Genomic DNA, 57,355 nt, shown 5'->3' on the forward strand with positions numbered 1-57,355 from the left:
TGCTTCGGCGGCGGAGTAGGCGTGCAGGAAACTCAGGGCGCGGTGCTGGATTTCCAGGCTGCCCAGTGCAAAGGTCGTCGCCGAATGCACGTCGGGATCGTCGTCTATTATCATGATCCGCCACGTGAGTTGTGGCCTTGCAGCTACCGAAGGCTCATTGGCCTCTGGTTCGTCCAGGAAAACGAGGTCATCTTCCGAAGAGTGGATCATTGCGTTCATCTGATGTGCGACTCCATAAATGGACTTATCTTTCTTTTCACAGATGCTGACGAAAAATTAAGGGTCTTCTTATATTTATTTAATGAGTAAAACAGTTGAGCAAACAAACAGCCTGATTTTAGCGATGGTAACGATTGTAGCGAGTGTAGCTGCGCTTCAGTAGGCTTTCGAGGAGTATAAAACAAGATTACCAAAAGAAAACATCAGAAATCGTGGCTTGCACAGATAATTGGCGAATTTAATTCTTTAATTCACAAGCTTTTGTTGGATTGCCGCAGTTTCTTTGCCGTCTATGCACCCCTATCGCTGTTAGAATTGTATGAATCCTGCCTATTGGCCTAATCATTACCGCATATTTTATGTCTGGCAACACTTTTGGAACGCTTTTTACCGTAACAACCTTTGGTGAGTCTCACGGTCCTGCAATCGGCTGCGTCATTGACGGCTGCCCACCCGGCATGGAGCTATCCGCTGCCGATATTCAAGGCGATCTGGACCGGCGCAAGCCCGGCACTTCGCGCCACGTCACGCAAAGACAAGAGCCCGATACCGTAGAAATCCTGTCCGGTATTTACGAGGGTAAAACCACCGGCACCCCGATCGCGCTGCTGATCCGCAATCAGGATCAGCGCAGCAAGGATTACGGCAACATCGTCGAGACCTTCCGCCCCGGCCACGCCGACTATACGTATTGGCACAAATACGGCATCCGCGACCCGCGCGGCGGCGGCCGTTCTTCCGCGCGTTTGACTGCGCCTGTGGTCGGCGCGGGCGCAGTAGCCAAGAAGTGGCTGCAGCAGCAATACGGCACTGTGTTTTCCGGCGGCATGAGCCAGCTTGGGAACATAGAGATCCCCTTCCAGTCCTGGGAGCACGTCAAGGACAATCCTTTCTTTGCGCCAACTGCAGATGCGGCCTTGATCGCGCAACTGGAAGATTACATGGATGCGCTGCGCAAGGATGGCGATTCCATCGGCGCTAAGATAGATATTGTTGCCAGCAACGTGCCGGTAGGCCTCGGTGAACCCATCTACGACAAGCTGGATGCCGATATTGCGTATGCAATGATGGGCATCAATGCCGTCAAAGGCGTGGAAATCGGTGCCGGTTTCAAATCCGTTGCGCAACGCGGTTCAGAGCACGGCGATGAAATTACACCGGAAGGCTTTGTCGGAAATAATGCCGGCGGCGTACTGGGCGGCATTTCCACAGGCCAGGATATTACTGTTTCCATCGCCATCAAGCCGACTTCTTCCATTCGCATCCCGCGCCGCTCCATCGATAAAAACGGCAATCCTGTCATGGTGGAGACCTTCGGCCGCCACGACCCTTGCGTCGGCATTCGTGCCACGCCGATCGCAGAAGCGATGCTCGCCCTGGTGTTGATGGACCATGCGCTGAGACATAGGGCGCAGTGTGGCGATGTGAAGCTGGGATAATGTAAGGACAAGCGCCGGCATGCGCTTGTCTGAAGTAAAGCCCCTTTAGCTCCTTGCTCCACTTTTTCCGCTGTCCTATTCGTTGATCCGATGAATGTTCCACGCCGCGCCTGGCCGCAGCAATCCTTCCAGTTCGCACTGTTTTTCTTTGCCTATTACGGCTATACCGGCATTTTTACGCCGTATGCCAGCCTGTATTTTGCTGACAAGGGCATGACAGTCGCACAGATTGGCGTGCTGATGTCGCTGATGCAGGTGATGCGCATCTTCGGCCCTAATTTTTGGGGCTGGGTTGCCGACTATACGCAAAAGCGTGTGCTGGTATTGCGCCTGATGGCGCTGGGCGCAACGATTTCTGTCGGCGGCCTGTTCTTTGGCCAGACCTTTGCCGCCTTCTTTATCGTGATGGTGCTGATCAACACTTTCACCAGCCCGCAGGGTCCCTTGTCGGAAGCATTGATGCTGGCCGAGATGCGTGGCGACCTCACTTATTACGGCAAGCTGCGCCTGTGGGGATCGATAGGGTTTGTCGTAACGCTGATGCTGGTGGGGCAGGTTCTGGATTGGATAGGCATCGCGCGCATGCCGTGGATGGCCATGCTGTTGCTGGGGATAGCCTGGTGCGCCAGCATGCGCATCAAGCAGAGCGTGCAAGGGGCTTCCCGTAGCCAGGCTCCGTCCATGGCGCATTTGCTGCGGCGGCGAGAGGTCTGGGCATTTTTTATTTCCTGCTTCCTGATGGTGGCCGCACATGCTTCGCTGTATGTGTACTACTCGCTGTACCTAGCGCAACTAGGCATGAGCAAGGGAAGCATCGCCTTCATGTGGACTTTGGGAGTGCTGGCAGAAATTCTGTTCTTTTATTATCAGGCGCCCATCTTCAAGCGCTTTGGGATCCGGGCGCTGATGCTGCTGGGTTTTGCAGTGGCCATCATTCGTTTTGCCATGATAGGCTGGGGTGCGCAGTCTTTTGCCATTCTGGTGTTTGCGCAACTGCTGCACGCCTTCAGTTTTGCGGCCCACAATTCGGCAGCCGTAATGACGATACAGCAATGGTTTTCCGGCCCCTTGCAGGCGCGCGGGCAAGCCTTGTTTATCAGCATCTCCTATGGGCTGGGCGGAACCCTGGGTGGCTTGCTGCTGACACTCATCTGGGAAGGTCTTGGGCCGCAGGCTGTCTACTATGCGGCGTCCGTCTTCGCTGTTGCCGGATTGTTATCCGCGTGTTTGTACTTCCGTTGGCAGGCGCATGCAAGCAACAGCCTTGCATCCTGAGTTGCGGGTACCATAGGTTTCCCCGCAGCAGTATCTCCATTTTGGTGCGTGCCTGAATCGGCAGCTGAATAAAAACCGGCCAAAATCCAAGTTTGTTTGAATTTTCTGATGAAAATTCGGCGTTTAATAGTCTTCCTGATTTTTTATCTTGAAAAATGTGTGCCCAACTTGGCTTTTGGCGTGGTTCTGCGCTGCACAATTGTGGCATAATCAAGAGCTAAATTCAGCAGTACGCACTATTTACGCACTATTTCAGGTTGCAGATCATGCTTAAAACGCTTTACGACAAACTTTGGGAATCCCATGTGGTGCATGCGGATGAAGACGGCACCTCCATCTTATATATAGACAGGCACCTATTGCACGAAGTGACCAGCCCACAAGCCTTTGAAGGCCTGAAGCTGGCTGGCCGTACGCCGTGGCGCAATTCCGCCAACCTGATGGTTGCTGACCACAATGTGCCGACCACCAACCGTATCAATGGCATCGAAGATCCTACCTCGCGCCTGCAGGTGGAGACTCTGGATGCCAATGCGAAAACTTATGACCTGACCTATTTCAGCATGGCCGACAAGCGCCAGGGCATCGTGCATGTGATCGGACCGGAGCAGGGGGCAACCCTGCCGGGCATGACAGTCGTTTGCGGCGACTCTCATACTTCGACCCATGGCGCGTTTGCCTGTCTGGCGCATGGTATAGGCACATCTGAAGTTGAGCATGTGCTGGCAACGCAGACCCTGCTGGCAAAAAAATCGAAATCCATGCTGGTGCAAGTTGACGGTGTAATGCCTGCCGGCGTCACTGCCAAGGATATCGTGCTGGCCATCATTGGCAAAATAGGCACCGCAGGCGGCACGGGCTATGCAATTGAATTTGCCGGCTCCACAATACGCAGCCTATCCATGGAAGGCCGCATGACGGTCTGCAATATGGCTATCGAGGCGGGCGCGCGCGCCGGCATGATCGCTGTTGACCAGACTACTATCGACTACGTAAAGGGACGTCCGTTTTCTCCGGTCGGCCCGCACTGGGATCGCGCTGTGGAATACTGGCGCACCTTGCACACCGATGCTGGCGCAAAGTTCGATATGGTGGTTACCTTGAACGCTGCGGAAATTACCCCGCAAGTCACCTGGGGCACTTCGCCGGAAATGGTGGTATCGGTAGAGGGCCGCGTTCCTGATCCTGACAAGGAAAAAGATGCGGTCAAGCGCGATGCGATGGAAAAGGCGCTGGTGTACATGGCGCTGAAACCCAACACTGCGATCTCCGACATCCGTATCGACAAAGTGTTTATCGGCTCCTGCACCAACTCGCGCATAGAAGATTTGCGCGCCGCCGCGGCGGTAGTGCGCGGCAAATATCGTGCATCAAATGTGAAGCTGGCGATGGTCGTTCCGGGCTCCGGCCTGGTCAAGGACCAGGCAGAGCGTGAAGGCCTGGACAAGATATTCCGCGACGCCGGTTTTGAATGGCGCGAACCGGGTTGTTCGATGTGCCTGGCAATGAATGCCGACAGGCTGGAGCCGGGTGAGCGCTGCGCTTCGACGTCCAACCGTAATTTTGAAGGCAGGCAAGGGCAGGGCGGGCGTACCCACCTGGTGTCGCCTGCAATGGCCGCAGCAGCAGGGATCGCGGGCCATTTTGTCGATGTGCGTGGCGTACGCTAATAGAAAATCGCTGGTTGTTGAAGTTAAAAAAATAGAAATCTGAAAAAAGGAATTCACATGAAAAAGCTCTGGATGTTGGGATTGTGTGTATTTGTGCTAGCCGGCTGCAATACCGTACAAGGTATTGGCAAGGACGTGAAACGGGCCGGTGAGGCAGTTGAAAGTGTCGGCAAAAAATAAAGTGTGAGCATGGAAAAATTTACTGTACTTGATGGCCTGGTTGCCCCTATGGACAGGGCAAACGTGGATACCGATGCCATCATACCCAAGCAATTCCTGAAATCGATACAGCGCACCGGCTTTGGCCCCAACCTGTTTGATGAGTGGCGCTATCTGGATCATGGTGAGCCGGGCGTGGACAATAGCAAGCGTCCGTTGAATCCTGATTTCGTGCTGAACCAGCCGCGCTATCAGGGCGCATCGATACTGCTGACCCGCAAAAACTTCGGTTGCGGTTCTTCCCGCGAGCATGCGCCGTGGGCGCTGGACCAGTATGGCTTCCGCGCGGTAATCGCTCCCAGTTTTGCCGATATCTTTTTCAATAACTGCTTCAAGAACGGCTTGTTGCCTATCGTTCTGACGGAGCAGCAGGTGGATGACTTGTTCAGTCAGGTGAAAGCGTTTCCTGGCTTCCGCCTGATCGTTGATCTGGAGAAGCAGGTTGTGACTACTTCCAATGGCAGCGTCAGCTATCCGTTTGAAGTGGATACCTTCCGCAAATATTGCCTGCTCAACGGTCTGGATGATATCGGCCTGACGTTGCGCCAGTCGGACAAGATACGCGCATTTGAAGAGCGCCATCTGGCGACGCAGCCATGGCTCGCAAACACGATCTGAGTTGATCTGATTTGGTCTGATTATTTGCTACCTTCCTTTTTTGAAGCTTGTCTATAAATGAAAATCGCAATTTTGCCGGGTGACGGCATAGGTCCGGAAATTATCGAGCAGGCCGTCAAGGTGTTGAATACCCTTGGCGAGTCCTTTGAAATGGAATCGGCTCCAGTCGGCGGTGCCGGTTATGCTGCACACGGGCATCCGCTGCCGGAAGCAACCCTGAAGCTGGCGCAAGAAGCAGACGCGGTCTTGTTCGGTGCGGTTGGAGACTGGAAATACGATACGCTGGAGCGCTCCTTGCGCCCCGAGCAAGCTATCCTGGGTTTGCGCAAGAACCTGGGCCTGTTCGCCAATTTGCGTCCGGCGATTTTGTATCCGGAACTGGCCGGTGCTTCAACATTGAAACCGGAAGTCGTTTCCGGCCTGGATATCCTGATCATCCGCGAACTGACCGGCGACATTTACTTCGGCCAGCCACGCGGCGTGCGTGAGGCGCCGGATGGTCCTTTCAAGGGACAGCGCGAAGGTTTCGATACGATGCGCTACGCGGAGGGTGAGATACGGCGCATTGCCCACGTCGCTTTCCAGGCAGCGCAAAAACGGGACAAGCGCCTGACCAGCGTCGACAAGGCCAATGTGCTGGAAACTTTCCAGTTCTGGAAGGACATCGTTACCGATGTGCACAAAGAATATCCAGACGTAGCGCTGGATCATATGTATGTGGATAACGCGGCGATGCAATTGGTGCGCGCGCCGAAGAAATTCGACGTGATGGTGACCGGCAATATGTTCGGCGACATCCTGTCCGATGCGGCGGCGATGCTGACCGGTTCCATCGGCATGCTGCCCTCCGCTTCGCTGGATGCGAACAACAAGGGCCTGTATGAGCCGTCGCACGGCTCGGCTCCGGATATCGCCGGTAAAGGCGTGGCCAATCCGTTGGCGACAATCCTGTCGGCAGCGATGATGTTGCGTTACTCGCTGGGCAAGGCGGAGCAGGCGGACCGTATCGAGAATGCGGTCAAGAAAGTATTGGCGCAAGGCTTGCGTACGCCGGATATTTATGAGGCTGGTACCACCAAGGTCGGTACGGCCGAAATGGGTGAGGCGGTAGTAAAGGCTTTAGGATAGTTTTTGTAGGTGAAGCCTGTTTAAGATCTGTAGCGAACGGCTGTCAGCGGGGTGAGGAGCAGCACAGAAAGCGGAGCGTACATAAAGGTAATAAGGGTACGTGAGCATTTCGAGGAGTGCGTGAGCCTCGGTCATGGCCGCGCAGTAAGAGATTAGACAGGTTTTGGAGGGCAGGGGCGTCCTGCGAGTGTTTAGGGAAAGATGATGAAACTAGTAGGTCTGGTAGGTTGGCGTGGAATGGTGGGTTCCGTACTGCTGCAACGCATGCAGGAAGAAGGTGATTTCGATCATATTGAACCCGTGTTTTTTTCAACTTCCAATACAGGCGGCGCAGCCCCTGCAATGGCCAAGAATGAAAAGACATTGAAAGACGCGAATGATATTGATGCATTGAAGAAGTGCGACATTATTATTACCTGCCAGGGCGGTGACTACACGACGGAAATTTTCCCTAAATTGCGCGCATCCGGCTGGGATGGCTACTGGATAGACGCGGCTTCCACGCTGCGCATGAAAGACGATGCCATCATTGTTCTGGATCCGGTCAATCTGGACGTGATCAAAAGCGCACTGAGCCGCGGCGTTAAAAATTACATCGGCGGTAATTGCACAGTATCTTGCATGCTGATGGGCCTGGGTGGCTTGTTCCAGCACAATCTGGTGGACTGGATGAGCTCCATGACGTATCAGGCAGCTTCCGGCGGTGGTGCGCAGCATATGCGTGAACTGCTGACCCAGTTCGGCAGCATCAATGCCGAGGTGAAGGCGCTGCTGGATAATCCTGCAGCGGCCATCCTGGAAATAGATCGCAAAGTATTGGCAAAACAGCACTCTCTGACTGCCGACGAAACCAAGCAATTCGGCGTGCCGCTGGCCGGCAACCTGATCCCCTGGATAGACAAGGATCTGGGTAATGGCGTTTCCAAGGAAGAGTGGAAAGCCGGTGCAGAGACCAACAAGATACTCGGCTTGGGTGAAGCTTTCGGCAATCAGGCAATTCCAGTTGATGGCCTGTGCATTCGCATTGGCGCCATGCGCTGCCATTCTCAGGCTTTGACAATCAAGCTGAAAAAAGACGTGCCTCTGGACGAAATTAACGACATCATCGCCAGCAACAACCAGTGGGTGAAGGTAGTTCCTAACGATAGGGAATCGTCGATGAAGGATCTGACGCCAGCTGCAGTCACCGGCAGCCTGACGATTCCGGTAGGCCGCCTGCGCAAGATGCAAATGGGCGGTGAGTACCTGTCAGCGTTTACTGTCGGCGATCAATTGCTGTGGGGTGCGGCAGAACCTTTGCGCCGCATGCTGCGCATTCTGATAGCAGATTAATAATCAGCGTAGATATTTGTGCATCGAAGAGGAGTGATTCGTCACTCTTTTTTTGTTTTCAGGGGTCAATGTTTACCTGAAATGCGACAAAGTAGGCTGAGAAAGGACCTTAGTCCTCTACTTTTCATTGTCAAACGGCAACAAGGATTTATACTATAGGCAGAACCCATTTCATAAATAGCATCGGCTGTTATTTATGAAATGAGTTCCACCTTACCCGGATTTGTTGCGAAATTGGCTGAACGCATAAGATGGATCAATGCAGCGCTTCGGCTCTCGGGTAATCTGGCAACAGCTTCTCGGGCCCTTAATGTATTTACCATAACAGTAAATAGAGTTAAGCTTGCGGGGCTAGGTGGCTGGTGTTATCTTGAAATAAGTGTCACTTGGCCGTTCATGACAGCTAATGATCGGGCTTAAGCGGGTGGCGCTTGTCAAGAGACGATAATGTAAGAGTGGCGCATTTGTGGGCAAGTACTCACATGGATTGCGACACATGACCCCGGTTACAGGCACGTCAGGGTTTGGCAACAAATTCTGGCAGCAGGTGCAATGTAATCGCCGTACTTAACAGTATTCGAGTATCCCTATTTCCCAAAAATGTCCTATAAAATGCATAACTATAAACGCTCGCCATCCACATTGTTGGGGCGCAAAGCGCTGGGAGCCGCAGTAGCTTCAGCGCTTTTGCTGCTTGCTACCGGCGCAAATGCTACTGGTTTAGGACGTCTGACCGTACTTTCCGCCCTTGGCCAGCCCCTGCGCGCGGAGATAGAACTCACGTCGCCAAGCAAGGAGGACCTGGGTTCCCTGGTTCCCAAGCTCGCTTCTGCAGATGCTTTCAAACAAGCCAATATCGACTTCAATCCGGCGTTGACTTCCTTGCGTTTTGTGGTTGAGCAGCGCGGCTCCGGCTATGTCATTCGCGTCAGCTCTTCGCAGGCGATGAATGAGCCTTTCGTTGATTTGCTGCTTGAGCTGAATTCCAGCAACGGTAAACTGCTGCGCGAATACACCTTCCTGCTTGATCCGGCGGAACTGAGGAATAGCCAGTCTGCCCAGGTAGCCAATCCGGTCAGCATCGCCAATATTCCATCGACACAGGGTTCCCAGGCAAGGCCAAGTGTGCCTGCGCCGGTATCCGCGCCTGTATCGCAAGCGGCACAGCCGTCCAGAAGGCCTGTTGCCAGCTCCAGGCCGCAGGAAACCGCCCCAGCAGGAAAATCCGCTGGCGATTACCAGGTCAAGAGTGGCGATACCCTCAGCAAGATCGCTGGCAACTACAAACCGGAAGGCGTGTCGCTGGATCAGATGCTGGTCAGTCTGTACCGCGCCAATCCCCAGGCATTTGCCGGCAATAACATGAATCGCCTGAAGGCCGGCCAGATACTGACGGTACCTGACGCCGATACCGCGCGCTCCTCTGGGGGAGGCGAGGCGCATTCCGTAGTCATGGCGCATGCTGCTGACTTCAGTGCCTACAGGAATAAACTGGCAGGACAGGTTTCCAATGCGCCGGCTGAAAAAGCGACTGCCAGCAAGCAGGGGCAGGGTGGCGCTGGCAATATCACCGCCAAGATAAAAGAACTGCCGACCGCGACCAATGAGGCTGCCGACAAGCTGAAGTTGTCCAAAGCCAGCCCGAATGCAGCCGGAACGGTCAAGGCTGGTACCGGCAAACCGCTGGCAGAAGAAGACAAACTGGCCAAGGATAAGGCGATTGCCGATGCCAATGCCCGCGTCAAAGAGCTGGAAAAGAACGTCGGCGACCTGCAAAAGATACTGGAAGTCAAAGACAAGGATCTGGCTGCCAAGCAGGCTGCGGCCAACGCCAAGCCTGAAGTGAAAAAGGCGGAAGAGAAGCCGGCCCCAGCACCAGCTCCTGTAGCTGCTGAGCCAGCGCCTGCGCCGACGCCTGCTGCGAGCGCCGCGGCTCCTGTCGTGGCAAATGCCAGTGCTGCGGCATCGGCTCCGGCCAAGCCTGCAGTCAAGCGCAAAGTTTTGCCGCCACCGCCACCTCCTGAGCCAAGCTTCTTTGATGGTTTGATGGATAACCCGCTGGTCTTGCCGCTGGCGGGTATTGTGGTAGCCCTGCTGGGTGGCTATGGTATTTTCACTAGCCGCCGCAAGAAAAAACTGCAACAGTTTGAGGATAGCATTCTGACTGGTTCCAGCATGAAGGCAAACTCCATGTTTGGCTCCACGGGTGGTCAAAGCGTCGATACGAATAACAGCGTATTCAATTCCAACTTCGCCCCTTCTGCCAGCCAGCTGGATGCGAACGAAGTGGATCCGGTTGCTGAAGCTGACGTGTATATCGCTTATGGCCGTGATTCCCAGGCAGAAGAGATATTGAAGGAAGCCCTGCGTACTCAGCCAGACAGGCATGCGGTGCGCGTGAAATTGCTGGAAATTTATTCCAACCGCAAGGACACCAAATCCTTTGAACGCCTTGCCAGCGAGCTGTATGGCATGACCGGCGGCAAAGGTGAAGAGTGGGCGCAAGCTGCTTCCATGGGTATTGCGCTGGAGCCAGGTAATCCTCTGTATGCAGGCGGTAAAGCGCCTGATGCACTGAGCACGGCAGCAGCGCTGGGCTCGGCGACTCAGCCTATTGAAGATCTGGATCCTGAGGCGCTGCTGGCTAACTCCCTGTCGGAAGACATGCTGGAATCTATCAGTATCATCGATACTGCGCATGCGACGTCGGATGATCATCACGGTTCTGCCGATGCACATCTGGATGCGCAACCGACAATGGATATCGGTTCGCTGGACTTCGATCTGGATATTCCTACAGCATCTGCACCGGAAGCCCCGCATCAGCCGCTGGTGGATGAGGCGCCGCTGATTCCTGAGTCCGCTCCTGTAGCTCATGTGAAAGCAGACGATCATCATGCAGAGCAAAATTCACTGGTAGATTTTGAGTCCATTGATTTTGATCTTGGTGCAGAAGAACCTGCAAAAGTGACGCATGCGCCAGAGGCGGTGCTGGATTTCCCTGCTAGCCATTCGCTCGATCTGGATTCAGTAAAACTGGACGCCGGCAATGAGCTGCATGTGGAGCCGCAGGAAGCTGCGCATTCCATTCATAGTGGTAATGAAATAGCATTTGAGTCTGCTGTTCCTACGATTCCTGAGGTGCCACAGCACGTAGAGGAGCACGTACATCACGCGATGGCGGATATTCCTGATTTGCCAGGACTGGATCACTCCATGTCCAATGGTCATCATGAAGAGCCGGCCAAAGCGGAAGCTCCTGCCAACTATGATTTCGATCTGTCCGGTATTGACCTGAACCTTGACGAAGACAAGCATCCGTCTGCAGAAGCCGCAGGTGGAGATGCCGAGTCTTACAATGCAGAGATGGCGACCAAGCTGGATCTGGCTGTGGCCTACCACGAGATCGGCGACAAGGAAGGCGCGCGCGAGCTGCTGGATGAGGTATTGAAAGGCGGCACTGCAGACCAGATACACAAAGCGCAGGGCATGCTGGCACAACTGGGTTGATGATGGAATAGTTTCAAGCCTTGTATAATCCCGAACGGGCGCCGCTTTCGCTGGCGCCCGTTTTATTTATACGGCTGCATCTTGCATACTGATGCGGGCACGCCGGGTAGGCATAGGAAGTGATCTTGATAATGGAATTGAATTGAAGCGTATCGTTTTAGGCGTCCAATACAATGGCAGCCCCTGGAGCGGCTGGCAAACGCAGCCCAGCGGCAATACCGTACAGGATGTTCTGGAGCGGGCGCTGGCGTCGTTCGCCAAGGCACCTATAGCGACGACCTGTGCCGGTCGTACCGATGCTGGAGTGCATGCGCTGGAGCAGATCGTCCACTTTGATACCGAGCTGGACCGGGCCGCTTACTCCTGGGTCAACGGGGTGAATGCCTTTTTGCCTGCCTCCATTGCGGTGCAATGGGCTACGGAAGTGCCGCATGAAGTCAGGGAAGATGAATTGCATGACTCCCAGGCGGATTTTCATGCGCGTTTCAGCGCTTATGCGCGTACTTATCATTACGTCGTACACAATAGCGCAGTGCGTTCGCCTATCTGGGCTGAGCGCGCCGGCTGGGTGTTCCGGCCCCTGGATGTGGACAGGATGAGGGCAGCAGCGGTCCACCTGATCGGTGAGCAGGACTTCACGGTCTTTCGCGCCGCGTCCTGCCAGGCAAAGACCCCGGTCAAGCACATGTACGAGGTCCAGATACGGCAGCAGGGTGATTTGATTGTATTTACGCTGCGTGCCAGCGCTTTCCTGCATCATATGGTGCGCAATATTGTGGGTTCTCTCATTTTTGTCGGAACCGGCCGCCGTGAGCCGCCATGGATCGCGGAATTACTGGAAAGCCGGGACCGTAGCCTGTCTGCCCCGACTTTCATGCCGGATGGCCTCTATCTCGCCAGAATAGACTACGATAAGAAGTGGGCGCTGCCGCAAATCGATCAGGGGCATTTCCCGGGATTTTTGGGTATTGCGCTGCCCTGAAGCCGATTTCTATCTTTGCAGCAATATTTCAAATTGCAAGACTTTTCATAGTGTTGCTGATTTGCACAAAAAATCACAAGGAAGCCTGATAAATCGGGTTTGTTATTAGTGTGGCAAGCATGATTTATCGGCTTTCCCCACTGAAATCCGGTAAAATGACGCTTTTGCATAACCCAAAATGAGGCGCTCGCCTGGGGATGTTTGCCCGGCACGGAGCGCCTTTTTTGTAATTAAACTTTCATCGCATTATTTTTGGTATTAATGAACAACATCCGCAACTTCTCGATTATTGCTCACATTGACCACGGTAAATCTACTCTCGCTGATCGCATCATCCAGTTGTGCGGTGGCCTTGCTGACCGCGAGATGGAAGCCCAGGTATTGGACTCAATGGATATTGAGCGTGAGCGCGGCATCACGATCAAGGCGCAAACTGCAGCCCTGTCCTATAAGGCGCGTGATGGGCAGGTGTATAACCTGAATCTGATCGATACCCCGGGCCACGTCGATTTCAGCTATGAAGTCAGCCGTTCGCTGTCCGCCTGTGAGGGCGCGCTGCTGGTGGTGGATGCATCGCAAGGCGTAGAGGCGCAAACGGTCGCCAACTGCTACACGGCGATCGAGCTGGGTGTGGAAGTTGTTCCTGTCTTGAACAAGATAGACTTGCCGTCCGCCGATCCGGAAAATGCGATCAATGAAATTGAAGAAGTCATCGGCATTGATGCCGGCGATGCAGTGCATTGCTCCGCCAAGACCGGCCTGGGTGTGCAGGACGTGCTGGAATCCCTGATTGTCAAAGTGCCGCCGCCAAAAGGCGATCCGGCAGCGCCGCTGCAGGCCCTGATCGTTGACTCCTGGTTCGATAACTATGTCGGCGTGGTCATGCTGGTGCGCATCAAGAACGGTACCCTGCGTCCAAAAGATAAGATACTGTTCATGGCCACCGGTGCCCAGCACCAGGTGGAAAGCGTAGGCGTGTTTACACCGAAGTCCCTGACGCGCGACGAGTTGTCCGCCGGCCAGGTGGGCTTCATCATTGCCGGTATCAAGGAATTGAAGGCCGCCAAGGTAGGTGACACGATTACCATCGCCGGCAAAGCCGCCTCAGAACCTTTGCCTGGTTTCAAGGAAGTGCAGCCTCAGGTGTTTGCCGGCTTGTTCCCGGTTGAAGCGAACCAGTACGATGCACTCCGTGATTCCCTGGAAAAACTGAAGCTGAACGATGCTGCGCTGATGTATGAGCCTGAAGTTTCGCAGGCGCTGGGCTTCGGCTTCCGTTGCGGGTTCCTGGGTCTGCTGCACATGGAAATCGTGCAGGAACGTCTGGAGCGTGAATTCGACATGGACCTGATTACCACGGCACCGACGGTAATCTATGAGGTTGTGATGGCTGACGGCAGCATCCTGATGGTGGATAACCCGTCCAAGATGCCGGAACCGTCCAAGATTGAAGAAATCCGCGAACCTATCGTTACCGTCAACCTGTACATGCCGCAAGAGTATGTCGGTTCTGTGATTACCTTGTGTACCGGCAAACGCGGCGTGCAGATGGACATGAATTACCACGGCAGGCAGGTCAAGCTGACCTACGAAATGCCAATGGCCGAGATCGTGCTGGATTTCTTCGACAGGCTGAAATCCACCTCGCGCGGTTATGCGTCCATGGATTACGAGTTCAAGGAATACCGTGCCTCCGATGTCGTCAAGGTCGACATGCTGATCAACAGCGAAAAGGTCGATGCGCTGGCGATTATCGTGCACAGGGCCAACAGCCAGTACCGCGGCCGTGCAGTCGCCGCCAAGATGCGCGAACTGATTCCACGCCAGATGTTTGACGTGGCTATTCAGGCGGCAATCGGCGCGAACATTATCTCGCGTGAGAATGTCAAAGCCTTGCGCAAGAACGTCTTGGCAAAGTGTTATGGCGGCGATATCAGCCGTAAACGCAAGCTGCTGGAAAAACAAAAAGCAGGTAAGAAGCGCATGAAGCAGGTCGGCTCTGTGGAAATTCCGCAAGAAGCGTTTTTGGCGATTTTACAAGTGGAAGATAAATGAATTTTCAGACAATTCTAGGCAATTTTGCATTGATCCTGTTTGTATTGACTCTGGTGACCGGGGTCATCTGGTTCCTGGATACGTTTTACCTGTCCAAGCAGCGCCGTCAGGCAGCCGACCGGGCCCTGGCTGATTTTGATACACGTAATGCCAAATTGACTGCAGATGGCATACGTTTGCAGCAAAGTAATCGTGCCGACATAGAGGCCAGCCTGTTAAAGCAACCGGTGTGGATAGAATATTCCGGCAGTTTCTTCCCGGTGATTGCGCTGGTATTTTTCCTGCGCTCCTTTTTGTGGGAGCCGTTCAAGATCCCATCCAGTTCCATGTTGCCAACTTTGTATGTAGGCGATCTGATACTTGTCAATAAATACACCTATGGCATACGGCTGCCGGTATTGAACAAAAAGGTCATAGAAATCAATAATCCGCAACGCGGAGATGTGATGGTGTTTAAATACCCACGAAATCCATCGCTGGATTATATTAAGCGTGTGGTGGGTGTTCCTGGTGATAAAATAGTATATAAAAACAAACGTTTAACGGTGAATGGTAAAGAGGTTTCTTACGAGCCTTTGCCGGATTTCCTGGATGATGAACGCCTCAGCTATTCGCAGCAATTCAAGGAAAACCTGACAGGCGTGCAGCACAGGATACTCAACAACGAGGCCGCTCCAACGTTTGTGAAGGACCCGTATGATTTTGCGCATCGCGATCTGTGCAGCTACAACTCGGAAGGATTTGCCTGCACCGTCCCGGACGGCAACTACTTCATGATGGGCGACAACCGCGACAATAGCGAAGACAGCCGCTACTGGGGTTTTGTACCTGATCAAAATATCGTCGGTAAAGCTTTCTTCATCTGGATGAACCTGGGTGATCTTAAACGCATAGGCAGCTTTCAATAATTAATCTGACAGGATTTATGTATGTTGAAAAATAAATTAATAAATAAAGAACAGCATTTGAATCGCCAGCGCGGCATGTCCCTGATCGGCCTGATACTGACCTTGGGCATCCTGGGCGTATGTGTGATGATAGGCGCCAAAGTAGTGCCTACCGTTATTGAGTTTATGGGTATCAAAAAGGCCATCGTGGTTGCCAAAGCTGCCGGAACCACGCCCAGAGAGATCATGGAATCATTCGATAAGCAGGCAGACGTCGGCTATCTGGAAGCCATCAAGGGCAAGGATCTGGTCATTACCAAGAGCGATGACGGTTTTGATGTCAGTTTTTCTTATCAGAAAAAAATTCCTTTAACCGGCCCTGCAAGCCTGGTGATGGACTATGAAGGCACGACCGCCAAATCCGGCGTTGCTGCCAAAATGAAGGAGCAGTAAGACTTCATATGGATGATCAATTATTGCAAAAAAGGCTAGGCCATGTGTTCAAGGATGCCGCGTTACTGCAGCAGGCACTGACACATCGCAGTCACAGCGTTTTGCATAACGAACGCCTGGAATTTCTGGGCGATTCGATACTCAATTGTGTTGTAGCTTCCTTATTGTTTGAAAGTTTTGCGACGATAGATGAGGGCGATCTGTCGCGTGTGCGCGCCAATCTGGTCAAGCAGCAATCCTTATACGAAATTGCCCAAAGAATAGAGCTGTCGCAATTCCTGCGCCTGGGCGAAGGTGAATTGAAGTCCGGCGGTTTCCGCCGTCCTTCCATCCTCGCCGATACGCTGGAAGCCTTGTTCGGCGCCATCTTCCTGGATGCAGGTTTTGATGCAGCACGCGAAGTGATACGCGGCTTGTATGCGCCTGTGCTGGTTTCGGTTGATCCGACCACGCTGGGCAAGGATGCCAAAACTTTGTTGCAGGAATTTCTGCAAAGCAAAAAAATCGCCTTGCCACAATACAATGTTGTGGCGACTCACGGTGCGGCGCATAATCAGGAATTCGAAATCGAATGCCTGGTGCCCAAATTGGAGATACAGGTATTCGGTACCGGCGGCAGCCGCCGGGCCGGAGAGCAGGCTGCAGCCAAGCTGGCACTGGAAACCGCGCTGGCAATGCTGGCGAAGACGCCTGCAGCAGCACGCAAGAGCAAGCAGAGAACTGCGCAACTGAAACTGGCCGGCATCGCCACTGTGCAAACCGAGCCGGCAAAAGATGCCGGCAAGGATGCCGCCAAAGAGTCAGGCAAAGAAGTAGCCAAGGAAGTGACCAAAGAAGTTGCCAAGGATAAGCAATCCGCATCCGGCAAACAGAAATCCCTGCTGGAGCCCGCAGCAGCGCAGGCAAGCCCGGCAACACCGGCAACAGATAACGCAACACAGCAGCACCCAACGCATACTACGCAACCGAAGACAGCATGACCGAGCCAACAACCGCAGTAACCGATTCCAATGACGACTTCCGATGCGGCTATATCGCTATCGTAGGGCGGCCTAATGTTGGCAAGTCCACCTTGATGAATACGCTGATAGGCGCCAAGGTCAGCATTACTTCGCGCAAGGCGCAGACTACGCGCCACCGCATTACCGGCATACAGACCAAGGACAATACGCAATACGTGTATGTCGATACGCCGGGTTTCCAGACCCGCCATTCCAATCCGCTGAACCGCACGCTGAACCGCACGGTGACCAATACGCTGACAGCGTCCGACGTCATCCTGTTCATTATCGAGGCCGGTACTTTCGGCCCGGCGGATCAGCAGGTGATAGATCTGTTGCCAAAGAACGTGCCTTGCATCCTGGTCATCAATAAATCCGATCGCGTCAAAGACAAGGCAGTGATGATGCCTTTCGCGCAAAAAATCACTGCATTGTTCCCGTTTGCGGCTGTGGTGCCGGTGTCGGCTACCCTGGGCTTCCAGTTGGATGCCTTGGAAGGAGAGATCAAGAAATACCTGCCGCACAATCCGCCGATTTTTGCGGAAGACGATATTACCGACCGCAGCGAAAAATTTCTGGCGGCAGAAATCGTCAGGGAGAAACTGTTCCGCTTTGTCGGCGATGAACTGCCGTACACCAGCACCGTATTGATAGAAAAGTTTGAGCAGGAAGGTAATCTGCGCCGCGTATTTGTTGCGATCCTGGTAGACAGGAGTACGCACAAATCGATGGTGATAGGCAACAAGGGGGCGCGTTTGAAAGACATCTCCACGCAATCGCGCCAGGATATGGAAAAATTGTTTGGCGGCCCTGTGTACCTGGAAATCTGGGTCAAGGTCAAATCCGGTTGGGCAGATAATGAAGCCGGCTTGCGCGCCTACGGTTACGAATAGAGGCGCACACTCCACATGGCTGATCATGCCGTCGAACTGGACACCAAAGAAGCAGCCTTGCCTGATGAAAGTGTCAGTGCAACGCTGAACCGGCTGTCACCGGGCCTGCCGGAAAAACTGGCAGGAACTCGCAAACCTGCCGTAAAAAGAATCGCAAAAGCAGCTGCGCCGCGCGCTCCTCGTCCGGCCGCAAAAGAAATCCGCATCGCCAGCCAGCCCGGCTTTGTGCTGCATTCCTATCCATATAAAGAAACCAGCCTGATCATCGACGTCTTCAGCCGCGATCACGGCCGTGTGGCGCTGGTGGCCAAGGGCGCCAAGCGCCCGCACTCCAAGCTGCGCAGCGTGCTGCAGACCTTCCAGCCTTTGACAATGGGTTGGACCGGCAAATCCGATATACGTACGCTGATCGATGCCGAATGGGTGGGCGGCATGCTGCCGCTGGAAAAATCCGCGCTGCTATGTGGTTTTTATCTGAATGAATTGCTGATCAAGTTCATGGTGCGCGATGATCCGCACCCTGCATTGTTCGATCACTATGTTTCCACGCTAAACCAGCTTGCGCATAATGAGCCTGCCTCCATCGTGCTGAGGAAGTTCGAGCTTGCGCTGCTGAGGGAGTCCGGTCTTGTGGGCAACCTGACGCTATGCACGCTGACGCGCAGGACAGTATTTGCGCAAGAATATTACGTCATTGATCCGGAGTTGGGCGCACGTCCGGCCCGGCCTGCAGATACTGCACCGAAGGTACTTGGAAAAACCCTGACCGACATGCATATGGGGGAGTATCAGGACGCCACCACGCAGGCGCAAAGCAAGTTGCTGATGCGCTACCTGCTCGCGCATCACTTGCACGGCGCCGCTTTGAATACTCGACAAATCCTGATCGATCTACAGAATTTATGAACATCCATCAACAGACCCAATTGATCGATCTCGGCATCAATATCGACCACGTCGCTACATTGCGCAACGCGCGCGGGACTTCGTATCCCGATCCGCTGCAGGCTGCGCTGATGGCGGAAGAGGCCGGTGCCGACTGCATTACGCTGCATATGCGCGAAGATCGCCGCCACATCAAGGATGCGGACGTAGAGCGCATACGCCCGCAGTTGCTGACCAGGATGAACCTGGAAGCGGCAATCACGACAGAGATGATCGACTTTGCCTGCAAGATCAAGCCGCAGGATGCCTGCCTGGTGCCGGAGCGCCGGGAAGAAGTGACTACCGAAGGCGGCCTGGATGTGGTCAAGTATTTTTCCCAGGTACAGGCGGCAGTGAGGCAATTGCAGGCAGAAGGCATACGTGTCAGCCTGTTCATCGATGCCGATGCACAGCAAATCCAGGCTGCCGCAGAATCGGGCGCGCCGGTGATAGAGATTCATACCGGCCGTTACGCCGATGCGCATGACGATGCAGAGCAGGCCAGTGAGCTGGTCCGCGTCAAACAGGGTGTGCTGGAAGGCATTAAGCGCGGCCTGAAGGTGAACGCCGGCCACGGTCTGCACTACACCAATGTGCAGGCGATTGCTGCTATCCACGATATTACCGAATTGAACATAGGCCACGCGGTAGTTGCACAGGCCGTGTTTGTCGGTTGGAAAAAAGCCGTCAGCGACATGAAGGCCATCATGACCCACGCCCGCCTGCTGGCGGATGTCAAAGCCTGAGAGCCTGCGCATGATCTATGGCATAGGCACCGACATCATCCAGATCTCGCGCATAGAGGCAGCGCTGGCACGTAACGGCGAGCGTTTCGCAGAAAAAATCCTCGGCGTGGAAGAGCTGGAAAAATATCGCCGCCGCAAGGCCAAGGTAGAGGCGCGCGGCATACGCTTTCTGGCGACGCGTTTCGCTGCCAAGGAAGCCTTCTCCAAAGCCATAGGCATGGGCATGCGCATGCCCATGACATGGCGCGCGATGCAAACCCTGAATGCTCCCAGCGGCCAGCCGATTGCCGTCACCAGCGGCAGCCTGCTGGAATGGATGACAGCCCAGGGCCTGACTGCGCGCGTCTCCATTACTGATGAAACCGATTATGCAGTGGCCTTCGTCATCGTTGAAAAAAACGTCGCAGACCTTGCCAGGTGAGCAGGTGAGCCCTCTGGATTTTTCAAACCATGTCTGAACCGAAGTCCGAATCCACGCCGGAACCGCAGTCCGAACCGAAAGCTGAATCCCGGCCTGAACCCGGGCTGGATATGACGCCCGCTTTAAAGCCTGAAAAGCCTGAGTTGAGCCAAGCCGACGCCCGCGCTATCGTGCTGGAAACGGTTTCCAAGCTGCCCAATCTGCCCGGTGTCTATCGTTACTTCGATACGGAAGATAATGTGCTGTACGTAGGTAAGGCGCGCGACCTGAAAAAGCGCGTCTCCAGCTATTTCCAAAAGACCCTGACCAGCCCGCGCATTGCCATGATGGTGGAGCGCATCGCCCGGCTGGAAACGACCGTCACGCGCAGCGAGGCGGAAGCGCTGATCCTGGAAAACAACCTGATCAAGGCGTTGCGCCCGCGCTATAACATCCTGTTTCGCGATGATAAGTCCTATCCTTACCTGAAAATCACAGGCCAGGAAGTGCCGCGCATGACTTACTACCGCGGCGCGGTGGACAAGAAGAACCAGTATTTCGGACCTTTTCCCAGCGCCTGGGCTGTCAAGGAATCGATGCAGATCTTGCAGAAGGTGTTCCTGCTGCGCACCTGCGAAGACAGTGTATTTGCCAATCGTACCCGGCCTTGCCTGTTGCACCAGATCCACCGCTGCAGTGCGCCCTGCGTGGACATCATTTCCAAGGAAGATTATCTGGCCGACGTGGACAATGCGTCCAAGTTCCTGCGCGGCCGGCAATCGGAAGTAATGCAGACGCTGGAAACCAAAATGCTGGGCTTTGCGTCCGAACTCAAGTTTGAAAAAGCCGCGCTGGTGCGCAACCAGATGTCGGCATTGTCGCGCGTACTGCATCAGCAGAGCATGGAAACTACCGGCGATGCCGATATCGACATCATCGCCGTCATCGTCGAAGGAGGGCGCGCCTGCGTCAACCTGGCGATGGTGCGCGGCGGCCGCCACCTGGGTGACCGCGCGTATTTTCCTACGCATGTCGATGATGCGCAGTTGGCGGCGGAAGACTCTATCGAATCTGAAGTGCTGCAGGCCTTCCTGGCGCAGCACTACGTAGATCAATTTATTCCGTCCACACTGGTGCTGAACGTGGAGCTGGATGCGCCCGACCTGATGCTGGCGCTGGCTGCGCAGTGCGGGCACAGGATACATCTGTCCTTTCAGCCGCAGGAGCAACGCCGCGCCTGGCTGGACATGGCCGTCAAGGGTGCAAAAATCTCACTGGCGCGCATGCTGTCCGAGCAAGGCTCGCAACAGGCGCGCACCCGCGCACTGGTCAATGTGCTGGAGCTGGACATCGAGGACATCGACGTGCTGCGGGTGGAATGCTTCGACATCAGCCATACGCAAGGCGAGGCCACACAGGCATCCTGTGTCGTGTTCCATCACCATGCAATGCAGAACGGCGAATACCGCCGCTACAACATCAACGACATCACACCCGGCGATGATTACGCTGCGATGCGCCAGGTGCTGCTGCGCCGCTACGAAAAGGTCGCCAATGGCGATGGCGTGATGCCGGACATCGTGCTGATCGACGGCGGCAAAGGCCAGGTTGAAATGGCGCGCCAGGTGTTTGTAGAGCTGGGCCTGGATATCAGCCTGATTGTCGGCGTCGCCAAAGGAGAGGGTCGCAAGGTCGGCCTGGAAACCCTGGTCTTTGTCGATGGTCGCGCAGAAAAAGAACTGGGCAAGGAATCTGCAGCGCTGATGCTGATCGCGCAAATACGCGATGAGGCGCACCGCTTTGCCATCACCGGCATGCGCGCCAAACGCGCCAAGGCACGCCAGACCTCGCAACTGGAAGAGATAGAGGGCATAGGCCCCAAGCGCCGGCAGAGGCTGCTAGTGCGGTTTGGCGGCCTTAAAGGGGTGGCAGACGCCAGTGTGGAGGATTTGCAATCCGTAGAGGGGATTTCCCACCAGTTGGCCGAGGAAATTTACAAGCGCCTGCGCTAACTCAATGCCGCTCGCACAAAGACTTCTGCGCGGCAGATGCTAACTTCCGATACAGATTAAAAAACCGTGCCGCAAACTTAACAAATATAATGTGCGTAATCGATACTAAATAAAAAAAATGCCTTTCAATTTCCCCATTCTGCTGACCTGGTTGCGCGTCGCATTGATTCCCCTGGTGGTAGGCGTGTTTTATTTGCCCAAAGAATGGCTCAGCCCGTTTGAGCAGGGCGTGGCATCGACCATTATTTTCATCGTGGCAGCTATCACAGACTGGTTTGACGGCTTTCTGGCCCGGCGCTGGAACCAGACCTCGTCTTTCGGCGCCTTCCTGGATCCGGTCGCAGACAAGCTGATGGTAGCAGGCGCCTTGCTGGTATTGACCGAGCTGGACAGGGTTAATGCCGTTATTGCCTTCGTCATCATCGGCCGCGAAATCACCATCTCTGCACTGCGCGAATGGATGGCGCAGATAGGCGCTTCCAAATCCGTCGCAGTCAATTCTCTGGGCAAGATCAAGACGACTGCGCAAATGGTGGCCATTCCCATGTTGCTGTACTACGACACCCTGTTCGGCGTCATCGACACGGCCTACTGGGGCCCCTGGCTGTTATTGATTGCGGCAGTTTTAACGGTATGGTCTATGCTGTATTATTTGCGCAAGGCGTGGCCGTTGATTAAAGAAGTCACCGACAAAAATAATTAGTATCAAATTCTTGACAAGTTAAACAGGTGTTATATAATGTGCGCCTGTTGTTGATGCGGGAGTAGCTCAGTTGGTAGAGCGCAACCTTGCCAAGGTTGAGGTCGAGAGTTCGAGACTCTTCTCCCGCTCCAGTTTTATGGCGTGGTATAGTAGTAGGCTTGTAGCAAAAATTGCGGGAGTAGCTCAGTTGGTAGAGCGCAACCTTGCCAAGGTTGAGGTCGAGAGTTCGAGACTCTTCTCCCGCTCCAGTTTTTGGCGTAGTATTGCAGGTCTTGTAGTAAAAATGCGGGAGTAGCTCAGTTGGTAGAGCGCAACCTTGCCAAGGTTGAGGTCGAGAGTTCGAGACTCTTCTCCCGCTCCAGATTTTCAAAGGGAAGCTGGTAGCTTCCCTTTTTGTTTAGTTCAGTCCTCCGCTTTTTAAGCACCGATGTTTCCCGCTGTCATGGCAAGAAATTATCATCTGCATTAAAATAGCAACCCTTGGCGGGGTAGCAAAGCGGTTATGCAGCGGCCTGCAAAGCCGTGTAGACCGGTTCGACTCCGGTCCCCGCCTCCAGATTTCAAAAAGCGCTACAGGCGCTTTTTTCGGCTTCAACCGGTCGTATTATCAATGCCGCCGGAAGTAGGCAAAGTGCCCGAGTGGTGAAACTGGTAGACACATCGGACTTAAAATCCGCCGCTTCGTTAATAGCGGGCGTGCCGGTTCGATTCCGGCCTCGGGCACCAGTTACAAGTTTCAGGTAGTTTCAAGATATCCCAAAGCCCGCGCTTCTCCCTATGAGAGCGCGGGTTTTTTGTTTCAGGACGTACCAATAAGTTCTTTGACATCCCACGTTTTTGACGGTTACAGTGACGGTATACGTAAAATCCAGATACCGTCAAAAACCGTATACCGTCAAAAATGCCAAAACTCGCGCCACCACTCACTGATACGCAACCAAGAAACGCGAAGCCCAAGGAGAAACCGTACAAGCTGCCGGACGGGGGCGGGCTCTATCTTTTAGTCAATGCGGACGGAGCCAAGTATTGGCGCATGGATTATCGATTTAATGCTAAAAGACAAACATTGTCATTCGGGAAATATCCTGAAGTGACTCTCGCCGGCGCCCGTGCAAAACGTGCTGAGGCGCGTAAAGACCTTGGGGAGGGGAGAGACCCTGGATTATTGCGCAAAGCTCAGCGGGAGGTTAAGCGTAGTCAGATTGAGGCGAATATGCGGATTGCTTCTGGCCTGCCTGCCTTGGACTCGTTCGAAGCGATTGCTTGGGAATGGTTTGAAACAAAAATAGCTTCATTGTCCGAGAGCCACAGCAGCCGTACAAAGGCCTATCTCATAAACGACTTGATCCCATACCTGGGGCCTTTAAACATCGCGGACATCAAGGCTCCGGCTTTGTTAGAGTGCCTTCGCCGTATTGGTGCCCGTAAGAATAAACAAGGAAAGAACATTACCGAGACAGCTAACCGCGTCCGGGAACAAATGGGGCAGCTTTGGCGATATGCCATTGCGACGGGTAGGGCAGAGCGTGATATTGCCGCCGACTTGCGTGGAGCATTAGAAGCTCATGTGGCAAAGAACTTTTCGCACATTACGGACCCAAAGATTCTCGGGCAATTGATGCGTGATATCGAAGCCTATCAAGGCACGCCGGTCGTCAAAGTGGCTATGCGGGTGCTGCCTTTGGTTTTTACTCGGCCAAGCGAATTCCGCATGGCAAAGTGGGAGGATATTGATTTTGATGCGAAAGAATGGCGCTATCACGTTGCAAAAACAGACGTTGATCACATCGTCCCTCTATCGTCACAAGTCATTGAGCAGTTGAAGGCTTTAAGACCATTGACCGGCGACGGCGAATATGTTTTCTCGGTTAGGGGCGGCCAAAGGTCGATGTCAGAAAATACGATCAATCAGGCATTAAAGGGCATTGGGTATACCAGCGACATCATCCAACCGCATGGTTTTCGGCATACTGCTGCAACCATGCTCGCTGAAATGGGATGGGATGAAAATATGATTGATCGCCAGCTCTCCCACAAGGTGCAAGGAGTGAAGGGCGTTTATCAAAAGGCCAAATATTTGGAAGAGCGTCGAAACATGATGCAGGCTTGGGCCGATTATGTTGATGGTCTTAAGGCGGGCGCCACGATAATTCCAATACGAGCGGCCTAACGTCACTCCCCTAAACCGCAATTCTGCGGTTTTTTTTCGGCCAAAGCGTGAAATGCAAACAGGCTGGGAGTGTTTTTCCAAGTGTGGCAGTGTGGCAGATCGCAAAACCTCTGGAAACCCTCATGAATACTAGGTTTAGCTGCCACACTTATAGTTAAATAATGTGTGGCAAAAGTGTGGCAGAAGTGTGGCAGTCAAAAACACCCAACCATTTTATGCGGGTTTTCAAGGTAAAAACGGCTACAAGCTGCACCAGCTCTACGTTAGCGGGATCAAGGGATAGTTTTGAGACGACCCTGCACTTCTTGGAATTGAGCGCGAGAATAATTTCTCGCACGCAACCCGCCACGGCGATGTCGGTTATACAATAACAGCACTTATTTCTAATCTATACCCTGAAGGGCATTATGAGCAGTACTTCATTAGTCAAAGTGCTTACGGGCTACAAGGCTGACAGAGATCAATTCAAAAGGGTCGCGTCTTCAAACACTTCAGTGGCGTTTGATGAGATCACAGAAACACTTCCTGAGTTTTTCAAAAGCATCGCGACTGATACCAAAAAATATAAAGTAAAAGGTTCATATGGGCAGTTCAATTTTTCAATTGCAACTTGCCCATGGGTGGCGATATTTAATCGCGACATTACTGGGACCGCGCAAGAAGGCTACTACGTCGTTTTGCTTTTCTCCGAGTCGATGAATTCATGCTGGCTCTCGCTCAATCAAGGCTTTACTGCATACAAAAAACAGTTCATTTCTGATTCGTTGGCCTTCAGAAAATTGAGAGACACCGCCGATGAGGCAGTCAAACACATCAAACCGATCGCCGGGGCAAAATACGGCCCTATCAAACTTTCAGCGTCCTTGAATCTGGCCCAAGGCTATGAGCAAGGCTCTATTGCCGCTTTTGAATACACGACCGCAGCGCTATTGGCTGGAGAGATTTCCGACGCCCAACTCAAGCAAGATATTTCTAAACTGCTTGCGGCTTATGACGAACTCCATACTCTGTGTGGAAAGAATTTATTGAATCTCACGCCCGTGACAGAAAATGAGTATCAGAGTCAGGTCGATATGATTGCAGCAGGCGCCGGCGCCGATATTCCGGAGGACGAGATAAACCTCGAACCGGGTGGCGAAAACGTGCCACCGCAGTCGAATGCCTCCAAGGGGAGCAAATACCAGCGAGATGCGAAGAGAGCTGCAAATGCGTTAAAGCGCGCTGGATTTAAATGCGAGATCGATAGCACACATCCATCGTTTATCTCAGAGAAGACAGGTAAAAATTATGTCGAAGCGCACCACCTAATCCCGATGGGGATGCAATCTCAGTTCGCATTCAGCTTGGATGTCGAAGGTAATATTGTGGCCCTATGTCCGGCCTGCCATAAAAAACTTCACTATGGGCAGTTTGCGGATAAGACTAGCGACCTTAAAAAATTACTCAATGCGAGAAAAACTGATCTAAGCGCAAAGAAATTGGTCATTGACTTTAACACTCTCAGTAAGTTTTATCGGAAATCAATTGAAGAAGATTTTTAGTTTTAAAAAGACAGGTAGTGAATCGGTGGATAAAAATATAACCGCCGAACGGCGCACTGAAAATGAAGAAAAATTCAAGCAGGCCGATACACAACTTGAAAGCAAAACGAGCGAATCTCTTCGCTCTGGGATGATATGGGCTCAAAAGTTCGAAAGCCTAACGCCGGAGCAGCGTGCAGCGTATGAAAAACGTAGTGCGCAATTTTCCGCCAATATGAAAACGATGCGGGAAACGTTAGCCAGCACATTTGCGACTCTCAATTCAAGCATGGTTGCGGCCATGCGCAGTGCCAATGAACCATCGCGCTTGTCGATGAGAGCACTTGATCTTTATGATGCGTTAAAAGCAAGAGATCACATAGCAGAAGCCGAGATCATGGGTTCTCCAGATTTCGGCGCGCATCTCTTGCGCCTAGTAGTTTACTGGGCAGAAATGACCGAAGAAGAACGCGCCGAAGCGGTGACTGACGAGATGGCGAAGGTCGTCGAACGTATGGAGAAGGTTGATAATGGCTATCTACTTCGCCAGGATCAAATAGATAAAAAAACGATGATTACATACTTTAATAAAAAAAATCATGTAATTAGAAATCGCGCCGAGCTCGAAAGTTGGCCCTTTGAGGATTGGCCTTTGGAGCGCAACTACGGGCCAGATACGCTAGTTAAATGGTACAAAGAAGCCATGCCGCATGTCAGGCTGGTAGGCGGGCGCCCGAGAAAAATAACATTAAGCGACGATTGATTTTTGGGATCCATTAGTGTTTTACAACAAATTAACAGATCGTCAGTAAGCTAGTAATAATTTTCAAATAATTTTGATTCGCAGGCTATGTCCAGGTGATAAACATTTGGCGATTTTTCTTCTAGCAATATAGCGAATCGTCGTTTTACTATTATTCAGGAGTATGCAAATGGAGATTAAAAATGTATTCGCATTATGTTTGGCTTGTATTTTTTTGACATTTTCCTCTACTTACGCTTATTTTTTGCGCTCGCGATCAAAAAAAGTGATGATGGAAGAGTTAGAAAAAGAAATACAAGCAAAGGTGCGATCTGCGTTGGGAAAACCATCTCCTCATATACCCTCAGACATTCAATCCATTTCTTCTATCTACTGCGACATTTACACTCAAGCGACATATGCTGAGCAAGATGGATTGACACAAATTTGTGGGCTTGGTTTTGGAAAAGCACTTGAGGTACTGATCAAGGACTATGCTATTTTTGAAAATCCCGGGGACTCAGAAAAAATAAAAAAAGCGACTTTAGCTGAATGCATCAACAACATTAAGGATGATTCAATTAAGGGGAGTTCAGATTTGGCACGTGCGCTTCGAAACGATGAGACGCATTACATTAAGAAATACAATTCGCACGATACCAAGGACCTCAAGGGGCTGATCCAGATAGCGATGACTCTTATTGAGCAAGCGATAAGCAGGAAAAAAGTTGACGCAGAAATTGAGCGCATACGTCAAAAAATGGAAAAGGATCGCAACGCTAATTAAAATGACTGATCAAAGTAAACTACCCCTAGAGCAAGACCAACCTGCTGAAAACGACGAGCTCGGTTTTAATTCGTCGGTGAGCGAATTAGCGTCAATTATTGAAAATTTTTTGCCAAACACACAGATCAAGACAAAAGCGTTTGTCATAGGTATCGAGGGCAAGTGGGGGGAAGGCAAAAGTACGTTTATCAAGCTTCTTCAAAAATTGTTGTTGATGGATGCTCCTGAGGCGCCCGGGTGGGGGAAACGACTACTCATGCGTCTATTGAAACCTGTGAATATGTTGTTGTTGAAGTTGCATATTACAACCCGACTTCAAGAATGGATGGTCAGAAGTGATCCTCCCAGGCTCACGGTAATCAATTTTGACCCATGGTGGTTCAATGGAAAAGACCACCTACTCGATAATTTTTTAACCGAACTGAGTGGATCGGAATCAGCTGCGATACTAGGAATAAGGACTGCACTAACAAATTTGCAGAAAACACTTCCCAGTCATAAGAAACACATTCTCGATTTTCTTTCTCCGCAGATCGCCACTGTCCTACCGTTATTAGGTGGTGGGCTGAGTATCCTCGGACTTAGCTACCCACCAATCTTGATGTTTCTAAATGAAGGTAAGCCTTCAAGTACTTTGGCATTTATAGTCTATGCGGCTGTAGTACTTTTGTTATCTCTAATATGTAAATTTTACGCTGTGCCGGCAACGTTTGATGCTCGGAGAAAAGCGCTTCAGAAAAAGATTTCAAACCAGAGCAAGCGCCTAGTTGTGATTATCGATAACATTGATCGATTGGCATCGGATGAGATTGAAGAATTGTTCCGCGTAGTGAAATCAGTACTAGATTTGAGCAATATAGTTTATGTCCTTGCCTATGACCGATTAGTAGTCTCCGCAGCTCTGGAAAAGGCACATCCGGGCAACGGGCATACTTATTTGGATAAGATAGTGCAAATGCCCTACCCCATGCCTAAGCCACAAGACCATGACTTCAAAAAATATTTAAATAGGGTGATTTATGAGCTGCCAATGCTTTTAGAGCATGATGGAAGATCTGTGAAAATGACTGCTGAAGATAAACGCAGGCTTGATTTGTTACCGCTTCTAGTAACAGTACCCAGAGATGCAAAGCGCCTCAAGAATGCTCTGATTGTCACCCACGGTAAACATGTAGCGGGAGAAATTCATCCTGTTGATTTTATATTGTTGAAGGCATGCGAATTATTCGCGCCAAACGTAGCGGCAGAACTTCTGTCGCTTAAGACTAGAAAAATTTTGCCCTCAATTTTAAAAAACTACATCGATGACAACGTTGATAAATATCTAAAAATACTGGAGGATCGTTATCCGGAAACCGCTATGTGGTTATCCGAAGACTATAAGCGATTAGACTTAGTGCCGTTTTTAAGCAGCCAGCCCTTCAATCTGTTCAGACACAAATTTGGCCTCGCACAGGTAGCTCCAGAGGTAAATAATCTCGACACGGCCTGGAAGAATTACGGCCGAATCACTGAATCAACCACGATAATAAATTACCTTCAACGAACACTCGCCCCGGGAGAGGCCCGTCGACGCATTGTAGATGGCCTATTGAATTCAAGAGAGTTAGGGGACTTTGCAACTAATTTCCGTGGTATTCAGCCTGAAGCTTTTGAGCAATATTTAGCTAAGCTGTATTCGACTCTGGCAACGCTGACATCGACAGATCGCGCACAATTAAATATTAAAGCTATTTTGATGGGAATAGGTGATTGTGACAGCCTTCTGAGGCGCCAAGCGATTCGTTGGGGGAGAATGGCGCAGCTCAATGAGCTTGTCACCAAACTCGTTAAAGTGCTCTTTTTAGAGACTAGCGAGGCACTGTCTTTGGCATTTGCGTTACTCGACCGTCAGCAATTGGTATACCCAATCTACGAATTGGTCAGAGAGTACGACGATAAAAATAAGTATTTCGGCTTGAAACAAAACGCTGTCAGGGAGTACGTAGCGGATGTGATTCAAAAAATGCCGACGCGGTTGGCTTATGAAATCGAGATAGGTAGTAGCGCATACAAAATTGCAAGTGAAATGAAAAAATTGGATGCTGCTAATTTTAACAATCGGTTGATTTACAAGTGTGTCGATGAAGAATATTTCATTGATCTTTGCGTTAGCTACGCAGAAATAATTGAGACTCAAAGTAGTATTCCTGACGATTTCTTATCAACTTATGAGTGGATTCGAGTTAGGGTGTTCTCCAAATTGAATGGTCAAGAGTCGATTGAGGCACCAATAAAAAAATCGTTTCAAGTCATTCATAAACATCTGAGCGTGCAGAAAACGTTACAACTCGAAGGAAAAACGACTTAATCGCACACCAGCAGTTACAAGTTAACCCAGGTTGACCCCGTAAAAGCCCTGTTTACCTGATCCGGGGGAATATTAGTTCCCTCGTCAACTTGCAAAGATACGTCCTGTGGTGCCAGTTCATCCCGAACGGCGCCGTAACATTCAGGGAGTATTTATGCCGCACCAACAGTCAATCCAACTATGGCGCTTGCCACGCGTCATCGCCGAAACTGGCCTGTCCAAATCAGAAATTTACCGGCGCATCAAAGCCGGAACCTTCGTCAAACCCGTCCGATTGGGAGCCAGGGCGATAGCTTTTGATTCATCCGCCATTCAATCTTGGGTCAAGTCCGTGATTCAGGGAGGTGTTCAATGAAACGCCCCTTGGACGTTCAACGTCCAATATTTGCCCTAACGATCGCCGCAAATTCCGGCTTCTATGTATTAGAAGTCAAGCTGGACGATAGCTGCTACCCGGTCGGCGCCTATCAAACGCCGGTAATCGCCTGGGCTATCGAAATGGAATTCCTGATCCCTTATCCGGTCACATTGGAAGGCGCACAACTCCACAATGAAGACATCTTATGCCCCAATGGTTCGATAGAGCGTGCATCAGACTGCTACTACCCCAATCTTGATGAGTGGCTAACGTGCAAGCAGTCGGAATACCTGAAACTGAAAGGGCGCTAGGCATGAGAATGTTCCTGTTCGAACACCCAACCCTTGCCATGCGACGGCACAGGGTTTATCCTATGTCCGTCACCGAAAAAGAAGTGACCTGGGGTGAGAGCCAGAAATACGAAAGCGCACGGACCGCGCAATGCGGTTTTTTTACGTGCGTATACCCTCGTTTACCTTCAATGGGCGGCGGTGGTAGGGGAGCCGCAAGGTTCGCCGGTGTGCTTTCGTGCCGGTCTCTCAACCCTGCCATCTGCTGCTCACCCCGTTTGAGAGCGGGGAAGCGGTTTAACCGCAACGAAGGAGGCACTATGCCTGGCTCACCCACGTCTGTCCAAACCCGACAGCTACCCCGCAATCCTCAATCCAATTCCCCATCGCTGTACTACGCAGGTGGCAACGTCGGCCTAGGCTACCCGCTGGCATCGTGCTATTTCGCCGTGGTGTCCAATGACACCGAACAGCACTGGTCCGTCGCCAAGACCGTGCGCCATTTCCTGGAATTCTCCCGCGAAGCCAAGGCCCGCATCCTGGCCGACTGCACTTTGCAGCAACGCTACAGCCAAGACGCCGATACCGAGCGCCACGCTTTGGCGCATACCCTGTCCACCTTGACCGGAGGCCACCATGCTTAAGCGCGACCAACAACCGGCCTTGCTGGCGAACCTGATCGGCCCCCATTTACCACCCGTGGCCCTGAATGTGTCTGCCCGCTATCAATTCTGCGTGGACGCCGGTGCCTGTGCTGCCGTGGACTTCTTTGACGATCTCGCCGCCGTCGGTCTGCACGACCATATTGCGCTCTCGCTGCAAGCCTTCAATAGGTCGCTACGAGCCGCCGCCCGCCAGAATCCTGAATTTGCCAGCATAGGCGCCCAAGCCTGTACCGACGCCTTTGCCGCTGGCTACCTGGGACGCATCCAGCAAGAGCTCCGGCTGTTTCACGGTGAGGCAACGTTAGGCCCAAAGGCCCCGAACCCGCCCGGTGGCCGTGCCGTGAGTCCGTCCGATACGCTCCATTGAGGCTCGCCATGACAAATAACATTCCCAATTTGGGCCCCTTAGGGACCGTCACGACCAGTTACAGCGGCGTTGAGCTCGTGATTCAAGACAATGCCTACGATCACGCCTGTATGCGGGCGGCACAGCTCGCCGCATTGCTAAGCGTCGTCGCCGATGTCAAATCTGACTTTAATAACTCCAGTAAAACCATACAAAGCGATGTGCTATGGCTGGCGTCCACCCTGGCCGATGAAGTGCAACAGTTGTTGCCCATCGTCCTCAAAGAAACCGGACGTGACGCCGCCGCCCATCGCCACTATATAGAAAGGGCCACGCATGACGCATCCCGTCAGCCATGAAGTGATACAGGCCGCACTCACGTATATCCCGGCCAATGACCGTGACCTGTGGCTACGGGTTGGCATGGCCCTTAAAGCCGAGCTCGGTGACCATGGCTGGAGCACCTTCGAAACCTGGAGCTTGAGCGCCGACAACTATGACGACAAAGCCGCCAAAGCCAGTTGGAAGAGTTTCAAGCTCGGCGGCAAAGTCTCCATCGGCACCCTGATCCATGAAGCGCAACAACGTGGCTTCGATCCCAAGCAGTATGCGCCGGCAACTCCCATCAGTGCGGAAGAGTTGCAACGCCTCAAGGCAGAACGTCTGCAACGCGATGCCACCGCCGAACAAGAAACCAAACGCAAGCAAGCCGCCGCTGCCAAGAATGCCGTCACCGCCTGGGATGCCGCCAGCCCGGAAGGCAGTTCGCCCTATCTGCAACGCAAGGCCATACTAGGGCACGGCGTGCGCTATCACGGCGACGTACTGTATATCCCCGTGATGGATCGCAACGGCACCCTATGGAATGTGCAACGCATCTTCGCCAATGGCGATAAGCGATTCTATAAAGACGGCATAGTGTCCGGCTGTTTCCACGTCGTTGGCGATATCGATGCCAGTGAGTGGCTACTGATCGCGGAGGGCTATGCGACCGCGGCCAGTTTGCACGAAATTACCGGCTATCCGGTGGTGATCGCCTTCTTTGCGCATAACCTCAAACATGTCGCCGCCCTGATGCGTGAGCGCTACCCGACCAAGACTATGCTGATCTGTGCCGATGACGATAGTGAATCCGCTGCCAAGACGGGCGTCAATGCAGGATTGGAAGCAGCGGCCAAAGTGGCTGAGCAAGTACACGCTCACTGCTGTCAGCCGATAGGATTGCAGGCCGGCGAAACCGACTTCAATGACTTGGCCCTGTCCAGTGGCAAACAGGCGGTACGTGACCAGATAGCGGCAGCGATGAATCAGCACTCACTCACGGATGAGCAAACCGTAATGGCGGCGCTGGATGTACCAGACACATTGCATGCATCGGATGTCCAAGTAACGCCGAGCACTTTGAATGATCCAGCCGAAGGAGTGAGCGCTAACGAGGTCGTGCCTGCGCAAGAGAGTAGCAAAGCGGCTAAGCGGACTAAGCAGACGCAAGCTAGGCCGGCAACACCCAGTGCTGAGCATGCCAGTAAGCCGTTCTTCACCAATGATGAGCGCGGCGTGTGGTTTCATGGCTTTAACCAGCAAGGTGACCCTTTGCCGGCCCAATGGATATGTTCTAGCCTCAGTATTACCGCCAAGTCCCGCGACGCCGTGAATGGTTCATGGGGTTATCTATTGGAATTTAATGATCCCGACGGCAACCCAAAACGCTGGGCCATGCCCGCCAGTATGCTAGCCGGGGACGGCAACCAATACCGGCAAGCGCTATTAGATATGGGCCTGCTGATCGGCGCCGGTTTGCAAGCCAAAAACCAACTGACTGTTTACATACAGACCACAGATACCGACGCCCGTGTCCGTTGCGTGGACCGGATTGGCTGGCATGATGATGTGTACGTCTTACCGGACTACACGATAGGGGATAGTGAAGACAGAGTGATGTTCCAAGCGGCTGGCGGCGTGGTGTCGCAGTTCAAGCAAAAAGGCCGCTTGGACGACTGGCGCACCAATGTATCAAGCCATTGCCGGGGTAATTCCCGTCTGCTGTTCTGCGTATCGGCCGGCTTTGCCGCGACCTTGCTGCATCACTCCGGCGTGCCCTCCGGTGGCTTCCATATCTGGGGCGATAGTTCTAGTGGCAAGAGTACAGCCTTTAAGGTCGCCGGCTCGGTGTTTGGTGGTCGCGACTACCCAAGGAATTGGCGCATGACCGACAACGCGCTAGAAACGGTAGCCGCGCAGCATTCAGATGCTTTGCTTTTGCTGGATGAAATCGCGCAGGTGGACCCTAAAGTAGTCGGCGATACCGTCTACATGTTGGCTAACGAGACTGGCAAGAGCCGAGCGACCCAGACCGCGACCGCCCGTAAGTCGCATACCTGGCGCATTCTGTTCTTAAGTGACGGTGAGGTCAGCCTGGCGAGTCATATGGCGGAAGCAGGCAAGGGAACCAGGGGCGGGCACGATGTGCGGATGGCGCATATCACGGCTGACGCGGGGAAAGGCTTTGGCGTATTCGATACCTTGCACGACTTCGCCAATGGTGCGGCGCTGTCTGATCATCTAGTAAAAATGAGCCAGCAATACTATGGCACTGCCGGTCTGGCCTTCATTGAACGGGCCGTCGCCAAGGCGGACACGCTACCGAATAGCCTGCGCAAGCGAGTCGGTGACTTGACCCGCGAGCTCTGCCCGCAAGAGGCCCACGGCCAAGTGTCACGGGTAGCCAGCCGCTTTGCCTTGGTCGGGATTGCCGGTGAACTGGCGACCGGCGCCGGGATTACCGGCTGGGCCGAAGGCGAGGCGATCAGTGCAGCCAGGACTTGCTTTGCCGATTGGCTAGCCAGCCGGGGTGGCGCTGGTAACGTCGAACATAGCGCAATGTTGAGCCAGGTGGTGGATTTCATCCAGCGCCATGGCGAATCACGCCTGACGTGGTGGCATAGGGCGATGGATGATCATAAGCCGAATACGATTAACCGCGCCGGCTTCAAGAAACAAGTCACCAAGGATGGCACGCCGATCAACAGCAATAGCGACTACCACAAGGAATACGGGGACAAGATGCATCCCGCCGAAGCCGAAGGAGCAGGCATTGAGTATTATTTCTTTGCCGACGTGTGGAAGAATGAAATCTGCAAGGGCTACAGCCATAAGGCGGTGGCTGACCTGCTGCTGAAGCATGGTTGCTTGATTCCGGCTACCACGGCGGAAGGGCAGTTCAAGAGTGCATCCCGGTCGGAACGCCTGCCGAGTGTCGGTAACGCCCGCTGCTATAAGATCACGGCGGACATTATGAATCTGCAGCACTAGGCCAAACGTATCAAGGTACAGCAACGCAGGCAACACACAGACTGACCAACACAGTCGCCATCAAGACAGTCGCGGCCCTGGGGGCGCGGGGAGGGAAACCTCTTCGCGCTGAAAAAAAACAGGGTCGCTGCTCACCAATGCCAGGGAAACACTGCCTGCGCCTCTCACCCTTTACTTCAGTATTAAAGTTATTAAACATGCATCTATCTGCCACACTTGCCACACTTCAAAAACAGCAAGTGTGGCGACTAAGTGTGGCACGCAACCCCAATAGGCATGCGGGTTTCCGGGGAGTTGGGAGAGCTGCCACACTGCCACACTTCAAAAGGTGGTGGTTCCGAGGCACGGTGTGCAACGTGGCCGGCACATTTAGAAGTATGCCAATCTTGATAGCTAGCATTCATGCGGTTTGTAGAGGGAAATACGGCTGTAAGCTGCATGTGGATTGGCTTTAGCAGTTGACTATCAATATCGCCGGCCTGAAACAGCGGGTCCTTCCCCGTGTTTTATGCATGAGGGTAATTCGATCCCCGTTGAATTCTTAGGCGTTGGGTGCTGCGCTTAGTTAAATTAACCATTGGTTAAATGTTGGTGGAATTTTAAACAAGGTTAACCGGCGTTTTTGAGGGTAGCGAGTCATTACCTCCGCGTATCTACCCAAGCGACAGGCTTCCCTTAATTTTTTAATGTTGCTTAAAAGGCAGCGAATGAAATGGGTTGTTGTGTTTTGTGAGTATGTTATGTTTCGGGAAAGTCTTTATTGGAGAAAACATATGTCTACGTTAGGTACTCTAACCCTAAGAAATTACAGATGCTTTGATTGGCATAACCCTGCTGCCCTTGTTTTCGGAGAGGGATTCACGGCATTAATTGGTCAAAACAATTCAGGGAAATCTTCGGCCTTACGTGCGGTATATGAGCTACGTAATCATTTAGCGAGTATTGGTTCCACATTACACAGAGGGAGTAATTTTCAGCTTGGTACCCCACTATTAGGAGTCGCTGACCCGTCGGAATTAGCCAACGATGGAGATTCGCGAAGATTCCAATTTGAGCTTGGAATTTCAGATTCTTTACGTCCCGAGAATCCTAATTATGCGCTGGCGTTGAAAGGTGTTTTTGAGTTTGACACTAATACACAAATATGTATCGCCACAAAAATTTTCGTGATTGGTGCGGATGGAACTGAAGAAGTCATAAATGAGTCGGAAATTAAGACTGGAGAACTGCAGAACGGATGGATAATTGCTTATCCAAATAAGAATCGCAACGTAGAATTCTCGAGGCTACTGGATTTTGCGAGAGATCTAAGCGCTTCGAAATATTTTCCGGCATTCCGAAACGCAATCAATGAAGGTGCGGGCACTTATTATGATATCCCTGTAGGTACCTCTCTGGTTTCGACATGGGACTCTTGGAAGGCTGGTAATTCAAAAGCGCAAAAACTGGCTATCGGTCGGGTCGAAAGGGAAATAGCTGAATTGTTAGGTTTCGGCTCTATACAAATTAACGCAGATCAAAGTGGAAAAACACTTGATGTGAATATAGACGGTCGCCCTCATAAACTATACGAGGTTGGTGCAGGAGTGGCGCAACTAATTATCGTACTTGCTGCCGCATTAGTCCAAAAGCCTCCATATATTTTGATTGATGAACCTGAGCTCAGTCTTCACCCATCGCTGCAATTGAATTTTTTGTCTACTTTGGGTACATACTCGACAAAAGGTCTTCTCTATTCTACTCATTCAATTGGGTTGGCTCGCAGTACTGCTAACCGGATATTTGCTACGTATAAAATCGCAAATGGTTCGTCGAAAATGGAGGCCCTAGGTGAGAGAGCTGTTAATTTTTCGGAGTGGCTTGGCGAATTAAGTTACTCTAGTCGCGTCGAGCTTGGATGCGAAGGGCTTCTGCTGGTGGAAGGACCAACTGATGTGCTCTTTTTCCAAGAATTTTTAAGGAAAATAAAAAAAGATGGCAAGTATGTAGTAATGCAGCTTGGCGGATCGTCGCTCATAAATTCCAAGATTGGCCCACATATCGCAGAAATGTCGAGGCTTATCGATCCATCAAAAATCTACGTATTTATCGACAGTGAAAAAAAATCTGAGGGCGAGCCAATCGCGGCGGATCGGTCTGAATTCATAACTGAATGTGGAAAATTTGGTGTCAGCGCGAGCGCTTCGGAACGTCGCGCGACTGAAAACTATTTTGAGGCCAAAGGAATTCGAGCCGCACTTGGTGACGAATATCAGCCTTTAGGTCCTTTTCAATTACTTAAAGAATCAGGTAAGCCGTGGAGAAAATCTGATAATTGGAGGATCGCCAGAGAGACCTCTTTCTCGGATATTAAGGACTCGGACCTGGGAAAATTTTTGTTATCCCTCTAGCTTGTCGTAATGAGAATCGCGTCAATTGTAGCGAGGTGTTTGGGGACCGGTCGGGTCTCAAATACTGTCAAAAAAATGCGAGGAATTATTTTTGACGGTATCTGTGACGGTATTTGTAAATTTAAAAAATACAATGTTATTGATTTGTAAGAGTATTTTTTATTTTTTCAATTCCGGCCTCGGCACCAGTACAAAGTTTTAGTTCAATCCAGAATATTCAAAAACCTGCATCTTTTGCGAGATGCAGGTTTTTTGTTTTGGCATATACGCGAACCTCAAATTCCTTGCTAGCTTCAGGATATCGTGCGCTCGGGCGGATATATCTTGTACGCGTCACCGCTTTTAAAATGAAAATGGTGCGCAGGCACTCAGCCGCATCCGGCCAGTGATCAAGCCCTTGCGACAAAAGATATCTTGTCGAAGCTGCAGCCGCTACGAAACCCATGCTCTCAGCATACTTTTTCAGCTTTGATTTTTCTTTCACAGGCAACGTGGCCGATCTATTTTTTTATCACTCGGCTTTTGCCGTATCGGCAAGAGGCTCTATAGCGGTAACAGCATGTATGGCGCTGACTCCACCATCGTTGAGCAGCAGGTCCAGGCCTTTGGCGGTGATTTTGCTGAAATCGATGTCTTCATATTTGCCTGGCTCATCAATCAAGTTGAGATGAACGACTCCTGAATGGATGAGTTTAAGTTCATCCAGGTAGACCATATTGGCGAACAGCGTCGCTTCATCGTACTGGGGAAATTTCTGGGTGAGGGGATGGATTCCGGCGGGGTAGCAGGCTGCAAGCATGGTGAGTATTTCGCGTTGCAAGGTGCGGTCTAGTTTCATGTGGGAGCCGGCTCATAGAATTGAAGTAGGGACACGACAATTTAGCACAGTGCGAATACATCATTCGCAGTCCGGTGAAGGAAAAGCTTCTCCAGGTTTTGCAAAAGGGCTCAGTCGGCCATTAAATTGCCTTTACATAGGTATTTATGAACCAGGCCATTACAGCGATAGTGGCGAAAGTGATCAGGATAATTGCGATATTGAATTTCATTTAGTTGACGATTTTTGCATCTCGTTTGTCTCTGATATGTTTGCTTAATTGAAATTATTTTTCTCAAGCAAATATTACAATAAAAAAACAAAAATGTAAAAATGTGTAACATCATGCGGATATGCGCTAGCGCTCGTGTGTGGACTCAGTAGATTGTTAGCAGGCAGGGAACCAAGTCTTCGTTGCAAAGTCCCTTAAAAGAGAAGGGCGTCGAAGGGGCTGCGGTCAATGGCAAATGGCAGGCCGGTCTGGCTGCCATACGCCCAAGTTGGCTTGGTGCTAGCATGGTCATAGAAGGAGGTGGCAATGGCGCATATCAATGTTGCTGAGTATAAAGGGCTGACGATTGCTCTACATACTTACGAGATGGCGGACTACCGGTTCCGCAGTTCGTACAAGATAGTACGTACCGATGGGGTGGTGACTTATACCGATGCCGATGTCGATTCCTGGCCTAGCGAGGATGAAGCGCGTGAGCATGCGATTGACATGGCCAAAGAAGCGATTGATGCGTTGACGGGGCCGACCAGGCACTAAGCCCGGCATCTGCATCGGCGCGACGGCATCTTGCCGGAATGATGTTTTTAAGGAGGCCGAAATGTCTAACGATGCAATTCGCAATGGATTTACTCGCCTGCAGGAATTGGTTGATGCTGCAGAGTCCCCTGAAGCTAAGGCACTGCTGGAGGCAATCCAGATTCACGCCTTTATACTGGATGCTCGGCTGGCGTCGCTGGAACATATCGCGGGAACATCCGGGACCCGGGGCAGCAGGGGGATACTGGGTGCTTAGTGCAGCAGCCGGCCCCTGTCCGGCAATCAAGGTTGGGCTGCGACTGCAGCTCCAGCTCCAGCCCTAGTTCCAGTTGTCTATCTTCATATCATCAGGTGCGGGTTTGCCCTTGCCGGCCTCGGCTTGCAGCTTCAGGCTTAAAAGGAACGTTGCCCACTTCATGCTGCAATGTGCCATGAACTCCACCTCTTCGCGCCAGTTTCTATGGCCGAACAGGATCAGCGTGCAATCGCCCTCCTGGGAAAGACTGAAGGTGACGTCGGTCCCCAGCCATTCTTCCGGCCCGGACGTGAAGTGCCAGTGCACTTCCTTGTTGACATCCAGCTTGCTTAATTCAAAGCCCATTTTGCCGATTTCTTCCCTTGAGGGCGTACGGAAATGAACCTGGATGCTGCCTCCAAGTCTGGATTCCCCACTGGTATCGCGGGTCCACCAGCCCGCAATACCTTCGATCGTTGACACAGCTGCGTACACTGTTGAGATGGGGGCCCTGATGCCAATTCTATGAACGATATTAGGCATTGTTGATTCTCCTTGCTGATGTCTTGATCCGGTTTACGCAAAAACATCCAGCGGCTTGCCGGTTTCCAGAAAGGACTTCAGGCTTGATATCACCCGCGGCCATCCTTTGCTGATGGCGGCAGCTGTTTCGGGGTTCAGTTGATCGTGCGTGATGGTCAGGCGTACCATGTCGCCTACTGTTTCAATGTCCATCGCAACGCGCGTATGCCTGGTTTTATCTGCAAAGTTGGATGGCCCTACCCAGCTCAGCACCAGGCGTTTTTGCGGGATATGCTCCAGTACCTCGCCGATGACTTTTACCGTGCGCTGTTCATTGGCGGCGACATGTTGCCATTTCGTGCCCGGCTTCCAGCCTGCCTCCGGCACGTTTTCATGGGCCCAGTATTGGCGCGTGATTTCACCTTCGATCAGGGCTTGCCATACCTTCTCAGGCGTGGCGGCGATATAGGTGACATAGACGAATTTTTCAGTATCCATAACGATCTCCTTTTGACTTTTTGTTTGCTTATTTGCTTCTTACTTGCACTCGCCCCAGACATGCAGCGGGCGTCCGGTTTCCAGCAGAGACTTCAGGCTCGACATCACACGCGGCCATCCGTTCGTGATTTTGGCTGCCATTTCGGCATGCAACTGGTCATGCATAATCGTCAGGCGCACCATGTCGCCCACCGTTTCGATATCGATCGCCACACGGGTGTGTTTGGCATCGTCTGCGATATCTTCGGGATCGACCCAGCTCAGCACCAGGCGCTTCTGCGGCACGTTCTCCAGTACGTCGCCAACATGCCTGACGGTGCGGTTGGCGTCGGCGCTGACGAGTTGCCACTTCGTGCCTTGCTTCCAGTCCGATTCCGACAAATTTTCATGGCCCCAGTATTGCCGGGTGATTTCGCTATCGAGCAGGGCATTCCAGACCTTGTCCGGCGTGGTGGCGATGTAGGTGACGTAGACGAATTTTTCTTTACTCATGGCTATCTCCTTCAAGCTTGCGTTTAAAGTCGTGCAACGCTTCCAGGCGCTGCTGTTCAAATTTCCTGATCCAGCGTTCGTAAATGTCGTGGATAGGAACCGGGTTGAAAAAGTGCAGCTTCTCACGCCCCTGCCGTTCTATAGCGATGAGGTTGGCGTCTTCCAGCAGGCCCAGGTGCTGGGTAACCGCTTGCCGGCTCATGTCCAGGCCCGCGCATAATTCGCCCAGCGCCTGGCCGTTTTTGGCGTGCAGGCGGTCAAGCAGTTGTCTGCGGCTGGGATCGGCGAGCGCCTTGAATACCTTGTCTATCTCCTGCATTTCCATCCTGGTCTGTGGCTATGAAATGCAAGCATTTGCTTGCATTTCTAAAGTATAGGCAAGCAAATACTTGCATGTCAAGGTCTGATTTGAAAGCGCTGAAGCGCGGGGGGGCGGACTAGCTTCCGCGAGGCTTGCTACCAGGCACTGTCTCCATCCAACTCCGTGCCAAACGATGCTAGGATGAGGCCTGTATTCACAGTAACCATCATCAAAACAATAGCAATATGGCTCGCCTTAATCTGATTTTTCCCGAAGACCAGTTCTACTATTCCACTACGCTGACCGTACGCGTCACCGATATCAACGGCGCCAACCATCTGGGCAACGATTCCATGATTTCCATGATCTCGGAAGCACGGGCGCGCTTCCTGTTTGAGTTCGGTATAGGCGAAACAGCCAGTGGCGGGCGTTTGCCCGGCATTATCGTGACCGATCTGGCGACGATGTATAAGGCAGAAGCCCATGCACGCGACCAGTTGCTGTTTGAGGTCGGCGTCATGGATTTTAATAAGTACGGCGGCGATATCACCTTCCGCATTACCCGGCCTGCGGATAACACGCTGGTGGCGATGGCGAAATCCGGCTTTGTCTGCTACGCGTACAAGAGCGGCAAGGTGGTTCCCATGCCGGAAGAGATACACCAAAAATTTCCGCGGCTGAACTGGGTGGATTGAGCTGGCTGGATCAAAGCATGGGGCTGCTCCAGCTCTTTGCAACGGAGCTGTCTCGCTTCAGATATGGGCATTTCAGCCGGCATCCTTTTCTGGCAGGCTTCGGCCAAACTGGATTGCGGCTATCATAGCTGTCTAAAGAGCCGATTAAGAGTTTGCTATGGATGCCAAGACCGCACATATCTTCAACGAAACCTATTTCCCCAAGATCAAACAACTGATACGTAACAAGTTACCCGCAGAAATCACTGCGGATGACCTGGATGGGAAAGCGCATCAGGCCAAGGCTGTCTATTTGCACGGCGGGCCGCTTGGTGCCGGCAAATATGAGTTTCCTATTGCGCTGACGATCTTTTGGAATCCGCATACGGTGAAAGAACTGGTCAAGCATCCTGGGAATAAAATGCGCCGTTTTGAACGGCACATTGCCAAATTTCTGAAAAATATAGAAACTTATACAGAGGTGGATTTTGCATCTTCATCGCAGCACGGTCACGAAACCCTGGGCATACCCGGCCCGGACTTTGAGGATGAATAGGGTAAAGGGCTGACGAGCGACGGTACGCCAGCAAACAGAACCGGTCGGTCCAGAGTGTTATTGTTTCCAGGTCAAATTTCATTCCAGGAGCACTTCATGAGCAGGCAGCCCGCAGAGTCTTTTAAAGGTTACGACATTTTTACCATTGCAATCCCGACCAAGGACGGCCGCTGGTCCGCAACGACCGAGGTGCAGAAAATGGGCGCGGCAGGCTTGGAGATCATGCAAAGCTTCACCCATCCATTTGAGGCCGCAACCGAGGCCGAGGCGAAAAACGCCGCGCTCCACGAGGCTGAGAGAAAAATCGTGGATCTGATCGCCAATCCGATCGGCGGCAACCTGTAGGCGAAAACCGGGGAATCTTTTTTCGCCGGGGCAAGCAGGACACGCTACCCTCTGTTTCCATTAGTTACAAAAAAACCCGCGCATTGGCGGGTTAAGAGGGTGCTGCGGGGAAATCAACAGGAGCTGTCTGGGTCCGGGTGTATCGCATGCTGAACCATTTCGGCGTACAGGCGCAGTACGGCGTCGTCGGCGGCTTCTTCGCTATTTCCGGCAGGGGCATCGTCCGGTTCAACGCGCCGCCTCCAGGCTTCGGTATCAGGTATTTCCGGTTTTTCCATAGATTTTCGAGATTTCGCCATTTGCTGCAGTGCGTTAAATTGTCTGTTTCCATCTTACTTCGCAATGGTCGAAAGTTTAACGATCTTGATTCTCGTGGTTTTGTAGGAGAAATCTTACGAACAAGAAATTTTTGTAGGAGTTTTTCTTGCACGCAGACCAGCACAAGTGACTAAATATCCAAACAGCAATACTCTCTTGTTGGCGTTTGAAAATACCTTGGCATGCTGGCCAGGCCCCTGTTTTTTGTTTTATCTGCGGCAAATGCGTGCAGCAAATACGTGAAGGTATAATGCTGCGTTCTGGAACGCATTCTCAGCTTGCTTGAAATGAGTTCTACATATCACCAGGTATCATCATTAAGAGAGCTCAGGTATGGTTGGGAAAGATTCGTTTGCGGCAACAGTCGTGGCAATGCTGCAAGAGAAATTAAAGACGGTATTCGTTAGCCGGGCGCAACGCAAAAAGGAAGCGGACGATTACGCAGCAATCTGCCTGGAAGCCTGGCGTATCGCCAGGGATACCGCCGCCGAACTGAGGGAGATTGCGCGCCAGTGCCATCTGGCAGTGGAGAATGGCAGTTTCAACTATGACTCCGGCAAGATTGCAGCAATACAAGACAGAATCGCCGCGCTGAAAGCCAAAAATTGCCCGCCCGAGCTCAAGATCACGATCAGCGATCTGGAAGCGATGATTGCCTGGACTGCGTTGTGCGAGCAAAAGATGTCCGGCCCCGCCAATTCTGCCCGCAGCCTGACGACGGCAGAAGCGGAAGAGAAAAGGTCGCATGCAGAGCAAGTAGAGGCCCAACTGGTGGTCAATGCGCGCCTGGCAACGGCAGAGGCAGACAAGTTTGTCGGCTGGTAAATGCGCAGGCATTTCTTGCCTCGCATCTGCCGATGTTGCGACTGATGCCTGGCGTCTTGTTGTAGCGTATCCATCCTCAAAAAATACGACTATGCGCTCCGTGATAAGATTTTCATCATTACATGGAGGCGTTTATGCGTACAGAGCAGATCAAGGGCCATGACATAGAGTTAGCCGGCGTGCGGGTGCCCAATAGTTCAAGTTGGACAGCGCATCTGACTATCTACGGGCGAGGCACCAATCCCATGCATCGCAACAGCGTTTTTCCCTATCAGCAGGTATGTGTGGAAACCGTGTTCAATAGCGAGCAGGCAGCCGAAGAAGCTGCGCTCAAGGTAGCTATGGAAATGCTCTGAATTTTTATGAAACGCGATCATGGCAGTACCTGGATGATGCGTTTATCCCGGATATACCGGATTTTATTTTTTGTTCTTGCGATGCCGGTCTGCAGACTCGCGTAGTATGGTGTAGTTCCAGTCGTAGGTATCCGTGCCATCATTTAGCGCAGTGATTACGCGGAACACATCCCTGTCTTCTTTCAGCCTTTGTCCCTTGGCCTCAAATTTTTGTGCAACGTCTTTGTTGGCGTAGACATCCAGATCGACTTCATCTCCTTCCAGTGCAGCCGGAGAAAGCACCGCCAGAATTGTTTTTTGAGTGAAATCGACTACATAGGTCGGTGGTTTTAGAAAATTCATTTCTTCCTCACTAGCTGGTGTATGCCTTTAGGAAGCGGGTACAAGGCAAGCTGCAACAGCGTTCCCGCTAAAGTATTCTACGCTTTGCGTAAGGGCGTGAACGATTTAATTGCACCTGTTTGTCATTTGCAAACAGTGCCGGCCTGTGTTTCTACGTCGTTTAACTTGATAAGAAAATAAGGGAAAAACCGCTGCATCGCCTCTGTCTTGTCAAGGCGATGCAGGGATGGATTTTGCGAGGTGCGTGCGCTCTAAATGGACGGGCGCTTCATCTGGCAAGAAGTGGGCTGGCTTGCAACAAAGCTATCGATCTTCTGTGTTGTTTTCCAGCCAAAGCCAGTGTTTTCCTGATCATACTTCACATCCTTGCCGTTGGTCTTAACCCAGGTTGTGATGTAGATAGGCTGTTGTGCCTGATGATCGCTTTTGCGCATTTCCACTTCACCGTTGAGGCTCTTGATCTTCATGCCTTCCATGGTAAAAGCGGTCTTTACCGGATCGACGGAATTATTATCCTTGAAGGCCTTGGACAGCATCGCGATAACGCTGTGGCTGGACATCAGCCAATAGTCTTCATTGTATTTTTTCTTGAAGGCTTCGGCGATTTCATGACCGGCATAGGTTTCGTTGTTGATGTTCCAGTTGCTGACGTTCTTCACGCGGTCCACACCGGCTGAACCCATTGCGGTAGGTACGCCAGTGGTGTAGGCCGTATAGGTATAGAAGTTGGCTTTCAGATCGGCTTCTTTGGCGGCCTTGATCAGCAGCGCCAGGTCATTGCCCCAGTTGCCGGTGATGACAGAATCAGCGCCGGAAGCCTTGATCTTGGCCACGTAGGGCGAGAAATCTTTGACGGTGGCGATAGGGTGCAAATCATCGCCGACGATCTGTATGTCCGGCCGTTTGCGCTTCAGGTAGTCTTTCGATGCCCGGCTCACTTGGTGCCCCAGCGCGTAGTTTTGACCGATGATGAAGACCTTCTTGATGCCCTGATCCTTGGCCATGAAGCTGGTCAGCGCTTCCATGCGCATGTCTGAATTCGGCTCAAAGCGGAAGTGCCAGAAACTGCATTTGGAATTGGTCAGATCCGGGTCCAGCGCGGCGAAATCGAGGAAGACCAGTTCCTTGCCCGGATTGCGCTCATTGTATTTATTGATGCCGTCAATCAGCGCAAATGCCACGCCGGAACCGCCTCCTTGCGTCACATAGCGGTAGCCCTGATCGATCGCGGCTTTCAACTGCGTCAGCGAATCCTGCGGGCTGCCTTTGCCATCAAAGCCGACCACCTCTATCGTATTATTGCCGGCCCATTTCTGCTGGTTGGCCAGGTCGGCAACCATCTGGAAATTCTTCAGCGCGGTTTGTCCCGGCGGTGCAAACGCACCCGACAGCGCGTCGATAAAAGCGATTTTTACATTCTCTGCCTGCGCCTGTGTCGCCAAGCCCAAGGCAGTGAATGACAAGACTATGCTCATTTTCTTCAAACGATGTTTCATTCGGATATCTCCATATTTATTATTGATTTATTTATTTGCAAAGCGACAAACACATGCGACCGCAAGCTTCGGGCATGATGAAGCTTTGTTTCTTTTTTACTGCCGTTGCCACATTTTTAAGCGACCTGTTGAATATATCGCAAGGAATATGAATGCGCTAGAACTCATTTGCGTTGACGCCGGGAGGGCTGTCTGGTGTTGGTAAAAATGTCTTTTGTTGATTTCATTGCTGTATCATCTCGCTTTCAAACCAAGTGTATGCCGGTTTTTTGCTTTCTGTGATGAAGCTTAAGCTGGGGTACACTTTAGGAACCTTAATTTTTTAGGTAACAAATATCCGGCATTTATTGTCTTGCGTGCATGTTCATAGATGTGCGCGCGTGGCAGAAGTCGATAAAAAGTCGATATTTAAGACCCAACAGATCATGCAGATGGAAGCTACCAAAGTTGTAGAGTTTGAACGTCCACAAATGGACAGCGGCACCAGTTGTGTCGCCAATGCCTGGGCCAAGGTGCCCGTCATACCTTCCGCTACGGAAAAAGAAGCGCTGAAGCAGCGCATCAAGCAATTATTGCGTGAACAAAATGCGGTATTGGTTGCCCACTATTATGTGGATGCCGATATCCAGGACCTGGCCGAAGAAACCGGCGGTTGCGTTTCCGATTCCCTGGAAATGGCGCGCTTCGGCCGTGACCATGAAGCCAAGACGCTGGTGGTTGCCGGCGTGCGCTTCATGGGCGAAACAGCAAAGATACTGAGTCCCGAAAAACGCATCCTGATGCCGGATCTGGATGCTACCTGTTCGCTGGACCTGGGTTGCCCGGCCGACGAGTTTGCCGCGTTTTGCGACGAGCATCCAGACCGTACCGTGGTGGTGTATGCCAACACCAGTGCGGCAGTCAAGGCCAGGGCGGACTGGATGGTAACTTCCAGCATAGGCCTGGACATCGTTGCCGACCTTCACGCGCAGGGCAAGAAAATCTTGTGGGCGCCGGACAAGCATCTTGGCGCCTATATCCAGAAGCAGACCGGTGCAGACATGCTGTTATGGCAGGGCTCTTGCCTGGTGCATGACGAGTTCAAATCGGTAGAGCTGGAAACGCTGAAGGAAGAATATCCAAACGCCAAAGTGCTGGTGCATCCGGAATCCCCGGCCTCTGTTGTTGCTCTGGCCGACGTGGTCGGTTCCACGACGCAGATGATCAATGCAGCCAAAGAGATGGATGCGAAAGAGTTCATCGTCGCAACCGATAACGGCATCCTGCACAAGATGCAGATGGCGGCTCCGGATAAACATTTTATCGTTGCGCCGACGGCCGGTAACAGCGCTACCTGCAAGAGTTGCGCGCATTGCCCATGGATGGCGATGAATGGCCTGGTGAATCTTGCGCAAGTGCTGGAAACCGGCGCCAACGAGATCCATGTGGATAGTGAAGTCGGCAAGAAAGCCACGGTCTGTATAGACCGCATGCTGGATTTCGCTGCAAAGAAAAAAGCTAATGTGCGCCCGAGCGCAGATCTGGCAAAAGAACAAAAACTGTTTTCAGGTATAGGCCCTGCATGAGTGAGCAAATCAAAGAATCCGCTTCCACATTAGCTAATTCCACGTTAACTAATCCCTTTGCGCCGTTTGATGCGGCACTCGCTGCCGCCTTTGAGCGCAACGTCGCCGATGCGCTGGCAGAAGATGTCGGCAATGGCGACCTGACCGGCAAGCTGGTACCCGCCGATGAATGGGTGAGTGCGAATGTCGTCGTGCGCGAACAGGCCGTGCTGTGCGGCGCTCCCTGGTTTGAGGCGGTGATGAGCAGGCTGGACGCTGGTATTCGCATTCAATGGCAGTATGCCGAGGGTGCGCTGATGGCGGCGGATACGGTAGTGTGCAAGATAGAAGCACCGGCGCGCGCCTTACTGACAGCAGAGCGTGGCGCACTGAATTTCCTGCAATTGCTGTCCGGTGTCGCCAGCGCTACACGCCGCTATGTGCAGATCGTAGAGGGCACGCGTGCCGCTATCCTGGATACGCGCAAGACCATGCCGGGATTGCGCCTGGCGCAAAAATACGCGGTACGCGTGGGTGGCGGCAAGAATCAGCGCCTGGCCTTGTATGACGGCATCCTGATCAAGGAAAACCATATTGCCGCAGCAGGCGGCGTTACTGAAGCCATGCAAGCTGCGCTGGCCCTGAATGCGGGCGTCAGCATACAGATAGAAGTGGAAAACCTGAAAGAACTGGAAGATGCCTTGCAGGCGGGCGCGACATCCATCTTGCTGGATAACTTTACGACTGCTCTGATGCGTGAAGCGGTGGCATTGACTGCCGGACGGGCAATACTGGAAGCCTCCGGCGGTGTGGATACCACAACGGTCAGGGCGATTGCCGAAACTGGGGTGGACAGGATATCTATCGGTAGCCTGACCAAGGATATAAAGGCAACAGATTTTTCGCTGCGTATTATCTAAAAAAACGGTGTAGAAAAAACGGTTCAGGAAAAACGATAAAAGCCTAAGCCATCAACAAAAGAGCGCCGCAAACCGGGCGCTCTTTTGTTTTGCATCTGCTTATTTCTTGCGTTTTGGCGACAGCACGGTGGCCAGTGCTTTCGGCAAGGTATCCGGATAATCGCGGCTGAAATGCAGGCCGCGGCTTTCGCGGCGGGATAGCGCGCTGTTGACGATCAGCGATGCCACTTCCACCAGGTTACGCAGCTCCAGCAGGTTGTTGGAAATGCGGAAATTGGCGTAGTACTCGTCTATCTCTTCCTTCAGCAGGCGTATACGGTGCTTGGCTCTTTCCAGGCGCTTGGTCGTGCGCACAATGCCGACATAGTTCCACATGAAGCGGCGCAACTCGTCCCAGTTATGGGCGATGACGACTTCTTCATCGGCATCCGATACCCGGCTTTCATCCCAGGATGGCAGTTTGCGAAACTCTGCTTCCGGCTGGCTGGCGATATGCTGTGCCGCAGCTTTGCCGACCACCAGGCATTCCAGCAGCGAGTTGCTGGCCAGGCGGTTGGCGCCGTGCAGGCCGGTATAGGCGGTCTCGCCCACTGCATACAGGCCGGGCAGGTCAGTGCGGCCGGTGGTGTCGGTGACGATGCCGCCGCAGGTGAAATGCACCGCAGGCACCACTGGTATCGCCTGCTTGGTGATATCGATGCCCAGCTCCAGGCATTTTGCATAGATGGTGGGGAAGTGTTCTTTCAGGAATTCCGGCGGCTGGTGGCTGATGTCCAGTTCCACATAGTCCAGGCCGCGCTTTTTCATTTCAAAGTCGATCGCGCGGGCAACGACGTCGCGCGGCGCCAGTTCCATTCTCTCGTCATGCGCCTGCATGAAGCGGGTGCCTGCTGCATTGCCTGCCTCTGCCGGCAGCTTCAGCACGCCGCCTTCGCCGCGTACTGCTTCGGTGATCAGGAAGGATTTTGCGTAGGGGTGATACAGGCAGGTAGGGTGGAACTGCATGAACTCCATATTCGCCACGCGGCAGCCTGCGCGCCATGCCATCGCGATACCATCGCCGGTTGCAGTATCCGGATTGGTCGTGTAAAGGTAGACCTTGCCGGCGCCGCCGGTCGCCATTACCGTGTGATGTGCTGAAACAGTATGCACCTTGCCGGTTTTGACATCCTGCACATACAGGCCGACGCAGCGCGGCGTAGGGGACTGGTCGCCCAGCTTGGAAGTGGTGATGACGTCAATCGCGTAGTGGTGTTCCAGCAGCGTGATATTGGGATGAGAGCGCACCTTTTCTTCCAGCGTGACCTGCACCGCATGGCCGGTCGCATCTGCTGCATGGATGATCCTGCGCTGGCTGTGGCCGCCCTCGCGGGTCAGGTGAAAACCCAGTTCCGCACTGTCGTCACGGGTAAAGGGCACGCCTTGTTCTATCAGCCAGTCTATCGCTTCGCGTCCGTGTTCTATGATGAAGCGGGTCGCGCCTTCATCGCATAGGCCGCCGCCGGCGATCAAGGTATCCGAGATGTGCTGGTCATGGCTGTCTCCGGAGTCCAGCACGGCGGCAATGCCGCCTTGCGCCCAGTTACTGGCGCCGTCCAGCAATTCTTTCTTGGAGATCACTGCTACCTTGCGGGTCTTTGCCAGATGCAGCGCCACCGATAAACCTGCCAGGCCGCTACCTACTATTGCAACGTCGAATTTCATGTTCATATGATTTTGATATACATTGGCTGAGGCGGAGGTTGTACCGCATGTCTCGTGCGGGGAGCTTCTACTGCTGCCGTCCGGTGCCGTACCCAAGGTGGGTGTGCCAAAATGAGCCTAAACTATAGACTATTTTTGGTTTGGGCACTTTGATTGATATATTTTATCTCGCTAGCGTGTCTTGCTCACTTGGCGATTGAGCTGGCCGTTTTAGTATTGCTGGCCGGGGGTAGCCCGGCATGCTACTTACTTTCTTTGCTTCGCCAAAGAAAGTAAGCAAAGAAAGGCGACCGCAAGCCTCGCCCCTTCGGGGTGCCCGATTATGCGGTACAAAAAATGGGAAACGGGCGAAACTCGCTGCGCTCAGACACACCCGTTTCTGATCCATTTTCTGTACCGCACAATCGGCGAGGCTCAGAGCGGTTTAAAGTCAAAAGCAGAAGCAAAAACCAAGTCAAAAACAACGGCAACCAGATTCTCCGAAAGCAAATAGAACTTGCTCAGTGCAATAAGTTGGCTTGATCGGGGGTTTTTGTTGACGTTGGTTTTGACGTGCCCCCGCTTGGGACGCAGTATTTTGTGCGTTACAGAAAATGGATCAGAAATGAACGTTGTCTGAGCCGAAGGCGAGTTTCGTTCATTTCCCATTTTTGTAATGCAGCAAAATGTGATGGCACTACGTGCCATCACCCGAAGGGCAAGTCTGCGGTCGTCTTCTTTTTGCTTACTTTTTCTTGACGAAGCAAGAAAAAGTGAGTGGCCGCCGGGCCACCCCCGGCTTGTACCGACGAAGAGTAAACTTAATTTAGCACTGCCTCATGAACGCGGAAGCGCTTACAGCGTAATCTACTTAACTACCACTGGCTTCACCGTAGCCGCAGCCTGCTTAGCCAACACCCGCGCCGCATCGGTATCGGCCGCAACCGCCAACGCCACGCCCATGCGCCTGCGCGCGAAAGATTCAGGCTTACCGAACAGGCGAATATCCACGCCTGGGGTTTGCAGCGCTTCTGCCACGCCTTCAAAGGCAATCGCTTTTGCATCATGCTGGCCATAGATGACGGCGGAGGCGGCAGGGGATTTCAGTGCGACGTTGACAGGCAGGCCCAGGATGGCTTTGGCGTGCAGTTCGAATTCATTCTGCACCTGGCTGGCCATGGTGACCATGCCGGTGTCGTGCGGGCGCGGGCTGACTTCGGAGAACCAGACCATCTCATCCTTGACGAACAGTTCTACGCCGAACAGGCCCAGGCCGCCTAGGTCGTCGGTCACTTTCTTGGCGATGTCGCGCGAGCGTTCCAGGGCTTTGCTGTGCATGATTTGCGGCTGCCAGGATTCTACGTAGTCGCCCTGTACTTGAACGTGGCCGATAGGGTCGCAGAAGTGGGTTTCTACTTCGCCGTTTTTGCCGATGGCGCGCACTGTCAGTTGCGTGATTTCATAATCGAAGTCGATGAAACCTTCGACGATTACGCGGCCGGAGTTGACGCGGCCGCCTGCTGCTGCATAGTTCCACGCTTCTTCCACTTCGGCAGCGCTGTCGATCTTGGATTGGCCTTTGCCGGAGGAGGACATGACCGGTTTGATGATGCAGGGGAAGCCGATCTCGGCGCAGGCGGCTTTCAGTTCATCCAGGCTGTCGGCAAAGCGGTAAGGGGAGGTCGGCAGGGACAGGGTTTCGGCTGCCAGGCGTCGTATTCCTTCCCGGTTCATCGTCAGCCATGCTGCGCGCGCTGTAGGAATGACTCGTACCTTGCCGGCATTTTCCAGCTCCACCAGCATAGGCGTTGCAATCGCCTCTATTTCAGGGACAACCAGATCGGGCTGCTCCAGTTCTATCAGTTTTGCCAGTGCAGTGCCATCTGTCATATCTATCACATGGGCCCTGTGGGCGACCTGGTGGCCGGGAGCGTTTTCATAGCGGTCCACCGCAATCACTTCCACACCCAGGCGCTGCAGGGAAATAATCACTTCCTTGCCCAGTTCACCGGAACCCAGCAGCATGACTTTGGTTGCAGTGTGGGATAAGGGCGTGCCCAGTCGTTTTATCGTATTCATAGTTATTAATAAGTAGTTTGGGGAAATGGATAGTAATAGATGTGCCGGTATCGCTATTTGACTGACTTGTGCGTGAAAACTGCAGCGCGGAATACGGCAGCGCAATATTGCTGAAGCGCCTCTCAGAATGTGCGGTTATCGATTCTACTTCAGTATCAGCCATATTTAATTGCGCTGATGGGCGCACGCCAAAGCCGATTTACGCTGAAATGGATAGCCGAAATTATACTTTCGATTTAATATGAAAAACCGGCATAGATTGTAATGAAAATACGCAAAGCGCTTGACATGGGGCTTTGCCGCTTGATTTAATACTGGCTGCAGATTTTCTGCTTGCCGTGATAGATGCTCGACAAATAAAATAATCGGATACATCATTGCGAAGTCAAACTTTTGTGAGGGGGCGTAAGTGAATAAAACTGAATTGATCGATCACATTGCGAAAACTGCGGACATTTCTAAAGCTGCATCATCACGTGCGCTGGACGCGGTGATCGGTGCCGTTAAAACGACATTGAAGAAAAACGGTACTGTTACCCTGGTGGGTTTTGGCACCTTTTCCGTAGGTAAACGCGCTGCCAGGACTGGCCGTAATCCACGTACTGGCGATGCAATAAAAATCAAAGCTGCGAAAGTTCCTAAATTTAGGCCTGGCAAAGCTTTGAAAGATGCGGTAAACTAATGGACTTCGTGGTGCGGTGACAAGCACCACCTTGTTGTAGCAGTGTTGTAGGATGGGGCGCTTAGCTCAGTTGGTAGAGCGGAGCCCTTACAAGGCTTAGGTCGGGAGTTCGAGCCTCTCAGCGCCCACCATCAATACTGTTCAGCATAAATGCAAGATCTTAGGAGTGGTAGTTCAGCTGGTTAGAATACCGGCCTGTCACGCCGGGGGTCGCGGGTTCGAGTCCCGTCCACTCCGCCAAGAATACAAAATGCCCGCGCAAGCGGGCATTTTTATTTGTATCTACCATCTTGCCCGCTTGCGGGCGTATATTGCGGAGGGGAGAAAGCCGCCTGCGCGGCTTTCGGGGGGACTCGAAGGGAATCGCTTGCAAGCGATTCAGCGGCCTGCAAGGTGTGGGCGAGTCCCGTCCACTCCGCCAAGAATACAAAATGCCCGCGCAAGCGGGCATTTTTATTTGCATCTGCCATTTTGCCCGCTTGCGGGCTCCCATCCGCGCCGAGTGCTATTTAAGCTGCTCTTTTAGCAGGACTGCGACGGATTGTAGTATTTCTGCAGAAAGCTGATCATCATTCACCGCGCGCGCCAATGACACTGCGCCTACCAGTGTGGAAAGCGCAGTGATGGCTTTCGCTCTTCTCGCTTCATCTTTTTTGTCCGGGATTAAACTGTTTAGCAAGTCCAGGTAGATGCCTACCTGTTTGGTGTAGGCTGAGCGTGCCCTGTCGTTGCTGCGGGCGACGTCGCCGGCCAGAGTAGTAACTGCGCAGCTACTTGCCAGTTGGTCGCGATGAACTGGGCTCAGATAACCATCTATGACCGCTGCCAACGGCGCTTGTTTGATATTGGCAATGGCAGCAACCGCTTTTCCGCCATCCTGCAGCGCGCACTCTATCGCCTCTGCCACCAAGCCTTCGCGTGAATCAAAATGCCGATAGAAGCCGCCGTGGGTCAGTCCTGCATCTTTCATCAGATCGGCCAGGCCTATACCGTCAACGCCGGTCTCGCGAAAGCGTTGCGCGGCGACTTTGACGATACGTTCATGGCTCTTGGCCTTTTCTGCCTTTGAATGGCCCATCTAAAAACTCCCCCATCTTCGGGCTTGACAATGTGGATTATATTCGACATCATCCCTGATGAGGATGATGAGTATAATTCTGATTGCCCTGCTGCAAACCTTTGCCGATCAAAGCTTTTAGTCGGGTCCGTTCACCACAGGGCGGGTGGTTGAGTGTCTCATGGCGCAAATTTCAGGTATTTCATCACCTTGACTCAACGTGCTGAAAATGAAAAACGTCATTGATTGACGCTAACCAGGAGACAGGCATGAATCGAGCTTCATTGAGCAGGGCCGGCATAGTCATCGCTTGCGTATTCGCGTTGGCGGCTTGCGCGACAAGACCGAATGCATCAGATGGAAAGGCTGTAGCGCCTGATCATAAGCAGCAGGTGGTTGAACTGCTGAAGAGCATAGAAACCGGTGATGGCAGACCCATGGCTAGCTATATCAATCCCAATAAATACATCCAGCATAATTTGGCAGTCGCTGACGGATTGGCTGGTGTGCAAGGGCTATTTCAGGCCTTGCCCAAAGGCGCAGCCAAGGTCAATACGGTGCGTGTCTTACAGGACGGCGACTTTGTCTTTGCTCATACCGAATACAACTTCTTCGGCCCCAAAACCGGCTTTGATATTTTCCGGTTTGAAGACGGCAAGATTGTTGAACATTGGGATAATCTGCAGGAAGCCACTGCCAAGCCCAGCCCCAGCGGCCATACAATGACAGACGGTCCGGCGGTAGCATCCGATCTGGACAAGACTGCGGCCAACAAGCTGCTGATGCAAACCTATATGGATGATCTGCTGAGCGGCCGCAAGGAAAAATTCACCAGCTATTTCGATGGCAATAACTATATCCAGCATAGCCCGCTGGTAGCGGATAACTTGAGTGGCTTGTTTGCCGGCTTGCAGGCGCTGGCCAAGCAGGGCCTGGCAGTGAAGTACGACAAAGTACACAAGGTGCTGGGTGAGGGGAACTTCGTCCTGGTAGTTGCCGAAGGCAGCTTTGGCGGCAAGCCGTCTGCCTACTATGACCTTTACCGCATTCAGAACGGCAAGATCGCCGAGCACTGGGACACGATAGAAGCGATCCCGTCACGTACCGAATGGAAAAATGTGAACGGCAAGTTTTGAAGTACTTTTGAAGTGCCGAACGAGTAGCGCCAGCAGTTTCCCTACTATTTTTATCCATATTAAGGAGTTTTGCCATGCCGATGATCGACGTATATGCCGCAGCAGACCTGTTCCCCGCCGGTGCCGACCGTGAATTGGGCGAAGCCCTTACTCTGGCCGTGCTGCGCGCGGAAGGTGTCGCAAATCCCGGCCCTTTTCACCTGAATAATACGGCGGTATATATCCATCGCATGAACCCTGCCGCAGTACAGACCGCATCGACGGCGCAAGCGAGAACCGTGCGCGTACAGATCATTACTCCCCCTGGTTCGCTAAAGCGGGAAGGGCAGAAACAGATCGTCAAGGAAGCGACCGAGATTGTGACCAGGATATCCGGCGATGCGAGCCAGGCAGGCCGGACCTGGGTGCTGTTGACCGAAGCGGCCGAAGGCGGCTGGGGGCTGGCTGGTACCGCTTTCGGTATAGAGGAATTTGCGGCGCTGGCGGCAAAGGCAAAGGCCGCTGGCTAAGAAAATTTCTTCCTCCATTGCTTTGAGCAATGGAGGAAGGTTTTTTTAAGCCAGAATTGCTATTTCGTTGTTACTTCCTTCACCAGATCCTTCGCATCGTAGATCTTGTCCAGTGCCTCCAGGATACCGCTGCTATGCACTGCCACTGCGCGGTTGACGCGTTGATCGAACCAGAATGCACCTCCCAATGAATGGATATTGCCGTCGAAGATCAGTCCGACGATTTCTCCATTCCTGTTGATCATGGGGCTGCCCGAGTTGCCGCCTATGATGTCGTTGTCGGTGACAAAATTGAGTCGTTGCGCCTGGTTCAGTTTGCCTTTGGCGGCATGCCAGGAGGGCGGCAGTGCAAAAGGGTCTGCTCCGGTCTCCCGCGCAAATGCACCGGAAAAATCCGTGAAGGCAGGCACTTTGCTGCCGGCCTCATCCCAGCCCTTGACTTGCCCATAGGACAGCCTCAGGCTGAAGGTGGCATCGGGATAGGCACTGGTACCTGATTGTGCAAACATCGCCTGAGCAATCAGCTCGGTATTTTTTTGTACGACGGATTCGACTTCATGTTCGTATTGCTTGCGGATGGCGCGCGCTTGCGCATCGATGGAAATGACCAGCTTGATGAAGGGATCATCCGACTTGGCGATGGCATCCTTGCCACCGGTCCATAGCGCTTTGCGCACTGCTGGGTCATTCAATGTCGAACGTTTGATCAAATCGCTGGCGAGTTGTTCCGGCGATGCCTTGCCGAGTATCTGCTTGACGAAGGCATCATCGGGGCCCAGTTTCTCGCGCATCTTGGTCAGTGCAAAGACGAGTTTTACTTTTTCAAATTCCGGATAGATAGGTGCAGCCGATAAAATCTGCTCTTCTACTTCCTGCAAGCGCGCATCGGAGTATTCCGGCAGGCGCTCTGCATCCGGTTTGATTTTTTCATCTGCCGCACGCACCAGGTCGCGCGCATGAAAAAAATACTCGCTCATCAAGGCGCGGCCGCCTTCGATGCTACTTACGCGAACATTCAATGCGCGATATTTTTCCTGTGCTTTTTCTATTGCGCTCCAGGCGCCGCCTACCTTGGATTGCAGCGCCGGTTTGGATGCGACAAACTTGCGCAAAGCATTTTCCTCCTCCAGTTTCTTTTTCATGAAAGCCGGGTCGAGCAGGGTTTGCAGTTCGCCATACAATGCCTTGTAGCTGTTCTCTACGCCGAACAGCGTGCCTTCTGCCGTACGCGCGGCCTCCGGGCTGGTGGTGCGGTATTGTTCTATCACGCCGCGCAGTTCTGCCAGGCGTAGCAATCTGTCCACCAGTCCGATGTCGCGCAAGCTCAGCAACTGCGCGACCGTCAACTGGCGCTGCGTGGAGCCGGGATGGCCGGTCACAAACACCAGTTCATTTTCTTCCGCGCCGTTTTTGCTAAACGGGAAGAAATTTTTTATCTGAGCAGGCTTGCCGTTTTCATAGACGCGTACCAGTGACATATCCAGGTCGTAACGCGGGAACATGAAGTTGTCCGGGTCGCCGCCGAAAAAGGCCGCCGCTTTCTCTGGAGCCCATACCAGACGCACGTCGGCATAGCGATGATATTTATAGATATGGTAGCGCCCACCATGGTACAGATCCACCAAGTCACAGCGGGTAGAGGTCTTGTCACTGCCTACGCATGCCGACGTGAGTTTGGCGCGGACTGCATTCTGTGCGTCCTTGTAGGCATTGCCGTCAAGCCCGGCGGTGGCTTTCTTCACCTGCTCGGTGACATCCTGTATGTCTTCCAGGCGATTGACTTCCATTGCCGGGCATACTATT

At 52.5% G+C, this 57,355-nt stretch carries 56 protein-coding genes and 7 tRNA genes (1 of these 63 cut by a window edge); 50 read left to right on the forward strand and 13 right to left on the reverse strand.

Annotated elements, in window-relative coordinates; translation table 11 throughout:
- Positions 1-578 precede the first annotated feature (578 nt).
- From aroC to IEW12_RS26520, 36 genes are all read left to right on the forward strand, one after another.
- Positions 579-1,658: a chorismate synthase gene (aroC, locus tag IEW12_RS26345; RefSeq protein WP_188569141.1), complete on the forward strand. Its 1,080-nt coding sequence runs from the start codon at positions 579-581 to the stop codon at positions 1,656-1,658.
- A gap of 90 nt (positions 1,659-1,748) precedes the next feature.
- Positions 1,749-2,933 (forward strand): MFS transporter, encoded by a 1,185-nt coding sequence (locus tag IEW12_RS26350; RefSeq protein WP_188569142.1) that lies wholly within the window; start codon positions 1,749-1,751, stop codon positions 2,931-2,933.
- Positions 2,934-3,199: 266 nt separating this feature from the next.
- On the forward strand, positions 3,200-4,603 hold the full coding sequence (leuC, locus tag IEW12_RS26355) for a 3-isopropylmalate dehydratase large subunit (protein WP_188569143.1): 1,404 nt from the start codon (positions 3,200-3,202) through the stop codon (positions 4,601-4,603).
- Positions 4,604-4,660: 57 nt separating this feature from the next.
- On the forward strand, positions 4,661-4,783 hold the full coding sequence (locus IEW12_RS26360) for an entericidin A/B family lipoprotein (RefSeq protein WP_188569144.1): 123 nt from the start codon (positions 4,661-4,663) through the stop codon (positions 4,781-4,783).
- 9 nt (positions 4,784-4,792) lie between these two features.
- Positions 4,793-5,440: a 3-isopropylmalate dehydratase small subunit gene (gene leuD / locus IEW12_RS26365; protein WP_188569145.1), complete on the forward strand. Its 648-nt coding sequence runs from the start codon at positions 4,793-4,795 to the stop codon at positions 5,438-5,440.
- A gap of 57 nt (positions 5,441-5,497) precedes the next feature.
- Positions 5,498-6,568 (forward strand): 3-isopropylmalate dehydrogenase, encoded by a 1,071-nt coding sequence (gene leuB / locus IEW12_RS26370; RefSeq protein WP_188569146.1) that lies wholly within the window; start codon positions 5,498-5,500, stop codon positions 6,566-6,568.
- A gap of 204 nt (positions 6,569-6,772) precedes the next feature.
- Positions 6,773-7,900, forward strand: a complete 1,128-nt coding sequence (asd, locus tag IEW12_RS26375) for an aspartate-semialdehyde dehydrogenase (RefSeq protein ID WP_188569348.1) — start codon at positions 6,773-6,775, stop codon at positions 7,898-7,900.
- 612 nt (positions 7,901-8,512) lie between these two features.
- The gene (locus tag IEW12_RS26380; RefSeq protein WP_188569147.1) at positions 8,513-11,410 is read left to right on the forward strand and encodes a motility hub landmark protein FimV; all 2,898 of its coding nucleotides are present in this window, start codon (positions 8,513-8,515) and stop codon (positions 11,408-11,410) included.
- Between the two features lie 91 nt (positions 11,411-11,501).
- A complete protein-coding gene (gene truA, locus IEW12_RS26385) occupies positions 11,502-12,392 on the forward strand; it encodes a tRNA pseudouridine(38-40) synthase TruA (RefSeq protein WP_188569148.1) in 891 nt (296 codons plus the stop codon).
- Between the two features lie 261 nt (positions 12,393-12,653).
- Positions 12,654-14,447 (forward strand): translation elongation factor 4, encoded by a 1,794-nt coding sequence (gene lepA, locus IEW12_RS26390; RefSeq protein WP_188569149.1) that lies wholly within the window; start codon positions 12,654-12,656, stop codon positions 14,445-14,447.
- Positions 14,444-15,355, forward strand: a complete 912-nt coding sequence (gene lepB / locus IEW12_RS26395; RefSeq protein ID WP_188569150.1) for a signal peptidase I — start codon at positions 14,444-14,446, stop codon at positions 15,353-15,355. Before lepA ends, lepB begins: the two co-directional genes overlap by 4 nt.
- A gap of 21 nt (positions 15,356-15,376) precedes the next feature.
- Positions 15,377-15,787 carry a DUF4845 domain-containing protein gene (locus IEW12_RS26400; RefSeq protein WP_188569151.1) on the forward strand — a complete coding sequence of 137 codons (411 nt, stop codon included), beginning with the start codon at positions 15,377-15,379 and terminating at the stop codon, positions 15,785-15,787.
- An 8-nt stretch (positions 15,788-15,795) separates the two neighbouring features.
- Positions 15,796-16,767, forward strand: coding sequence for a ribonuclease III (gene rnc / locus IEW12_RS26405; protein ID WP_188569152.1), 972 nt, complete (start codon positions 15,796-15,798; stop codon positions 16,765-16,767).
- A complete protein-coding gene (gene era / locus IEW12_RS26410; protein ID WP_188569153.1) occupies positions 16,764-17,681 on the forward strand; it encodes a GTPase Era in 918 nt (305 codons plus the stop codon). Before rnc ends, era begins: the two co-directional genes overlap by 4 nt.
- A gap of 15 nt (positions 17,682-17,696) precedes the next feature.
- Positions 17,697-18,587, forward strand: coding sequence for a DNA repair protein RecO (gene recO / locus IEW12_RS26415; protein WP_188569154.1), 891 nt, complete (start codon positions 17,697-17,699; stop codon positions 18,585-18,587).
- A complete protein-coding gene (gene pdxJ, locus IEW12_RS26420) occupies positions 18,584-19,351 on the forward strand; it encodes a pyridoxine 5'-phosphate synthase (protein WP_188569155.1) in 768 nt (255 codons plus the stop codon). The genes recO and pdxJ overlap by 4 nt, the downstream gene beginning before the upstream one ends.
- Positions 19,352-19,361: 10 nt before the next feature.
- Positions 19,362-19,772 (forward strand): holo-ACP synthase, encoded by a 411-nt coding sequence (gene acpS, locus IEW12_RS26425; RefSeq protein ID WP_188569349.1) that lies wholly within the window; start codon positions 19,362-19,364, stop codon positions 19,770-19,772.
- A gap of 110 nt (positions 19,773-19,882) precedes the next feature.
- Entirely contained in the window at positions 19,883-21,763 is a 1,881-nt protein-coding gene (gene uvrC, locus IEW12_RS26430) for an excinuclease ABC subunit UvrC (protein WP_188569350.1), read from the forward strand.
- A 118-nt stretch (positions 21,764-21,881) separates the two neighbouring features.
- Positions 21,882-22,466, forward strand: coding sequence for a CDP-diacylglycerol--glycerol-3-phosphate 3-phosphatidyltransferase (gene pgsA, locus IEW12_RS26435; RefSeq protein WP_188569156.1), 585 nt, complete (start codon positions 21,882-21,884; stop codon positions 22,464-22,466).
- Between the two features lie 55 nt (positions 22,467-22,521).
- Positions 22,522-22,597, forward strand: a tRNA-Gly gene (locus IEW12_RS26440).
- Positions 22,598-22,638: 41 nt separating this feature from the next.
- Positions 22,639-22,714, forward strand: a tRNA-Gly gene (locus IEW12_RS26445).
- A gap of 37 nt (positions 22,715-22,751) precedes the next feature.
- A tRNA-Gly gene (locus tag IEW12_RS26450) sits at positions 22,752-22,827 on the forward strand.
- Between the two features lie 121 nt (positions 22,828-22,948).
- Positions 22,949-23,022 (forward strand) — tRNA-Cys (locus IEW12_RS26455).
- Between the two features lie 77 nt (positions 23,023-23,099).
- Positions 23,100-23,192, forward strand: a tRNA-Leu gene (locus IEW12_RS26460).
- Between the two features lie 175 nt (positions 23,193-23,367).
- Positions 23,368-24,636 carry a tyrosine-type recombinase/integrase gene (locus IEW12_RS26465; protein WP_188569157.1) on the forward strand — a complete coding sequence of 423 codons (1,269 nt, stop codon included), beginning with the start codon at positions 23,368-23,370 and terminating at the stop codon, positions 24,634-24,636.
- A 407-nt stretch (positions 24,637-25,043) separates the two neighbouring features.
- Positions 25,044-26,177: an MrcB family domain-containing protein gene (locus tag IEW12_RS26470; RefSeq protein WP_188569158.1), complete on the forward strand. Its 1,134-nt coding sequence runs from the start codon at positions 25,044-25,046 to the stop codon at positions 26,175-26,177.
- The gene (locus IEW12_RS26475; protein WP_188569159.1) at positions 26,161-26,919 is read left to right on the forward strand and encodes a hypothetical protein; all 759 of its coding nucleotides are present in this window, start codon (positions 26,161-26,163) and stop codon (positions 26,917-26,919) included. Before IEW12_RS26470 ends, IEW12_RS26475 begins: the two co-directional genes overlap by 17 nt.
- A gap of 169 nt (positions 26,920-27,088) precedes the next feature.
- Entirely contained in the window at positions 27,089-27,685 is a 597-nt protein-coding gene (locus IEW12_RS26480) for a hypothetical protein (protein ID WP_188569160.1), read from the forward strand.
- A complete protein-coding gene (locus IEW12_RS26485; protein WP_188569161.1) occupies positions 27,627-30,035 on the forward strand; it encodes a KAP family P-loop NTPase fold protein in 2,409 nt (802 codons plus the stop codon). The genes IEW12_RS26480 and IEW12_RS26485 overlap by 59 nt, the downstream gene beginning before the upstream one ends.
- Positions 30,036-30,189: 154 nt before the next feature.
- Positions 30,190-30,390 carry a helix-turn-helix transcriptional regulator gene (locus IEW12_RS26490; RefSeq protein WP_188569162.1) on the forward strand — a complete coding sequence of 67 codons (201 nt, stop codon included), beginning with the start codon at positions 30,190-30,192 and terminating at the stop codon, positions 30,388-30,390.
- On the forward strand, positions 30,387-30,704 hold the full coding sequence (locus IEW12_RS26495; RefSeq protein ID WP_188569163.1) for a hypothetical protein: 318 nt from the start codon (positions 30,387-30,389) through the stop codon (positions 30,702-30,704). Before IEW12_RS26490 ends, IEW12_RS26495 begins: the two co-directional genes overlap by 4 nt.
- A 299-nt stretch (positions 30,705-31,003) precedes the next feature.
- Positions 31,004-31,327, forward strand: a complete 324-nt coding sequence (locus IEW12_RS26500; RefSeq protein WP_188569164.1) for a hypothetical protein — start codon at positions 31,004-31,006, stop codon at positions 31,325-31,327.
- Complete coding sequence (locus tag IEW12_RS26505; protein ID WP_188569165.1) at positions 31,320-31,715, forward strand: hypothetical protein; 396 nt, start codon at positions 31,320-31,322, stop codon at positions 31,713-31,715. Before IEW12_RS26500 ends, IEW12_RS26505 begins: the two co-directional genes overlap by 8 nt.
- 8 nt (positions 31,716-31,723) lie before the next feature.
- Complete coding sequence (locus IEW12_RS26510; RefSeq protein WP_188569166.1) at positions 31,724-32,053, forward strand: hypothetical protein; 330 nt, start codon at positions 31,724-31,726, stop codon at positions 32,051-32,053.
- Positions 32,031-35,006: a DUF927 domain-containing protein gene (locus IEW12_RS26515; RefSeq protein ID WP_188569167.1), complete on the forward strand. Its 2,976-nt coding sequence runs from the start codon at positions 32,031-32,033 to the stop codon at positions 35,004-35,006. Before IEW12_RS26510 ends, IEW12_RS26515 begins: the two co-directional genes overlap by 23 nt.
- Before the next feature lie 773 nt (positions 35,007-35,779).
- Entirely contained in the window at positions 35,780-37,396 is a 1,617-nt protein-coding gene (locus tag IEW12_RS26520; RefSeq protein WP_188569168.1) for an ATP-dependent nuclease, read from the forward strand.
- A gap of 217 nt (positions 37,397-37,613) precedes the next feature.
- Here the strand turns inward: IEW12_RS26520 and IEW12_RS26525 are convergent, their stop codons facing one another.
- Both IEW12_RS26525 and IEW12_RS26530 read right to left on the reverse strand, forming a co-directional pair.
- The gene (locus IEW12_RS26525; protein ID WP_188569169.1) at positions 37,614-37,880 is read right to left on the reverse strand and encodes a hypothetical protein; all 267 of its coding nucleotides are present in this window, start codon (positions 37,878-37,880) and stop codon (positions 37,614-37,616) included.
- A 27-nt stretch (positions 37,881-37,907) separates the two neighbouring features.
- The gene (locus IEW12_RS26530) at positions 37,908-38,234 is read right to left on the reverse strand and encodes a hypothetical protein (RefSeq protein WP_188569170.1); all 327 of its coding nucleotides are present in this window, start codon (positions 38,232-38,234) and stop codon (positions 37,908-37,910) included.
- 517 nt (positions 38,235-38,751) lie between these two features.
- Here IEW12_RS26530 and IEW12_RS26535 point away from each other — a divergent pair.
- Together IEW12_RS26535 and IEW12_RS26540 are read left to right on the forward strand one after the other, a co-directional pair.
- The gene (locus IEW12_RS26535; protein WP_188569171.1) at positions 38,752-38,982 is read left to right on the forward strand and encodes a hypothetical protein; all 231 of its coding nucleotides are present in this window, start codon (positions 38,752-38,754) and stop codon (positions 38,980-38,982) included.
- Between the two features lie 61 nt (positions 38,983-39,043).
- A complete protein-coding gene (locus IEW12_RS26540) occupies positions 39,044-39,238 on the forward strand; it encodes a hypothetical protein (RefSeq protein WP_188569172.1) in 195 nt (64 codons plus the stop codon).
- A gap of 63 nt (positions 39,239-39,301) precedes the next feature.
- Here IEW12_RS26540 and IEW12_RS26545 read toward each other — a convergent pair whose 3' ends face one another.
- Genes IEW12_RS26545 through IEW12_RS26560 form a run of 4 tightly spaced genes read right to left on the reverse strand, consistent with a single transcriptional unit; the run spans position 39,302 to position 41,048 of the window.
- A complete protein-coding gene (locus IEW12_RS26545) occupies positions 39,302-39,760 on the reverse strand; it encodes an SRPBCC family protein (RefSeq protein ID WP_188569173.1) in 459 nt (152 codons plus the stop codon).
- Between the two features lie 33 nt (positions 39,761-39,793).
- Positions 39,794-40,237 (reverse strand): SRPBCC family protein, encoded by a 444-nt coding sequence (locus IEW12_RS26550; protein WP_188569174.1) that lies wholly within the window; start codon positions 40,235-40,237, stop codon positions 39,794-39,796.
- A 39-nt stretch (positions 40,238-40,276) separates the two neighbouring features.
- Complete coding sequence (locus IEW12_RS26555; RefSeq protein ID WP_188569175.1) at positions 40,277-40,729, reverse strand: SRPBCC family protein; 453 nt, start codon at positions 40,727-40,729, stop codon at positions 40,277-40,279.
- Positions 40,722-41,048 (reverse strand): ArsR/SmtB family transcription factor, encoded by a 327-nt coding sequence (locus tag IEW12_RS26560; protein ID WP_371874587.1) that lies wholly within the window; start codon positions 41,046-41,048, stop codon positions 40,722-40,724. Before IEW12_RS26560 ends, IEW12_RS26555 begins: the two co-directional genes overlap by 8 nt.
- A 227-nt stretch (positions 41,049-41,275) precedes the next feature.
- Here IEW12_RS26560 and IEW12_RS26565 point away from each other — a divergent pair, with 227 nt between their 5' ends.
- From IEW12_RS26565 to IEW12_RS26575, 3 genes are all read left to right on the forward strand, one after another.
- Complete coding sequence (locus tag IEW12_RS26565) at positions 41,276-41,725, forward strand: thioesterase family protein (RefSeq protein ID WP_188569177.1); 450 nt, start codon at positions 41,276-41,278, stop codon at positions 41,723-41,725.
- Between the two features lie 157 nt (positions 41,726-41,882).
- The gene (locus IEW12_RS26570; RefSeq protein WP_188569178.1) at positions 41,883-42,260 is read left to right on the forward strand and encodes a DUF5594 family protein; all 378 of its coding nucleotides are present in this window, start codon (positions 41,883-41,885) and stop codon (positions 42,258-42,260) included.
- A 96-nt stretch (positions 42,261-42,356) separates the two neighbouring features.
- A complete protein-coding gene (locus IEW12_RS26575; RefSeq protein ID WP_188569179.1) occupies positions 42,357-42,605 on the forward strand; it encodes a hypothetical protein in 249 nt (82 codons plus the stop codon).
- Between the two features lie 113 nt (positions 42,606-42,718).
- On the opposite strand, the gene IEW12_RS26580 is transcribed toward IEW12_RS26575, so the two are convergent.
- Entirely contained in the window at positions 42,719-42,883 is a 165-nt protein-coding gene (locus IEW12_RS26580; protein WP_188569180.1) for a hypothetical protein, read from the reverse strand.
- Between the two features lie 373 nt (positions 42,884-43,256).
- Between IEW12_RS26580 and IEW12_RS26585 the strand changes: the two genes are divergently transcribed.
- On the forward strand, positions 43,257-43,748 hold the full coding sequence (locus IEW12_RS26585) for a hypothetical protein (protein WP_188569181.1): 492 nt from the start codon (positions 43,257-43,259) through the stop codon (positions 43,746-43,748).
- A gap of 134 nt (positions 43,749-43,882) precedes the next feature.
- Positions 43,883-44,104 carry a hypothetical protein gene (locus IEW12_RS26590; protein WP_188569182.1) on the forward strand — a complete coding sequence of 74 codons (222 nt, stop codon included), beginning with the start codon at positions 43,883-43,885 and terminating at the stop codon, positions 44,102-44,104.
- Positions 44,105-44,167: 63 nt separating this feature from the next.
- Here IEW12_RS26590 and IEW12_RS26595 read toward each other — a convergent pair whose 3' ends face one another.
- Together IEW12_RS26595 and IEW12_RS26600 are read right to left on the reverse strand one after the other, a co-directional pair.
- Positions 44,168-44,446, reverse strand: coding sequence for a hypothetical protein (locus IEW12_RS26595; RefSeq protein WP_188569183.1), 279 nt, complete (start codon positions 44,444-44,446; stop codon positions 44,168-44,170).
- A 251-nt stretch (positions 44,447-44,697) separates the two neighbouring features.
- Positions 44,698-45,942: a branched-chain amino acid ABC transporter substrate-binding protein gene (locus IEW12_RS26600; protein ID WP_188569184.1), complete on the reverse strand. Its 1,245-nt coding sequence runs from the start codon at positions 45,940-45,942 to the stop codon at positions 44,698-44,700.
- Positions 45,943-46,367: 425 nt separating this feature from the next.
- Here IEW12_RS26600 and nadA point away from each other — a divergent pair, with 425 nt between their 5' ends.
- Entirely contained in the window at positions 46,368-47,507 is a 1,140-nt protein-coding gene (nadA, locus tag IEW12_RS26605) for a quinolinate synthase NadA (RefSeq protein WP_188569351.1), read from the forward strand.
- Positions 47,504-48,406 (forward strand): carboxylating nicotinate-nucleotide diphosphorylase, encoded by a 903-nt coding sequence (gene nadC / locus IEW12_RS26610; RefSeq protein ID WP_188569185.1) that lies wholly within the window; start codon positions 47,504-47,506, stop codon positions 48,404-48,406. Before nadA ends, nadC begins: the two co-directional genes overlap by 4 nt.
- A gap of 99 nt (positions 48,407-48,505) precedes the next feature.
- Here the strand turns inward: nadC and nadB are convergent, their stop codons facing one another.
- Both nadB and purT read right to left on the reverse strand, forming a co-directional pair.
- A complete protein-coding gene (gene nadB, locus IEW12_RS26615; RefSeq protein ID WP_188569352.1) occupies positions 48,506-50,110 on the reverse strand; it encodes an L-aspartate oxidase in 1,605 nt (534 codons plus the stop codon).
- 846 nt (positions 50,111-50,956) lie between these two features.
- The gene (gene purT, locus IEW12_RS26620) at positions 50,957-52,168 is read right to left on the reverse strand and encodes a formate-dependent phosphoribosylglycinamide formyltransferase (protein ID WP_188569186.1); all 1,212 of its coding nucleotides are present in this window, start codon (positions 52,166-52,168) and stop codon (positions 50,957-50,959) included.
- 409 nt (positions 52,169-52,577) lie between these two features.
- Here purT and IEW12_RS26625 point away from each other — a divergent pair, with 409 nt between their 5' ends.
- From IEW12_RS26625 to IEW12_RS26635, 3 genes are all read left to right on the forward strand, one after another.
- The gene (locus tag IEW12_RS26625; RefSeq protein ID WP_188569187.1) at positions 52,578-52,850 is read left to right on the forward strand and encodes an HU family DNA-binding protein; all 273 of its coding nucleotides are present in this window, start codon (positions 52,578-52,580) and stop codon (positions 52,848-52,850) included.
- A gap of 55 nt (positions 52,851-52,905) precedes the next feature.
- Positions 52,906-52,981 (forward strand) — tRNA-Val (locus tag IEW12_RS26630).
- Between the two features lie 32 nt (positions 52,982-53,013).
- Positions 53,014-53,090, forward strand: a tRNA-Asp gene (locus tag IEW12_RS26635).
- 265 nt (positions 53,091-53,355) lie between these two features.
- On the opposite strand, the gene IEW12_RS26640 is transcribed toward IEW12_RS26635, so the two are convergent.
- Entirely contained in the window at positions 53,356-53,928 is a 573-nt protein-coding gene (locus IEW12_RS26640; protein ID WP_188569188.1) for a TetR/AcrR family transcriptional regulator, read from the reverse strand.
- 248 nt (positions 53,929-54,176) lie between these two features.
- Between IEW12_RS26640 and IEW12_RS26645 the strand changes: the two genes are divergently transcribed.
- Both IEW12_RS26645 and IEW12_RS26650 read left to right on the forward strand, forming a co-directional pair.
- On the forward strand, positions 54,177-55,043 hold the full coding sequence (locus IEW12_RS26645) for a nuclear transport factor 2 family protein (RefSeq protein WP_188569189.1): 867 nt from the start codon (positions 54,177-54,179) through the stop codon (positions 55,041-55,043).
- Positions 55,044-55,117: 74 nt separating this feature from the next.
- Positions 55,118-55,552: a tautomerase family protein gene (locus IEW12_RS26650; protein WP_188569190.1), complete on the forward strand. Its 435-nt coding sequence runs from the start codon at positions 55,118-55,120 to the stop codon at positions 55,550-55,552.
- A gap of 59 nt (positions 55,553-55,611) precedes the next feature.
- Here IEW12_RS26650 and IEW12_RS26655 read toward each other — a convergent pair whose 3' ends face one another.
- Positions 55,612-57,355, reverse strand: the 3' portion of a protein-coding gene (locus IEW12_RS26655; protein WP_188569191.1) for a S46 family peptidase. It continues 338 nt past the right edge of the window; only the last 1,744 of its 2,082 coding nucleotides appear in the window; its start codon lies beyond the right edge, outside the window — the gene reads right to left on this strand; its stop codon occupies positions 55,612-55,614.

This window comes from Parundibacterium terreum (assembly GCF_014636315.1).
Classification (GTDB): Bacteria; Pseudomonadota; Gammaproteobacteria; order Burkholderiales; family Burkholderiaceae_D; genus Undibacterium; species Undibacterium terreum.

Coding starts and splice junctions, on each gene's coding strand:
- IEW12_RS26400 (WP_188569151.1), top strand. CDS start 15,377: ATGTTGAAAAATAAATTAATAAATAAAGAACAGCATTTGAATCGCCAG.
- nadA (WP_188569351.1), top strand. CDS start 46,368: ATGCAGATGGAAGCTACCAAAGTTGTAGAGTTTGAACGTCCACAAATG.
- truA (WP_188569148.1), top strand. CDS start 11,502: ATGCGGGCACGCCGGGTAGGCATAGGAAGTGATCTTGATAATGGAATT.
- IEW12_RS26580 (WP_188569180.1), bottom strand. CDS start 42,883: ATGGAAAAACCGGAAATACCTGATACCGAAGCCTGGAGGCGGCGCGTT.
- IEW12_RS26505 (WP_188569165.1), top strand. CDS start 31,320: ATGCTTAAGCGCGACCAACAACCGGCCTTGCTGGCGAACCTGATCGGC.
- IEW12_RS26380 (WP_188569147.1), top strand. CDS start 8,513: ATGCATAACTATAAACGCTCGCCATCCACATTGTTGGGGCGCAAAGCG.
- IEW12_RS26565 (WP_188569177.1), top strand. CDS start 41,276: ATGGCTCGCCTTAATCTGATTTTTCCCGAAGACCAGTTCTACTATTCC.
- IEW12_RS26540 (WP_188569172.1), top strand. CDS start 39,044: ATGTCTAACGATGCAATTCGCAATGGATTTACTCGCCTGCAGGAATTG.
- IEW12_RS26555 (WP_188569175.1), bottom strand. CDS start 40,729: ATGAGTAAAGAAAAATTCGTCTACGTCACCTACATCGCCACCACGCCG.
- IEW12_RS26510 (WP_188569166.1), top strand. CDS start 31,724: ATGACAAATAACATTCCCAATTTGGGCCCCTTAGGGACCGTCACGACC.
- nadC (WP_188569185.1), top strand. CDS start 47,504: ATGAGTGAGCAAATCAAAGAATCCGCTTCCACATTAGCTAATTCCACG.
- uvrC (WP_188569350.1), top strand. CDS start 19,883: ATGACGCCCGCTTTAAAGCCTGAAAAGCCTGAGTTGAGCCAAGCCGAC.
- IEW12_RS26645 (WP_188569189.1), top strand. CDS start 54,177: ATGAATCGAGCTTCATTGAGCAGGGCCGGCATAGTCATCGCTTGCGTA.
- IEW12_RS26545 (WP_188569173.1), bottom strand. CDS start 39,760: ATGCCTAATATCGTTCATAGAATTGGCATCAGGGCCCCCATCTCAACA.
- leuD (WP_188569145.1), top strand. CDS start 4,793: ATGGAAAAATTTACTGTACTTGATGGCCTGGTTGCCCCTATGGACAGG.
- IEW12_RS26640 (WP_188569188.1), bottom strand. CDS start 53,928: ATGGGCCATTCAAAGGCAGAAAAGGCCAAGAGCCATGAACGTATCGTC.
- IEW12_RS26550 (WP_188569174.1), bottom strand. CDS start 40,237: ATGGATACTGAAAAATTCGTCTATGTCACCTATATCGCCGCCACGCCT.
- IEW12_RS26515 (WP_188569167.1), top strand. CDS start 32,031: ATGACGCATCCCGTCAGCCATGAAGTGATACAGGCCGCACTCACGTAT.
- IEW12_RS26585 (WP_188569181.1), top strand. CDS start 43,257: ATGGTTGGGAAAGATTCGTTTGCGGCAACAGTCGTGGCAATGCTGCAA.
- IEW12_RS26495 (WP_188569163.1), top strand. CDS start 30,387: ATGAAACGCCCCTTGGACGTTCAACGTCCAATATTTGCCCTAACGATC.
- IEW12_RS26490 (WP_188569162.1), top strand. CDS start 30,190: ATGCCGCACCAACAGTCAATCCAACTATGGCGCTTGCCACGCGTCATC.
- IEW12_RS26600 (WP_188569184.1), bottom strand. CDS start 45,942: ATGAAACATCGTTTGAAGAAAATGAGCATAGTCTTGTCATTCACTGCC.
- IEW12_RS26570 (WP_188569178.1), top strand. CDS start 41,883: ATGGATGCCAAGACCGCACATATCTTCAACGAAACCTATTTCCCCAAG.
- IEW12_RS26350 (WP_188569142.1), top strand. CDS start 1,749: ATGAATGTTCCACGCCGCGCCTGGCCGCAGCAATCCTTCCAGTTCGCA.
- rnc (WP_188569152.1), top strand. CDS start 15,796: ATGGATGATCAATTATTGCAAAAAAGGCTAGGCCATGTGTTCAAGGAT.
- IEW12_RS26470 (WP_188569158.1), top strand. CDS start 25,044: ATGAGCAGTACTTCATTAGTCAAAGTGCTTACGGGCTACAAGGCTGAC.
- lepB (WP_188569150.1), top strand. CDS start 14,444: ATGAATTTTCAGACAATTCTAGGCAATTTTGCATTGATCCTGTTTGTA.
- leuB (WP_188569146.1), top strand. CDS start 5,498: ATGAAAATCGCAATTTTGCCGGGTGACGGCATAGGTCCGGAAATTATC.
- IEW12_RS26560 (WP_371874587.1), bottom strand. CDS start 41,048: ATGCAGGAGATAGACAAGGTATTCAAGGCGCTCGCCGATCCCAGCCGC.
- era (WP_188569153.1), top strand. CDS start 16,764: ATGACCGAGCCAACAACCGCAGTAACCGATTCCAATGACGACTTCCGA.
- lepA (WP_188569149.1), top strand. CDS start 12,654: ATGAACAACATCCGCAACTTCTCGATTATTGCTCACATTGACCACGGT.
- recO (WP_188569154.1), top strand. CDS start 17,697: ATGGCTGATCATGCCGTCGAACTGGACACCAAAGAAGCAGCCTTGCCT.
- IEW12_RS26360 (WP_188569144.1), top strand. CDS start 4,661: ATGAAAAAGCTCTGGATGTTGGGATTGTGTGTATTTGTGCTAGCCGGC.
- leuC (WP_188569143.1), top strand. CDS start 3,200: ATGCTTAAAACGCTTTACGACAAACTTTGGGAATCCCATGTGGTGCAT.
- purT (WP_188569186.1), bottom strand. CDS start 52,168: ATGAATACGATAAAACGACTGGGCACGCCCTTATCCCACACTGCAACC.
- IEW12_RS26520 (WP_188569168.1), top strand. CDS start 35,780: ATGTCTACGTTAGGTACTCTAACCCTAAGAAATTACAGATGCTTTGAT.
- IEW12_RS26595 (WP_188569183.1), bottom strand. CDS start 44,446: ATGAATTTTCTAAAACCACCGACCTATGTAGTCGATTTCACTCAAAAA.
- nadB (WP_188569352.1), bottom strand. CDS start 50,110: ATGAAATTCGACGTTGCAATAGTAGGTAGCGGCCTGGCAGGTTTATCG.
- IEW12_RS26530 (WP_188569170.1), bottom strand. CDS start 38,234: ATGAAACTAGACCGCACCTTGCAACGCGAAATACTCACCATGCTTGCA.
- IEW12_RS26500 (WP_188569164.1), top strand. CDS start 31,004: ATGCCTGGCTCACCCACGTCTGTCCAAACCCGACAGCTACCCCGCAAT.
- IEW12_RS26535 (WP_188569171.1), top strand. CDS start 38,752: ATGGCGCATATCAATGTTGCTGAGTATAAAGGGCTGACGATTGCTCTA.
- IEW12_RS26575 (WP_188569179.1), top strand. CDS start 42,357: ATGAGCAGGCAGCCCGCAGAGTCTTTTAAAGGTTACGACATTTTTACC.
- asd (WP_188569348.1), top strand. CDS start 6,773: ATGAAACTAGTAGGTCTGGTAGGTTGGCGTGGAATGGTGGGTTCCGTA.
- aroC (WP_188569141.1), top strand. CDS start 579: ATGTCTGGCAACACTTTTGGAACGCTTTTTACCGTAACAACCTTTGGT.
- IEW12_RS26650 (WP_188569190.1), top strand. CDS start 55,118: ATGCCGATGATCGACGTATATGCCGCAGCAGACCTGTTCCCCGCCGGT.
- pdxJ (WP_188569155.1), top strand. CDS start 18,584: ATGAACATCCATCAACAGACCCAATTGATCGATCTCGGCATCAATATC.
- IEW12_RS26465 (WP_188569157.1), top strand. CDS start 23,368: ATGCCAAAACTCGCGCCACCACTCACTGATACGCAACCAAGAAACGCG.
- IEW12_RS26590 (WP_188569182.1), top strand. CDS start 43,883: ATGCGTACAGAGCAGATCAAGGGCCATGACATAGAGTTAGCCGGCGTG.
- acpS (WP_188569349.1), top strand. CDS start 19,362: ATGATCTATGGCATAGGCACCGACATCATCCAGATCTCGCGCATAGAG.
- pgsA (WP_188569156.1), top strand. CDS start 21,882: ATGCCTTTCAATTTCCCCATTCTGCTGACCTGGTTGCGCGTCGCATTG.
- IEW12_RS26480 (WP_188569160.1), top strand. CDS start 27,089: ATGGAGATTAAAAATGTATTCGCATTATGTTTGGCTTGTATTTTTTTG.